This window comes from Paracoccus shanxieyensis, assembly GCF_009711265.1.
Classification (GTDB): Bacteria; Pseudomonadota; Alphaproteobacteria; order Rhodobacterales; family Rhodobacteraceae; genus Paracoccus; species Paracoccus shanxieyensis.
In genome coordinates, this window is record NZ_WMII01000008.1 from 110,991 (window position 1) to 166,438 (window position 55,448).

Genomic DNA, 55,448 nt, shown 5'->3' on the forward strand with positions numbered 1-55,448 from the left:
TGAAGATCAGGGGCGCTGCCCCTCGCCGCCCTGAAGGGCGGCTCACCCCGGAGTATTTCGGGAACAGAGACGCGGATCAGCGATTGGCCGGGCCGAGGCGCGGGCCTGTGGGCTGGGGGGCCTGCGGCGCGGTCAGGGGTGGTTCGCCGACGCGGGCCTGCGGCTGCTGTTTGGGCATGGCACGCATCGGCTGGCTGAAGGGGGCACGCACCGGCTCGGCCGGATCGGTCAGGGCGTCGGACGCGGGTTCGGTCCTGGGATCCGCCCGGAGGTCGGGCGACCGGGCCGGCGGCTCGGCAGCAGGTGCGGGGGCCAGAACGGGCGTGGGCGTCGGTGCGGGTGCGGGCTTCGGTTCATCGGCGGGCTGCGGCGTGTCGCGGAAGGTCTGATGCGATTGCAGCGCGCGGCGGAAGACCAGCAGGTTGTGATAGACCGTGCTGCGGCTGGTCAGGCCCGAGCGTTCTTCCGAGGGCAGCACCTCGGCGCGGACATATTCCCAGCCCTGCTGCGCCATGCCGTTCAGCGCGTCGGTCAGGGTGGCGGCAAAGCGCTCGGCCCCGGATTTGGCACCGCGGGTTTTTTCGGCCCGGCTGGGAGCGGGGATGACGGTATATTCGTAATCAGGCATGGCGTCGCTCCTGTTGGTGCGCATTCCGGGATAGGGCGCAAATCGGGTCATGACCAGAGCAAAGCCGGTCAAGTTCGCGCGTGTTCAGGCGGATTGCCCCGAGAGCGCGATCTTGCCGCCCAGCCACAACCCGGCAAGGTTCAGCGCAAACAGCAGCACGCCCGGCACCAACCCCCGCCAGATGAAGGCATTGCCCGGAAAACCGAAGACCGTCAGCCCCGGATTGCCCAGCGAGGCCGCGACCCATGTCAGCGCCGCCCCGACCAGCAACAGGATGACGCTGAGACGGATCGCCAGATGCAGGCGCGGGCGCGGCGCAAGGGCCGCATCGCCCACGCCGACGAAGGCCACGCCTGCCATGCCCGCGGCGACGGCGGGCAGCACCCACAGGATCAGCGCGATGGGCAGCCCGCCCATCAGCATATTGGCCGTCCCGAAGACGCCCAGAAAGAACATGAACGCCGCCAGATACAGCGCCGTCAGCCCCCAGCCGCCCCGCAGGATGCCGATGGATTGCGCCATCACTGGCCCAGCTTCCTTGCGACCAGATCCTGAACCGCCGCCGGGTTGGCCTTGCCGCCGGTGGCTTTCAGCACCTGCCCGACGAACCAGCCCGCCAGCTTGGGATTGGCCTTGGCCTTTTCGACCTGCGCCGGGTTGGCGGCGATGATCTCATCGACCGCGGCCTCGATGGCACCAAGGTCGGTGACCTGTTTCATGCCGCGTTCCTCGACGATCTGCGCCGGGTCGCCGCCTTCGGTCCAGACGATCTCGAACAGGTCCTTGGCGATCTTGCCCGAAATCGCGCCCGAACCGATCAGGTCGATCACCCCGCCCAGTTGCGCGGCGCTGACGGGCGAGGTTTCGACCGTCAGACCTTCCTTGTTCAGCCGGCCGAACAGCTCGTTGATGACCCAGTTCGCGGCCATCTTTCCGTCGCGGCCACTTGCGACGGCCTCGAAGTAATCGGCATTCTCGACCTCGGCGGTCAGCACGCCCGCGTCATATTCCGACAGGCCCAAATCCTTGACAAAACGCGCCTTCTTTTCGTCGGGCAGTTCCGGCATGGCGCCCGCGATCTGATCGACCCAGGCCTGCTCGATTTCCAGGGGCAGCAGGTCGGGATCGGGGAAATAGCGATAATCGTGGGCTTCTTCCTTCGAGCGCATCGAGCGGGTTTCGCCCTTGTCGGGATCGTAAAGCCGGGTTTCCTGCACCACCTTGCCGCCATCTTCGATGATGGCGATCTGGCGGCGGGCCTCGACCTCGATCGCGGCTTGAATGAAGCGCAGCGAGTTCATGTTCTTGATCTCGCAGCGCGTGCCCAGATGGCTGAAATCCTGCGTTTCCTGATAACGCTCATAGGCGCCGGGCGGGCAGACCGAGACGTTCACATCGGCGCGCAGATTGCCGTTCTGCATATTGCCGTCGCAGGTGCCCAGATAGCGCATGATCTGGCGCAGCTTGGCGACATAGGCGGCGGCCTCTTCGGGGCCACGGATGTCGGGGCGGCTGACGATTTCCATCAGCGCGACGCCGGTGCGGTTCAGATCGACAAAGGACATGTTGGGGTCCATGTCGTGGATCGACTTGCCCGCGTCCTGTTCCAGATGGATGCGTTCAATGCGCACGCGGCGGGCGACGCCGGGGGCCATGTCCACGATCACCTCGCCCTCGCCGACGATGGGGTGGTAAAGCTGGCTGATCTGATAGCCCTGCGGCAGGTCGGGATAGAAATAGTTCTTGCGGTCAAAGGCCGAGCGCAGGTTGATCGCGGCCTTGATGCCCAGCCCGGTGCGCACGGCCTGCGCCACGCAGAATTCGTTGATGACGGGCAGCATCCCGGGCATCGCCGCATCCACGAAGGCCACATGGCTGTTCGGTTCCGCCCCGAACCCGGTCGAGGCGCCGGAAAACAGCTTGGCGTTCGAGGCGACCTGCGCGTGAACCTCAAGCCCGATGACCAGTTCCCAATCCTGTTTCGCACCCTGAATGATCTTGGGTTCGGGGGCGGTATAGGTCAGATGGTCAAGCATGGCATTTCCCTTGGACGGTCGAGGGGACTTCTAGGCGCTTGGGCCGCGCCTCGCAAGCCTGCGTTCAGCGGCCTCCGGGGCGGCCCTGCCGGACCAGACCGTGTTCCGGGGCCTCATCCTCGGCCTCGCCGGTGATCGGCGCGGCGCTGGGGCCATGCGCGAAGCGTTCGCTCAGCGCAGTTTCAAGCTGGCTGTTCAGTTCCCGCGCGCGGGCGATATATTCGGCGTTTTCCTCCAGCGGGATGTCGGGTTTCCAGACCTCGGCCAATTGGCGCAGGCTGGCGCGGTCCATGCGATAGAACACGGTTTCAAGCTCGGAGGCCTCGTATTCCGACATGCCCAGATGTTCCAGCACATAGCGCCCGGCGCGCAGCGAGCTGTCAAAGCTTTCGCGCACGATATGGTCGGCCTTGGCGGCATACAGGCGATAGACATCCACCCGGTCGCGGGCGCGGGCGATGATGACCAGATCGGGGCGCTTTTCGCGGGCATAGTGGATCAGCCGCAGGTTCGCATCCGGATCGTCCAGCGCGGCGACCAGCACGCGGGCCTTGTCCAGACCGGCGGCGGTCAGGATCTCGGGGCGGGTCGGATCGCCGAAATAGCCCTTGAAGCCGAAGCGGCGCATCAGCTGGATGGTCTTCAGGTCATGGTCGATCACCGTGGTTTCAAAACCCGACATAGTGACCAGCCGGTTCACCACCTGACCGAAGCGCCCGATCCCCGCCACGATGATCGGCTGGCGGTCCGGGATCTCATCTGGGGGCAGGCTGGCGCGTTCCTCGGCGATGCGGCGGCTGATGAAATCGGACAGGATGAACAGCAGGGGCGTGGCCAGCATCGACAGCGCGATGACCAGCAGGAACCCCTGCGCCAGCGGACGCGGCAGGATGGCCAGCGACACGGCATAGGAAATCAGCACGAAGCCGAACTCGCCCGCCTGCGCCAAGGACAGGGTGAACAGCGTCCGGTCCCTGCCCCGCAGCCCGGTCGTGCGCGCGATCAGATACAGCACAAAGGCCTTGATGGCGATGACGACGACCGTCACGCCCAGCACCGTGACGGGATGCTGGGCCAGAATGCCGAAATCCATCCCCGCGCCCACGGTGATGAAGAAGACCCCCAGCAGCAGCCCCTTGAAGGGGGCGATCTGGCCCTCAAGCTCATGCCGGAATTCCGAGCCCGCCAGCATCACGCCGGCAAGGAACGTGCCAAGCGCCGGCGAAAGGCCCACCACCTCCATCAGCGAGGCGATGCCGACCACGATCAGCAGCGCCAGGGCGGTGTCCAGCTCGTTCAGCTTGGCCGAGTAGACATAGCGGAAGGCGGGGCGGATCAGGAACTGCCCGATCAGCACGACGGCGGCAACCGCGGCCAGCGTCACCAGCGCCGCCGCCCAGCCGGGCAGCATATGCATGAAGGCCGCGCCGCCGTGGTCGTCGGCCGCCCCCATCGGCACGCTGGTCGCCAGCAAAGGCATCAGCGCGATGATCGGGATCACGGCGATGTCCTGCGTCAGCAGCACCGCGAATGCGTTGCGCCCGCCCGCCGTCTGCATCAGCGACTTTTCCGACAGCGTCTGCAACACGATCGCGGTCGAGGACATCGACAGGATCATCCCCAGCGTCAGCGCCACCTGCCATGTCTGGTTCAGCGCCATGGCCACCAGCGCCAGCAGCGCCACCGTGCCAAGGATCTGCATCCCGGCCAGCCCGACCAGCTTCTTGCGCATGGCCCACAGCGCGCGCGGCTCAAGCTCCAGCCCGATCAGGAACAGCATCATCACGACGCCGAATTCGGCGAAATGCTGCAGATCGGCCATCTCGCCTTCGCTGCCCGCCAGTCCCAGCACCGGCCCGATCAGGATGCCCGAGATCAGATAGCCAAGGACCGACCCCAGCCCCAGCCGCGCCGACAGCGGCACGGCGACAACCATGGTCATCAGATAGACCGTGGCGATCAGCAGGAAGGATTCCATTTACCGGCCGTCCAGCATCCGCAATTCGCGCTGCTGACCCGATTTGACATAGGTCAGCTTGCCGTCGCCGATGGAATTGATCGTGCCGCCGTCGATGCGGTCGCCCATCCGGACGGTGACGATCTTGCCATTGCGCAGACGGATCAGCGCCCGGCTGGCATTGCCCGCGCCGATGATGCCGATGATCGTGGTGCGCGAGGTGTTCATGCCCCGGCTTTGCGTGGCGGATTTCGCGACGCTTGCCGCCGTCACGCCGCCGCTGGCCATATTGGCGGCAACCTCGGGTTCGTTGTCGACCTCTGGCGGCTTATAGTCCTGACGGTTGGCGCGGGCCTGCCGTTCCTCGGCGGCGGCCTGGGCGCGGGCGCGGGCTTCGGCCTGGGCGCGGGCCTGCGCTTCGGCTGCGGCATCGGCCTGGGCGCGGGCACGGATCCGCGCCTCGGCCTGCGATTGCAACTGTTCGTCCAGCGCGCGGCGCGCGGCCTGTTCGGCATCGCTTGGACCCGGCGCGGCAGCCGCCGTGGCCGCCGCAGCGGGTGCTGCGTCAGGTGCGGGATCGGGCCGGGCCGAGGCCGCAGCAGCAGCAGGCGCAGCATCGTCATCCCGGCGCGGCGGCAGGGGCGAAGATCGCAGCGTCGCAAGCTGCACCGCCCCCGCCGTGGCCGGAGCGGCCTCGACCGCCGAGGCGACGGCGCTTTCCACCGCCGAGGCGGACACTGCATTGCCCGGACGCGCGGTGGGCCGGGCCGAGCCACGCAAAAGCCCGCCCGGATCGCGGGCGGGCGCAGCGGTGCTGGCACTGGTGGCGGGCTTGTCCGGCGGGGGCGCGGTGCTGGCGGAACGCAGCGCGGCCTCGACCGCCGAAGGGGCGACGGCATCGGTCGCCATATGCCCCTGCGGGCGGGGCGTCGGACGGGCATCGGCAAGTCTGGCACCGGGGGTCGCCATCTGCGGCATGGCCGGACCGGCAAGCCCGTAACGCGACATGTCGCGGATCAGCGCGTCAAGGCTGGAGCGGTCCGCAGGCGTCAGATCCGCATCGCCTTCGGGCGCGATCAGATCGGGGGCCGAGCCTTCCGGGCGCGCCGGTGGCCGCATCGAGCCGCGCAGCACGGGCTGCGCCGAAACCGGCGTCGGCGCGGTCTCGGCCCGGCGCTCGTCCTGAGCCGGGGCCGCGGCGGCAGGGGCAGCGGCACTGCTGCGGGCGCGCGATGGCGGCCTTGCGCTGCTGGTCGGCTGGGTCGGGCGCTGGCTTGCCGCATAGGGCAGCGGATTGCCCGGCACGCGCGGCGCGGCTTCGGGTTCGGGGCGCGTCGTCTGCGGCGTCGTGCGGCGCGGCGCAAGCTGCGGGCGGGCCGAGCTGCGCAGGGTCTGCGGCTGTGCAGTCGTTGCAGCGGGCGCGCTGGCCTGACGGGTCGGCGCGGGTGCTGCACGCGGTTCGCTGCGCGGCGCTGCGGCTTGCGTGCGCGCAGGCTGCGGCGCGGCCTGAGGGCGCGCGGGGGCGATTGCGGTGGGGGTTGCTGCCGTGGGCGCGCCAGATGCGGCGGGGGCCGGTGTGGGGACCGGTGCGGCGGTCACGGCCCCGGCCGCCGATGCCAGATCATTCGGCACGGGGCTGCCCGAGGTGGGCGGCACGACAGCGGCAGCCACCGCAGCGGCAGCGATCACCACGCGGCGGGCCTCGGCCTCGGTCAAGGCCGAACGCGGGGCGATCTGCGGCGCGGGATCAGGCTGCGCCGTGGCGGGTTCGGGGGCCGCAGGGGCAACCTCGGCCGTTTGCGAGGCGGCCGTTTGCGGGGCGACCGTTTGCTGGGCAGTGGGGGTCTGGCTGTCCGGCAGCGGGTCAGTCTGTGACGGTTCGACCGCCGCTTGCGATCCCCCGGACTGCGCCGGGTCCGGCAGGGTTTCAGCGCCAACCTCTGGCGCGGGCGTCGCCTCTGGCTGGGTCTGGGTTTCGGCAATCTGCGCCGGGCCACTTTCGGGCACCACAAAGGCCCAGATCACGACCAGTCCAAGCACCAGCGCGCCCAGCATGGCAACCAGACCCGTCAACCCGCCGCCGCGTTTGACGATGGCGCGGTCCGGACTGGCCGGAGCCGCCCCGGCAGAGCGCGACTGCCGCGCCTCGGCGGCGCGGTCATGCACGGCCTTGGCGCGCGGGTTCAAGGGCTGCGCCGGCTCGACGCGGGGATGACGCACGACGGCGGGACCGACAGCCGCCACGGCAGCGGCCTTTGCCTCGGGCTCCGGCGGAACGGGCGCATCCGGGGCAGCGCCAGCCAAGGCGGCAGGCACATCTTCGGGTGCGGGCGTCTTGGACGGATCAGCGGCGGGGCTGTCCTTGGCCGGAAGATCCGCCACGGGCGTTTCGCCCGGAAGCTCAAGATCCGGGCGATCCTCGGGCGGGATGGCCGGGGCATGCGGGGCGGAAGAAACCGCAGCGACGGCTTCGGGGGCGGCATCCGTCGCCTGTGCTTCGGGTTCGGGCTTCGGTTCGGCGTCGGGCGTGCCGGGAACGGCCAGCGGATCGGCCTTGTCCTTGGCCTCATCGTCAAACATCAGCGCGGCCGCGGTCACCCCCGCCAGCGCCGGATCGACGACCGGGCGGCGACGGACCGGAGGATCCAGCACGAAGACCGGCTGGCCGGGAAACAGATCGCCATCGGGATCGGCGCAGAAGGACTGCCCGTCAAAACCATATTGCGCGGCGAAATCGCGCGCCTCGCGCAGCGTCTGACGCGCCACGGCGGCGACGCGCACGGTATCGCCGTCGCCGTCCCAGTCGAAGGCCAGTTCCTCGATCGCATAGGGGGTCAGCCCGTCCAGCGCGCGCCCCACGGCGTGCTGCCGATCGACCGAGCCTGCGACGGTCAGCGTGGTGTAAAGGATCTGGTCGTCGGGAATGACCAGCGTCACGGGCAGACTGCCATCCCCCGCCTTGCCGTCACTCGCATCCCCTGCCTCGCCCAAGGCCATGCGGCGCAGGCCGCTCAGCGCGTCGCGAAAGGCCGGGTCGTCGAAATCGACCGAGCCCAGGTGCCGCCAGCCCAGCGAATGTCGCGCGCCCTCGCCTTGCGCAGCGACAGGACGCTGTTGCAGGTGGACCGCCTCTCCACTGAAGGACAAGGCGTATTCGGTAACGGTATCAAGCGACATCGATAGGTGCTCTGCAGTCCCGGGCGCTCAGGGGCGCGACTTCTTTTTTGGTTACTCTATGAACTACCGCAGAACGCGACCCGTGAAAAGCAAAACACCGCTTTGTGACGGGTCCAATGGGTAATTTCCGGGTTATAGCTGGCAGACCGCAACGACCTGCGGCGCCAGATGCGCGCCGCACAAGAATATGGAGACAGAGCATGTCGCGCACGAGGTCCATCGCCCTGGCAGCCACGCTGGCCGCATTGGCAGCCACCCCCGTCCTTGCACAGGCGCCCGCGCCGAACGACCCGCCCCCGCCGCCTGCGGGCCATCAGGAACATCGTCCCATGCCGCATCACGCCAAGTTGACCGTGACCGGGCAAGGCATGTCCTCGGCCCAGCCGGATCTGGCGCAGATCACCGTGGGCGTCAGCACCGAGGCCACGACCGCCGCCGAAGCCATGTCGCAGAATGCCACGCGGCAAAGCGCGGTGATCGAGGCGCTGAAAGCCGAAGGGATCGAGGCGCGCGACATCCAGACCTCGGGGCTGAACCTGTCGCCCAAGATGCAATATCCCGACGGTCAGGCGCCGCAGCTGGTGGGCTATACCGCGCAGAACACCGTGAACATCCGCGTGCGCGATCTGGCCGGGCTGGGCACGGTGCTGGACAAGCTGGTCGCGACCGGCGCGAATGAGATCAACGGCATCAGCTTTTCGCGCGAAGATATGAATGAGGCGCAGGATCAGGCCCGCGCCGAGGCCGTCAAGGATGCCCGCCGCCGCGCCGAGTTGATGGCCGAAGCCGCCGGGATGCGTCTGGGCGAATTGCGGTCGCTGAGCGACAGCCCGGTGGTCGAAGGTCCGCGCCCGATGATGGCGATGCGCGCGGAAGCCAAGGCCGACGCCACCCCCATCGAGGCGGGCGAGCTGAGCGTCTCGGCGCAGGTCACCGCCATCTATGACATGCTGCCCGCCGGGAACTGATCGAAAAGCCGGGCGGCAGAGCGTATCTGCCGCCCGCACCCGCGCATGGCTTGGGCTCAGGCCGTGGCTTTGGCCAGCGCCTGATCCAGATCGGCGATGATGTCGGCGGCATCCTCGATCCCGATGGACAGGCGCACGACATCCGGCCCCGCCCCTGCGGCGATCTTCTGATCCTCGGTCAACTGGCTGTGTGTGGTCGAGGCCGAATGGATCACCAGCGACCGCGCATCGCCCAGATTGGCGACATGGCTGAACAGCTTCAGATGATCGACCAGTTTCACCGCCGCATCGTATCCGCCCTTGATCGCGAAGGTGAACAGCGCCCCCGCCCCCTTGGGATAGACCCGGCTGGCCGTGGCGTTCCATGGCGATGAGGCCAGCCCCGCATAGGTGACCGAGGTGACGCGGCTGTCAGCCTCCAGCCATTCGGCGACCTTTTGGGCGTTGTCGACATGGCGCGCCATGCGCAGGCCCAGCGTTTCAAGGCCCATCAGCGTGTAATGCGCGGCCTGCGGGTTCATCGTCATGCCCAGATCGCGCAGACCGATGGCAATGCCGTGGAAGGTAAAGGCCAGATTGCCGAAACTCTCGTGGAATTTCAGGCCGTGATAGGCGGGTTCGGGCTGCGAGAGGCTGGGAAACTTGTCCGAGGCCGACCAGTCGAAGCGCCCCGAATCCACCACGACGCCGCCCGTCACCGTGCCATTGCCGGTCAGGTATTTCGTCAGGCTGTGCACCACCAGCGTCGCGCCCATCTGGATCGGTTTGCACAGCCATGGCGTGGCCAGCGTATTGTCGACGATCAGCGGCAGGCCAAGCTGGTCGGCCACCTGCGCCACCGCCGGAATATCGGTGACATAGCCGCCGGGATTGCTGATCGATTCGCAGAAAATGGCGCGGGTGTCGTCATCCGCCGCCGCCCGCAGCGCGTCCAGATCGTCCAGATCGACGAATTTCACGCCCCAGCCGAACCGCCGGATCGTCTGGCTGAACTGCGTGATGGTTCCGCCGTAAAGCCTTGTCGAGGCGATGATATTCCGGCCCGGCCCCATCAGCGGAAACAGTGCCATGATCTGCGCCGCATGGCCTGACGAGCAGCAGACCGCCCCGGCGCCGCCTTCCAATGCGGCGATGCGCGTCTGCAGGGCCGCGACAGTCGGATTGGTCAGCCGCGAATAGATATAGCCGACCTCTTGCAGCCCGAACAGCCGCGCAGCATGGGCGGCATCCTGAAACACATAGGCCGTTGTCTGATAGATCGGCACCTGTCGCGCCCCGGTCGCCGGATCGGGCGCGGCGCCCGCGTGGATGGCGGCCGTATCGAAACCCCAATTGTCGGACATCTGGTCTCCTCCTCCTCGTGCTGTCGGGCTGAGCCTAGGGGAAGGATTTGCGGTTGCAACGGACAAGAAAAATTTTCGCCGCCGGGCGGGTGGCACGGCGGCGAGATGAGTATTTGCAGAACGAAGAAGAGATCAGCCCTGCATCTGTCGCAAAAGCTGTGCCAGATGCAGGGTCGAGGGGTCGTGGTCGGGCGATGGCTCGCCGTCCAGCAGCGGGGCGACTTTCAGCGCCAGTTCCTTGCCCAGTTCCACGCCCCATTGATCGAAGCTGTTGATGCCGAGGATCGCGCCTTCCACGAAGACGCGATGTTCATAGAGGGCGACGATCTGGCCCAGCGTGAAGGGCGTGAGTTCCGGCATGACCAGCGTCGTCGAGGGGCGGTTGCCGGGAAAGACGCGGTGGCGGGCCTGACGGTCCAGCTCGGGGTCGGTCAGGCCCTTTTCCGCCATCAGCGCACGGGCCTCGGACAGCGGGCGGCCGCGCAGCAGGGCTTCGGACTGGGCGAGGCAATTGGCGATCAGCAGCCGGTGGTGATGGGCCAGATCGGGTTCGTGGCCGCGGGCGGCGATCATGAACTCGCAGGGGATGATCGACGTGCCCTGATGGATCAGCTGATAGAAGGCGTGCTGGCCATTCGTGCCCGGCTCACCCCAGATCACCGGCCCCGAGGGCAGCGTCAGATCGCTGCCATCCATCGCCACGCGCTTGCCATTCGATTCCATCTCAAGCTGTTGCAGATAGGCGGGCAGACGGGCAAGGCGGTTGTCATAGGGCAGCACCGCCCTCGTCCCATAGCCGCAGATCTGGTGGTGCCAGATGCCCACCAGCGCAAGAAGGATGGGCATGTTCCGGTCGGCGGGTGCGCTGCGGAAATGCCGGTCCATCGCAAGGCCGCCGGCAAGGAACTGGTCGAAATCGTCCGGGCCGATGGCGATCATCAGCGACAGGCCGATCGGTCCCCACATGGAATAGCGGCCGCCGACCCAATCCTCGAAGCCAAAGACGCGGTCGGCATCGATGCCCCATTGCGCCGTCTTGCCCTGCGCCGAGGACAGCGCCGCGAATTGCGCGGCGGGCGTCGTCAGCGTCTGCGCCATCCAGTCGCGGGCGGTGGCGGCATTGGTCATCGTCTCGATGGTGGTGAAGGTCTTCGAGGCCACGATCACCAGCGTCGTCGCCGGATCCAGCCCTTGCAGCGTATCGGCGATGTCCGCGCCATCGACATTCGAGACGAAATGCACGCGCGGGCCGTCATGACAGGGCTGCAGCGCGCGCACCGCCATGGCAGGCCCCAGATCCGAGCCGCCGATGCCGATATTGATGACATCGGTGATCTTGCCGCCCTTGCCCGCAAAGCTGCCATCGCGCACGCGGGTCGCGAAATCGCGCATCCGGGCATGGGTGTCGCGCACCTCGGGCATCACGTCGCGGCCATCGACCATGACCGAGCCGTCCATATTGCGCAGCGCGGTGTGCAGGACGGCGCGGTCCTCGGTCTCATTGATGCGTTCGCCCGCGAACATGGCATCGCGCCGCGCGGCCACGGGGGCGGCCAGATCGACCAGCAGCGCGCGGGCGGCGGCGTCGATCGCGGTCTTGGACCAGTCCAGAACCAGTCCGTCCGCCTGAGTCGAGAAGGCCGCGGCCCGGTTCGGATCGGCGTCAAACAGCGCCTGAATGCGCAGATCGCCCTGCGCGCGGCGGTGTTCGGCCAGTCGGTTCCAGATGTCGGTCATGTTCGGTCACTCTGCCCAATGCACGGTAATATCGCCCAGAAAGGCGCGGATCGGCGCGTCCTTGGCCTCGAGCGTCTGGGCACGTTCCAAGGCTTCGCGCTTTTCGGCGCCGGTAATCATCAGATGGGTGTTGATGGCTTTTTGCAGCGCGGGCGCGGTCAGGGTGATGCGCGGCTCATCGCTTTGGCCGCGCACGGCCATGACCAGCGGCGCATCCGAGGCCAAAGCCAGCGCGGTTTCCGGCGCGCCGGGAAACAGGCTGGCGGTGTGCATGTCATTGCCCATGCCCAGCAGCAGAACGGTGATGGGAAGCTGGTCGCGGATGCGCTGGGACAGGCCCTCGGTCGCGGCTTCGGGTTCGGCGTCGCCGGTATAAAGGTCGATATACTGCGCCGCCTCGGCCTTGCCGGTCAGCAGATGGCGATGCAGCAGCCGCGTGTTCGAGCGGTTGTGATCGCGGTCCACCCAGCGTTCGTCGTTCAGAAACACCGTGACGCGCGACCAGTCCAGCTCGCTGCCCGACAGCGAGTTGAACACCGGCGCGGGCGTCGAGCCGCCGGGCACGCAGAAGCTGGCGCGGTCATTGGTGCGCAGATGCTGGGCCAGTTGACCGGCCAGCTTGCTGGCCAGCGACAGCGCCATCAGCTCTCGGTCGGGATATTCGACGAATTCCAGGGTCATGGCCTGATCTCCCTCCAACGGCGATTGTCACGATGCAGCAGGCGCAGCGCCTCATCCGGGCCGCTGGTGCCGGGGTCATAGGGTTCGGGCCGTTTCGAGCCCGCCTCCCAGCTTGCGATCACCGGATCGGTCCATGCCCATGCGGCCTCGACCTCATCGCCGCGCATGAACAGCGTCTGGTTGCCGCGGATCACATCCATGATCAGCCGTTCATAGGCATCGGGCATGTCGGTCCCGTCCGCACCCAGCGCGTCGGCAAAGCTCATGTCCAGGGGCACCTGCACCAGACGCATGCCGCCGGGGCCGGGTTCCTTGATCATCACGGTCAGATCCATGCCCTCGTTCGGTTGCAGCTTGATGACAAGCTGGTTCGAGCGCGGGCCATCGGCCTCATCAAAGATCGAATGCGGCGGGGCCTTGAAGGTCACGACGATTTCGCTGGTCCGCGCGCGCAGCTTCTTGCCGGTGCGCAGATAGAAGGGCGTGCCGGTCCAGCGCCAGTTGGCGATGCGGACCTTCAGCGCCACGAAGCTTTCGGTGCGCGATTGCGGATTGCCGGCATCCTCCAGATAGCCCGGCTCGGCGCCTTCGGGCTGATACTGGCCGCGCACGATATCGCCCGGCTCCAGCGGTTCCAGCGCGCGGATGACCTTCAGCTTTTCATCGCGCACGGCATCGGGATCGAAGTGATAGGGCGGCTCCATCGCGATCAGGCACAAAAGCTGCATCAGGTGGTTCTGCACCATGTCGCGCATGGCGCCCGACTGATCGTAATATTCGCCGCGCCCGCCCACGCCCACGGTTTCGGCGACGGTGATCTGGACGTGATCGACATATTGCCAGTTCCACAGCGGCTCGAACAGCATATTGGCAAAGCGCACGGCCATCAGGTTCTGGACGGTTTCCTTGCCCAGATAATGGTCGATCCGATAGATCTGGTTTTCCGCGAAATGCCGGGCCAGCGTCTGGTTCAGCGCGCGCGCCGTCGCCAGATCGCGGCCAAAGGGCTTTTCCACCACGATGCGGCTGTCGGCATCGGCGATCCCGTGCCCGGCCAGCCGCTCGGCAATGTCGCCAAAGAGCGCGGGGGCGACCGAGAAATAGAAGGCATGGACGACGCCGGGACGGATGCGGGTCTTCAGATCGTCCCAGCCATCGGTGCCGCGCGCGTCAATGGCGACATAGGCCAGATGCTGCAGGAATTGCGCAAGCTGGCTGAGATCATCGCCCTTGCCGGCGAATTTGCGGATCGCGGCTTCGGCCTCGGCCCGGAAGGCCTGATCGTCCTGCTTTGTGCGGGCCGCGCCGATGATCTGCGCCGTTTCCGGGATCTGGCCCGCCACGAAACGGCGATACAGCCCCGGCAGGATCTTGCGATGCGCCAGATCGCCCGTCGCACCGAAGATGACAAGATCGAAATCCTCGACCGGAATGATGCGCGAAACCATCAAGCCCTCCTCATCGCTGCGTGGGCGATTACCTGTTGTTAGCGATAACATCAACCGAGACCTTCCTTAAGGGCGACCCTCACCCGAACCGCGACCGGGTGCAACCCCGGCGTTGTCGAACCGTTCGATGGCCTTGGCAAGACGCGGAAGGCGCGCGCGGCGCATCAATTCCTTGCGCGGGATCGCGCCGCCCGCATCGCGGGCACGCGTCTGGGTGGCGGCGACGGCGTTCAGCACCGGGTCCGGCGTTTTCAGATACAGATCGCGCAGGAATTCGTCGGGGTGAACAGCAGCCAACCCCACCGCCGCCAGCGCGCGGGCGGGAAAGTCGCGCAGATTGGCGGTAACAATTGCCTTTGCCCCCGAGGCCAGCGCGGTTTCCACGACATGCCGGTCGGCGGGATCGGGCAGATCCAGCCCCTCGGCTCCGCCCGCGCCTTGGGCAAGGGCCTGCGGAAAGCGGGCGGTCAGCAGCGCGATTTCCACCCCGGCCGACAGGCCCTGCCGGTCGGCGGCATGGCGCCATTCATCAAGGATGCGCTGCGACCAGACGGGCTGGAACAGCCCGGCTTCGGCACAATCGGTCAGGATTTCGCGCAGCACGGTCGGGTAAAGAACGCAGGCGTCCAGAACCACCGTCATCCGTCCAGCCGGAAAAACAGCGCCTTCAGATAGCCCGACTCGGCCAGTTGCGGCAGCACGGGGTGATCGGGCCCGGCCTGCCCGGTATGCAGAAGCTGCATCCGCCGTCCGCCGCGCCCGATGCCGCGTGCGCTGGCATTGCGGAAGGCCGTCAGATCGGCGGCATGACTGCACGAACACAGGCCCAGATAGCCGCCCGGCGCGACCAGCGGCGCGGCCAGCTTCGCCACACGTTCATAGGCGCGCAGACCCGCCTCAAGCGCGGGTTTCGACGGCGCGAAGGCGGGCGGATCGCAGATCACCACATCGAATTCTGCGCCCTCGCTCGCCATGGCCTCAAGCTGGGCGAAGGCGTCGCCCTGCCGCGTGACCAGCCGGTCCGCCGCGCCCATGGCCCGCGCGCCGCCCTGCGCCAGTTCCAGCGCGGCGGCCGAGCCGTCCACGCAGGTCGCCTGCACAGCCCCCGCCGCCAGCGCCGCAAGGCCAAAGCCGCCGACATGGCTGAACACGTCCAGCACGCGCGCGCCCTGTGCCAGCCGCTGCGCAAAGGCGTGATTGGGCCGCTGATCGAAGAACAGCCCGGTCTTTTGCCCGCCCATCAGATCGGCCAGATAGATCGCGCCATTCATCGGCACCTGCACCGGCGCATCCATGCTGCCGGACAGGATTTCCATCCGCTCGCCCAGCCCCTCAAGGCCGCGCGCCCGGCCCTGCCCGTTCAGGATCACGGTCGAGACTCCCGCCACGTCGCGCAGGGCGGCGGCGATGTCAGCCACCATCCGTTCAGCCCATGCGGCGTTCGGCTGGATCACGGCGGCATCGCCGAACCGGTCGATGATGACGCCGGGCAGGCCGTCGGCCTCGGCATGGATCAGGCGATAGAAGGGCTGGTCATAGATCCGCGCCCGCATGGCCAGCGCGCGCGCCAGCCGCTCGGCGATCCAGGCGCGGTCGATGATCGCGGCGGGATCGGCATCCATCATCCGGGCGATGATGCGGGATTCGTTGTTCAGGGTGACGATGCCCAAGGGCGCGCGCTCGGCATCCTCCAGCAGGGCGAAGCTGCCGGGCGCGATGGCGCGGGTGCGGCGGTCGGTCACCAATTCGTCGGCAAAGACCCAGGGGAACCCATGACGGATGGCCTGGGGTTTGGATTTCGGGCGCAGGCGGATCGTCGGAAGGTCAGTCATCGGGGCCTCATTGGGATTGACCCGAGGATTGCCACGCCCCGCCGCGCCCGGCAAGAGCAGGGCGGTTGTGCCGTTATCGCTAACTGATTATATCACGGGCAGGAGGTTGCCAGCCATGACCATGCACGCCACCATCGACCGCGTTACCGACCGGATCCGCGAACGATCCCTGAACAGCCGCGCGGCCTATCTGAAAAAGATCGCCCGCGCCGCCGAGGGCGGGCCGCGCCGGGCGCATCTGTCCTGCGGCAATCAGGCCCATGCCTATGCCGCGATGCCCGACAAGCAGGACATGGCCGAAACGCGCAAGCCCAATATCGGCATCGTCACCGCCTTCAACGACATGCTGTCGGCGCACCAGCCCTATGAGCGTTACCCCGATCTGATCCGCAGCGCCGCCCATGCGGCCGGTGCCACCGCGCAGGTCGCGGGCGGCGTCCCTGCGATGTGCGACGGCGTGACGCAAGGCCGCGCCGGGATGGAGTTGTCGCTGTTTTCGCGCGATGTCATCGCGCTGGCCTCGGGCGTGGCGCTGTCGCATGACGTGTTCGATGCGGCGATGTATCTGGGCGTCTGCGACAAGATCGTGCCGGGGCTGATCATCGCCGCAGGCACGTTCGGCCATATCCCCGCGGTCTTCGTGCCGGCGGGACCGATGCCGTCGGGCCTGCCCAATGACGAAAAATCCAAGGTCCGCCAGCAATTCGCCACCGGCGAGATCGGGCGCGAGGCGCTGATGGCCGCTGAAATGGCCAGCTATCACGCACCGGGGACCTGCACCTTTTACGGCACGGCCAACACCAATCAGATGCTGATGGAATTCATGGGCCTGCACCTGCCCGGCTCCAGCTTCGTGAACCCCAACACGCCGCTGCGCGATGCGCTGACCGTCGCCGCCGTGCAGCGCGCCGCAGCCATCACCCGGCTGGGCAATGATTACCTGCCCGCGGGCGAGGTGCTGGACGAGCGCGCCTTCGTCAACGGCATCGTCGGGCTGATGGCCACGGGCGGGTCGACGAACCTGATCATCCACCTGCCCGCGATGGCGCGGGCGGCGGGCGTGCTGCTGGATCTTGAGGATTTCCACGACCTGTCGGAAAGCGTGCCGCTGATGGCACGGGTCTATCCCAACGGGCTGGCCGATGTGAACCATTTCCATGCCGCAGGCGGGCTGGGCTACATGATCGCCAAGCTGCTGGATGCGGGGCTTTTGCACGAAGACGTGCGCACCATCGCGGGCGGCGGGCTGGGGCTTTATGCACAAGAGCCGCAACTGCGCGGTGGCACGGTGCATTGGATGCAGGGCGCGCAGGACACGCTGAACGACAAGATCCTGCGCCCCGTCACCGACCCGTTCGCACCGACCGGCGGGCTGAAGCAGCTGGCGGGCAATCTGGGGCGCGGTGTCATCAAGGTCTCGGCCGTCGCGCCGGAGCGCCACATCATCGAGGCCCCTGCCCGCGTCTTTGCCGATCAGGAAGAGGTCAAGGCCGCCTTCAAGCGCGGCGAATTCACCGGCGATACCATCGTCGTGGTGCGGTTTCAGGGCCCGCAGGCCAACGGAATGCCGGAACTGCATTCGCTGACGCCCACGCTGGCCGTGTTGCAGGACCGGGGCCTGCGCGTCGCGCTGGTGACGGATGGCCGCATGTCGGGCGCCTCGGGCAAGGTTCCGGCGGCGATCCACCTGTCGCCCGAGGCGGCGGATGGTGGCCCGCTGGCCCGGGTGCAGGATGGCGACATCATTCGGCTGGACGCCGTGGCCGGCACGCTGGAATGCCTGGCCGCCGATTTCGACGCCCGCACGCCCGCCACGCATGATCCCGACGCCTCGTCCGAGGGCATGGGCCGCGAGCTGTTCCGCGCCTTCCGCGCCCATGTCGGACGCGCGACCGAAGGCGCGGCGGTGGTGGTCTAGGGCCGCAGCCCGGATCAATGGTCGAAGCGCCTGCGCTGGACGGGCGGTGCTTCGACCTCGAATGCGGATCCGTCGATGACCTGCGCCTTGCGGCCGAAGCCATCGCGCATGTCGATCAGGCTGCCCGCATCCTCGGGGCGGGCAAAGATCAGGCAGAGGCACGCGCCCCCGACCTCATCGCGGACCGCGAAGACGCGCGCATCGACCCGGAAGCGGCGACCCGATTTCGACAGATGCGCCAGTTCCGGCACATGCGCCTCGCCGCCTTGCGGCGCGGACAGCAGATCGTTCAGCCGACCGGCACAGCGTTCGCCCAGATCCAAGAGCGACCAGACCGGACGATTGAGCAGCTCATCGCGGGAAAACCCGGTCAACCGCAGATAGCATTGGTTGATCGCGGCGATGCGCCCGACCGGATCAAGCGCCAGCACGGCGCGATGGGTCTGAAGCGCGCGCATCGCATGGTCCAGACCATGGGCCATCAGAAGAAAATCCGTCATCCGCAAACTCCGTTCGGGTCTGACGAAAGATCTAGGACATATCCCCTAAGATTCGGTTAGCGCCGCTTCACGACTGTGTGGGCGGGCCGAAACGCTCCAGCAGCCGGTCGCGGATCTGGTCGCGAATCTGGCGATACAGCGCCAGCTTCGCCTCGCGCCCCTCGGCCAGACCGGACGGGTCCATGATCGGCCAATATTCCACATCCAGATGCGCGATCCTTGTCAATTCAAGGGCTTGCCGTTGGCTGGCGGGCGACAGCGCCACGATCAGATCGAAGCTGCCCAGATCGTCGCCCCATTCCTTCATCTCATCGAAGGACCGCGAGCGGTGCTTGGACAGTTCCACCCCGATTTCGTTGCAGACCGCGATGGCGAAGCCGTCGATCTCCATGTCGTTCTTGACGCCCGCCGATTGCACATAGGCGCTGCGGCCGTAGAATTTCTTCATCATCCCCTCGGCCATGGGCGAGCGGATCGCGTTATGATCGCAGCAAAACAGCACCGAACTGGGGATCGGTCCGCTCAAGGATCACTCCGGAATCAGGGCGCAGATCAGGGTGAAAAGGCGGCGCGCGGTGTCGATGTCGATGATCGCCTTGCCCTCGAGCCGTTCCTGCAAGGTGCGCGCGCCTTCGTTGTGGATACCGCGCCGGGCCATGTCGATGGCCTCGATCTGGGCGGGCGGCAGCCGCTTCACGGCATCGAAATAGCTGGCGCAGATCTGGAAGTAATCCTTGACCGTCTGGCGGAACGGCCCCATCGACAGATGAAATTCCGCCACCTTTTCATCGGCTTCGGTGGAAATGTCAAAGACCAGCCGCTTGTCGCGCATCCCCAGCACCAGCGCATAGGGACCGTTGGGGGCGTCCTGCCCGTCGCGGCCCGGAAGCCGGAAGCTGTTATCCTCCAGCAGGTCGAAAACGGCGACGCGGCGGTCCTGTTCCATCTCGGGCGATGGCGGCGGCAGCGCGCTTTCGTCGATCTCGATGCGGATCAGCCGGTCAAGCTCAGTGGTCATCCCGCACCTCCGTTCAGCGTCTCCAGCCGTGCCGAGACCGACAGCCCATGCGCCGACAGCCCCTCGGAGGCGGCCAGCCGTACCGCCGCCGGGCCAATGGCTGCCAGCGCCTGCGGGCTGAGCTTCGAGATCGTCGTGCGTTTCAGGAAATCCATTACCGACAGCCCCGACGAGAACCGGGCCGAGCGCGCGGTCGGCAGCACGTGATTCGGACCGCTGACGTAATCGCCCGCCGCCTCGGGCGTCCAGCCGCCCAGAAAAATCGCGCCCGCGTGCCGGGTCTTTTGCGCCAGCGCATCGGGATCGTCGACGCAAAGCTCAAGATGTTCGGGCGCGATGCGGTCCGACAGCGCCGCCGCCTCGTCCAGATCGCGGGTGACGATGACCGTGCCATAATCGCGCCAGCTTGCCCCGGCGACAGCGGCACGCGGCAGCGTCGGCAACAGGCGTTCGACCTCGGCCACGACAGCCTTGGCCAGCGCCTCATCGGGGGAAATCAGGATGGATTGCGCGTCGGCATCGTGTTCGGCTTGCGCCAGCAGATCCAGTGCCAGCCATTCGGGGTTCTGCACGCCCTGCGCAATCACCAGCACCTCGGACGGGCCGGCGATCATGTCGATGCCGACGCGGCCAAAGACGTGGCGCTTGGCGGCGGCGACATAGGCATTGCCCGGCCCGGTGATCTTGTCGACGGGGCGGATGGTGCCCGTGCCGTAAGCCATGGCGGCAATCGCCTGTGCGCCGCCGATGCGGTAAATCTCATCGACGCCGGCCAGTTCGGCGGCCAGCAGCACCAGCGGATTGACTACGCCATCGGGGGTCGGCACGCAGATCACCAGCCGCTCGACCCCTGCCACACGGGCCGGGATCGCGTTCATCAACACCGAGGACGGATAGCTGGCCTGCCCGCCCGGCACATACAGCCCGGCCGCCGAAACCGGCGTCCAGCGCCAGCCCAGCGTCGCGCCTTCGGGGTCGGTCCAGCGCATATCCTCGGGCATCTGGCGGGCGTGATAGGCGCGGATGCGGTTGGCGGCCTGCGCCAGCGCGGCACGATCCTCGGCCGAGACCTTGGCGGTTTCTGCCGCGATCTCATCGGCGCTGAAGGCCAGACCGCCCGACAGGTCCAGCCGGTCGAAACGCTTGGTCAGATCACGGACAGCCGCATCGCCCCGCGCGCGCACATCGGCGATGATCGTGGCCACGGCATCGTTCACATCCGCCGCATCCTCACGCTTCATATGCAGCATGTCGTCGAAACGCTGGTCGAAATCGGGCTGGGCGGTATTCAGGAAGATGGGCATGGTCACGCTTTCGTATGTCCCGCCCTTGTTAGCGGCTGCGACAAAGCGGCTCAAGCGCCCTCAAGGTCGCGTATCGTGCCGGACGCAACGGCGCGCCCGGTTCAGCCCGCCGTCCGACACCGGCTTTCAGACATCGGCATGGCCCGGCGCACGGCGCGAGGGCGCGATATAGGGGCGGGTCACATCCCGCAGTTCGACGTTCAGGCATTCGGCATGAACGACCAGCGTGCCATCCCCGGCAAATTCCAGCATCAGCTGGCCGGTCCCATCCTCGCCCGGTTGCCAGCGCAGGGCCAGCAGCTCAAGGATCAGGTCATTGTCGCTGCGGTCGATGCCGTCGCTTTGCACCCTCTGCACATCCGAAATCAGCAGGACCGAGCGCACCCGCTCATAGGGGCGTTCTTCCCGCTGGGCCGAGGCGGCGTCTTCCCAGCGAAAGCGGTTCAGCAGCAGCGCAAGCTGACGATGGCGCATGTCATAGGAAATCTCGGTCACCGGCAGCACCGAATCCTGGGCCAGCGTGGAAATCACGGTCAGGTCTTCGGGATCGCCCGCCATCAGCGCCAGCGGCGCGGGATCGGCGTCGGTGAAGCGTGCGTCAGGCATCGGCTGGCTCCTTGATGCGTTCGATATCAGCGCCCACGCCGCGCAGCTTGCGCACGACCTTTTCGTAGCCACGATCAAGGTGATAGACGCGGCTGACAATGGTTTCGCCCTCGGCGGCAAGACCGGCAAGGATCAGGCTGACCGAGGCGCGCAGGTCTGTGGCCATGACTGGCGCGCCGCGCATCTTGGCGACGCCATGGACGGTGGCGTGACCGCCATGCACCTCGATCCGCGCGCCCATGCGGGCCAGTTCGGGGGCGTGCATGAAGCGGTTTTCAAAGATGGTCTCCTCCAGCACCGAGGTGCCTTCGGCCGTGCACAGCAACGCCATCATCTGTGCCTGCAGATCCGTGGGGAAGCCGGGGAACGGCTCTGTCACCACATCGACGGCGCGGATGCGGCCATTCTTGCGCGCGACTTTCAGACCGCGCGCGGTTTCCGTGACCGACACCCCCGCCTGATCCAGCTTTTCGCAAAAGGCCGCCAGCAGGTCGATGCGACCGCCCAGCAACTCGACCTCGCCGCCGCAGATCGCGGGGGCCAGCATATAGGTGCCAAGCTCGATCCGGTCGGTGACGACGGGATGGGTCGCGCCCCCAAGCGCCTGCACGCCCTGAATGGTGATGGTCGAGCTTCCCTCGCCCTCGATCTGCGCGCCCATGCGGCGCAGACATTGCGCCAGATCGACGATCTCGGGTTCACGCGCGGCGTTCTTCAGCACGGTCGTGCCGCGGGCCAGCGTCGCCGCCATCAGCGCGTTTTCCGTGGCCCCCACCGAGACGACCGGGAAGTCGATGACCGCGCCCTTCAGCCCGCCCGCCGCCTTGGCATGGACATAGCCGTCGCGCAGGTCCAGTTCGGCCCCCATCGCCTCAAGCGCCTTCAGATGCAGATCGACCGGACGCGCGCCGATCGCACAGCCGCCCGGCAGTGACACGATGGCATGACCGTCGCGCGCCAGCATCGGCCCCAGCACCAGGATCGAGGCCCGCATCTTGCGCACGATGTCATAATCAGCGGTGTGATTATCCAGCCCGTGACTGGACAGCGCCAGCACCGTGCCGTCGTTCAGCGATGCCACCTCGGCGCCCAGCGATTGCAGCAGCGCCGTCATGGTGCGGATGTCGGACAGCCGTGGCGCATTGGTCAGCGTCAGCGGCTGATCCGTCAGCAGCGTGGCGGGCATAAGTGTCAGGCAGGCATTCTTGGCGCCGGCGATCGGGATTTCGCCGTGAAGCGGCCCGTTCCCCCTTACGATGATCTGATCCATCTATTCCTCGTTCCCCGGACTGCGGTCTTCTGTCGAGACGCTGTGCCCTTGCTGCTCGTCATCCTTGGGGTGCTGCGCATCTCGGGCGCGGCCCTGCGCCTTTCGGCGGACCAGATTGGCCCGTAGCGCCGCCTTCAGGCGGGCTTCGCGGTCACCTGCCGCATCCGATCTGCTTGGTCCCTTGGTCATATTCGACCTGTTAACCCCTGCGCCGCCTTGCGTCCAGCGGGCGCTGCCATCGGGCGGCGCGGCGTCTTGCGTATTTTTTTCCGACGATCCCCCTTGCGCCCCCCGTGCGGTTTGTCTAAACGCCCCTCCACGATGCTGTGGTAGCTCAGTGGTAGAGCACACCCTTGGTAAGGGTGAGGTCGAGAGTTCAATCCTCTCTCACAGCACCATTTTTCATTTATAGATCAATGGGGTAAGCGTTCGCCTTGATCCACGGCGCGACGGTGTTTGCAAAGGCTTGCGCAGACATACCGCGAAATTCGGGAAAGATCCGTGCAAATCGCGTACACGGCTTCTTGGTCGGCTCGACTGGAATCACCAGCGCGCTTGTCTCATCCGCTTCGGACCTGAACAATCGGTGCGTTACGTCAAGCTCGCCCGGTGCCGAGCCCAGCCTTGCGGCCCACGGCGTCACGTTACTGTAGCAGATAGCGGTTAGCGTGCAGGGGCGATGTCCCCCATCAGAAACAAGGCGCCCGGCGGCTCCCCCACTGCCGGGTGCATCCTGTTGCGCGAACAGTCCTCAGGCATGGCTGCGCCGAAACCTTTCTCCGACACCTGAGATGTTACGCCCAAGTGCCTGACGCAGAAGTCGGATACCCCGCTGATCGACCGCCGCCTCGGCAGGCACCCGGAATGCCCCGCCCCCAAAGACCCTGCCCGCAACCCGGCCAGACCCGGACCAATGCGCCCCCGTCTTCGCGATTCGCGGCAGCCGCAGCGTCGCCAGCCATTGATCCACGCCGCAGGCTTTGGCATGAGGTCACTGTCATCCCGGCATCCGCTTCTGCACTGCCGGCAACCCGAAAGGATCACAGACATGTCCGAGATCAGCCGCATCGGCACAGGCCCCCGCATGAGCGAAGCCGTCATCCATAACGGCACCATCTATCTGGCGGGTCAGATCGCCGCCCCCGGCGCATCGGTCACCGAACAGACGCAAGGCGCCTTGGCCGAGGTGGACCGCCTGCTGGCCGAATGCGGTTCGGACAAGACCCGCATCCTGTCGGTGCAGATCTGGCTGGCCGATATGTCGACCTTCGCCGAAATGAACGCGGTCTGGGATCAATGGGTGCCGCAGGGCCATACCCCTGCCCGCGCGACCGGCGAATCGAAACTGGCAACGCCCGATTATAAGGTCGAAATCATCGTGGTGGCTGCGGCGTAATCGCCCCCAGAACCGAGCGCGCGGCGCGCAGGCCCGGAGCCTCGCCGCCGCGGCCAAGACGCACCATCGTCAGGTCCATCGCATCATGCTGGGCCTGACGCGCCGCCGGATCCTCGATCAGATGCAGCAGCGCCTGCGCCATCGGCCCCGGCTGACATTTGCGCCCGATGAATTCGGGCACGCTGCGCGTTTCGCTGACCAGATTGACCAGCGTCACGGTATCGGTTTTCAGCAGCATCCCGATGATCATCCGGCTGAGCGGCGCGACATCATAGCCGATGACCATGGGCACATCATTCGCCGCCAGATCCAGACTGACCGTGCCGGATGCCGCCAGGGCCAGATCGGCCGCAGCAAAGGCCGCGCGCCGGTCCTCGGCCGCCTCGACGACGATCGGCGCCGAGGGCCAGCGTCTGGTCATGTCCCGCACAAGCTGCGCCACACCGCGCACCGTCGGGATGACCACGCGGATCTCCGGCACCCGGTCGCGAAGCTGCATCAACGCCTCGTCGAACCTTGGTCCAAGACGCGCCACCTCGCCCCGCCGCGATCCGGGCAGACACAGCACCAGCGGCGTATCGGCCGAGATGCCATGAGCCTCGCGAAACGCCGCAGCCTCGCCCACCCCCGCCACCGGCTGCGCCACGATGGGATGGCCGACGAAATCGCAACTCATCCCGGCGGCGCGCATGTAATCCGGCTCGAAGGGCAGCAAGGCCAGAACGTGGTCGATGACCTGCGCCATCTTCTTCGCCCGTCCTGGACGCCATGCCCAGACCGAAGGCGCGACGTAATGCACCGTCTTGAGACCCGGCATCAACTCACGGACCTGACGCGCGACACGCAGACAGAAATCGGGACTGTCGATGGTGATCAGCACATCGGGCTGCGCCTCGGCCACAGCCAGCGCTGTCTGACGGATCCGGGCCTTGAGCTGGCGGTATTTGGGCAAGATCTCGACGATGCCCATGACCGACAGTTCCTCCATCGGAAACAGGCTCTCCAAGCCCTGCGCAGACATGGCCGGGCCGCCAACCCCCAGGAACACGGCCTCGCGGTCCAGCGACCTCAGCCCCTCCATCAACGGGCCGCCCAGATTGTCGCCCGAGGGTTCGCCTGCGATCAGGAAATATTTCATGGACCTGCTCCAGCGGCTGCGTCGGATTTGAGTATTTAAGGAACAGAGAAGACGGATTGCGCTTCTCTGTTCCTTAAATACTCATCTACGACCTAGCCCACAGGAAAATCCCTGCGGTCTTGGCCATTTCTATCGCTGCCTCGCGTTGCAGCAAGATGACGCTGCCTGCCTGCCACACGATGCCGCCCAGACCGGCGGCGGCGACCTGACGCACGGTGTCGGGGCCGATGGTCGGCAAGTCGATGCGGCGGTCCTGATCGGGCTTCGGCGCCTTGTAGAGCAGGCCCTTGGGTCCGTTCGGATCGGGCTTCAGCCCGGCATGGGCTGCCGCGAATTCCAGCATGGCCTGCGTTCCGGGCAAGGCTTCGACGGCGAGGCAAAGGCCCTGGGCCACCACGGCGCCCTGCCCGATGTCCAGCGCGCCCAGTCCTTGCACGATCTGCGCGGCGCGCTCGGCATCCTTCATGTCACGCGGACCGGGTTGGCCGGCAAGGATGCCCTCGCCGGGGACAAGTTCGGGCAGGATCTGATCAACCGAGACGACCGAAAGATCCGCTTCCTCGAACACATCCAGCACGGCGCGCAGCGCCGCGTCGTCGCCCGATTGCATCCCCATCAGGATACGCGGCACGATTGCCATGGTGCGGCTGTCGAACAGTTCGGGGTCGATGCGCGGGCGACGGATCGCACCGGCAAAGACCACCTGCGTCACGCCCTGATCGGTCAGCTCGTCCAGAAACGGCACGAGGCGTTCCAGCCGGAACGGCTTGGCCTGAACCTGCGGATGCAGGTGATCCAGCGCATAGATCAGCGGATCGTCCAAAGCGGCGGCGATGGCGGGGGGCAGAAGCCCCTCGCCTGCGATCAGGGCGATGCGGGTCATGACTGCGGCGCCAGAAAGCTGCGTTCCGAGGGGCCGAGGATAAACTCCAGGACCTCGCGCACCATGCCGGGATGTTCGGCTTGGGCCATGTCGCGTGCGGTTTCGCGGAAGCTGCCTTCAGCCAGCCTGTGCAGCATGTCGCGCAGCGCATGAATCTCGTCGCGCGATGCGCCGCGACGGCGCAGGCCCACGACGTTCAGCCCGTCCAGATGCCCGCGCGGGCCATGCACCATGCCGAAGGGGATCACATCCGCCGTCACCATGGTCAGCGCCCCGATCATCGCGCCACGGCCGATGCGCACGAATTGATGCACGCCCGCAAGACCGCCGATGGTCACATCATCCTCGATCACGCAATGCCCGGCAATGGCGGCGTGGTTCACGATGGTGACGCGGTTGCCGACCTGACAGTCATGCGCGACGTGGCTGCCCGCCAGAAACAGCCCGTCATCGCCGATGCGGGTGATGCCGCCGCCGCCTGCGGTGCCGGGGTTGATCGTCACATGTTCGCGGATGCGGTTGCGCGCGCCAATCACCAGCCTGGTCTTTTCGCCGCTGAACTTGCGGTCCTGCGGCGCCTCACCGACCGAGGCGAAGGGAAAGATCTGCGTCTCGTCGCCGATATCGGTATCGCCTGCCAGCACGACATGCGATTTCAGCACCACCCCCCGGCCCAGCCGGACCTCGGGGCCGATGACGCAGAACGGGCCGATCTCGCATCCTGCGCCGATCTGGGCGGCCGGATCGATGACGGCGGTCGGATGGATCATGGGTTTACCCCTGGTCGCCACGGTTGAGCATGGCCATCACCTCGGCCTCGGCGGCGATTTCGCCGTTGACCATGGCGCGGCCCTCGAATTTCCACACCTTGCCGCCGCCGCGCAGCGTGGTCATGTGCAGTTCCAGCACATCGCCCGGCACGACCTTGCGGCGAAAGCGGCATTTGTCGATGGACATGAAATAGGTGCCCATGCCCTTGCCCGCCAGATCAAGGCTGACGCCCACCAGCACCGCCGCCGATTGCGCCATGGCCTCGATGATCAGCACGCCCGGCATCACCGGTTCCTGCGGGAAATGCCCCTCGAAATGCGGCTCGTTCGAGGTGACGTTCTTGACGCCGACGCAGCTTTTCAGCGGCACGATGTCGCGCACCTTGTCCACCAGAAGGAAGGGATAGCGATGCGGCAGGATCGTCTTGATCGTGGCCAGATCGACTTCGGTCGGCGGAATATAGGTCGTCTCGTCGGCGGCCATGCGGTCCTCGGGATAATGTTTTCATTTGCCTAGCAACGCGTCGCGGGCTTGGCAAGTTCACGCGCGGCGAAAGCGGCCCCGTCCCTCGGCCAGCCAGCCCGCCACGGCAAGCCCCGCGACCAGCAGCAGCCATGCCCAGCCCGGCAGAAGCGGCCTGTGCGTGATCCCGCTGGTCGAGGCCGCGTCGCGCGGCGTGATGGCGATCCAGTCGCCGCCGACGCCCTGCCCATGCGCCGGGCGGCCTTCGCGCACCGTGCGCAGGCTGGGGATGCCATCGGCAAGCTTCAGGACCGCGCCCTGCGTCGCTTGGGCCAAGGGGCCCAGCACATCGCCGGATGCCACGGTCTGTTCAAATTCGCGCGGCGCTGCGGGACCAAGGGCCAGCACCCGGTCGATATCGCCATCGCTCAGCCGGTACAGCCCCGCGCCGGGCGCCGTCCAGCGCGCGGTGAAGCGCCCCGGCCCGGCCTCGGTCAGATCGACGGTCTCGGTTTCGCCATCCGGGCGCGTGATCCGCACCGGCGGCGCGTCTTCGGCCATGGTGCGGCGCGTGATCGTCACCGTCAGATCGCCCGAGACATCGGCGGTCAGCGCCTCTTCCTCAAGGTCGGGTTCCTTCATCGACCAATGCGCGATGCGGCGCAGCAGCTCAAGCTGAGGTCCGCCGCCCTCGAAGCCGCGCCCCCACAGCCAGACCTGATCCGAGGTCAGCATGGCCACCCGCCCCTCGCCCACGCGGTCAAGGATCAGCAGCGGTTCGTCATCGACTCCGGTCATCACCACCTGCGCGCGGGGCGAGGGCAGCACCTGCGACATGCGCAGCCAGCGGCCCCAGTGGTCGTCGCTGCCCTCGACCGGCGCGCCGGTCAGGCCCGCGGTCACGGGGTGGCGCCGGCCTTCGTCGGTCAGTTCGGGCAGGAAGGGCTGGTTATAGATCCGCCCCGTCGGACGCGCGGGCATGATTGTGCCCAAGGGCGACAGGTTCAGGCTTTCGACGGTCGACATCTCGGGACCGGCCGAGACCAGCACCGCCCCGCCCTGTTCGACATAGCGGCGGATATTGTCGTAATATTGCGGCATCAGGATGCCACGCACCTTGTAGCGGTCGAAGATGATCAGGTCGAAATCGCGGATCCGTTCCATGAACAGCTCCTGCGTCGGAAAGGCGATCAGCGACATCTCATTGACCGGGACCGCATCCATCTTGTCCGGTGGCCGCAGGATGGTGAAATGGATCAGGTCCACATTCGCATCCGATTTCAGCAGGTTGCGCCAGGTGCGTTCCCCGGCATGCGGCTCACCCGAGACCAGCAGCACCCGCAGCCGGTCCCGCACGCCCTGGATCTGGATCGCGGCGGCATTGTTGCGGTCGGTCAGTTCCGGCACCGCAGATTGCGGCGCGTCAAAGCCGATCGAGACGACGTTCTGGCCCGCATGTTTCGGCACGACCGGCAGATCCAGCGTCACGCCGGGCGGCAGGTCCAGCACCCGCGCCTGTTCGCCGTCGATGCTGACCTGCAACCGCGCCGGAGCCTGGGCCACATCCGCCGGAACCGCGCCCTGATCCTCGATGCGCAGGCGGATGGTCACGGGCTTGTCGATCAGGCCGTAAGCCGGGGCTTCCTCGATCACCAGCCTGCGGTCCCAGTCGCTGTCCTGCCCGGTCAGCAGCACATGCACCGGCGCGGGCGCGGTCTTGGGCACTTGCGGCGCGTCATGCGCCAGCCCGTCGGTCAGCGCGATGACGCCCGCCACGCGGTTCGCGGGTTCCGCCGCCAGCGCCTTGCCGATGGCCGTGCCAAGGCGCGAGCCGTCGGGATCGTCGCCCACGGTGATGCGCCGCACCTCGGTATCGGGCAGCGCGGTCAGTTGCCGGTTCAGATCGTCCAGCGCCGCATCGGTCTGGGCGCTGCGCCCTGGCAGGCTTTGGCTGGCGCTGCGGTCATCCAGCAGCAGCACGATGTCGGACAGCTTGTTGCGGATGCCGGTCTCCAGCGCGGGACCGGCCAGCGCGGCCGCCGCCGCCAGCCCGGCCAGACCGCGCAGGCCCCAGCCGCGCAGGCCCCGCCACAGCGACCACGCCGCCACCAGCGCCGCCAGCAGCGCCACCGCCGCGACCACCGGCCATGGCAGCAGCGGATCGAAGCCGATGCCCGTCATCGCACCACCTCCTCGGACCGCAGCCGGTCCAGCAGCGCGGGCACATGGACCTGATCGGATTTATAGTTCCCGGTCAGCACATACATGATCAGGTTGACGCCAAAGCGGTTCGCCATCTCGCGCTGGCGGTCGCCCTCGAAGCCCACGCCCATGCTGTAAAGCGGCATGCCGTTATCGTCGATGGCCCAAGCCTCGGCCCATGAATTGCCGCCGATGATGACCGGAGACACCCCGTCGTTCAGATTGCGGAACGGCACGCCGTCAGCGGCCTCGGCCCCGGCGGGGGGGGCTTCGGCCCAGACCTCGCGGCCCTGATAGCGGCCGGGGAAATCGTCCAGCAGGTAATAGCTGCGGGTCAGCACATGATCGGGCGGGATCGGGGCCAGCGGCGGAATGTCCAAAGGCGCGGCCAGCCGTTGCAGCGCCGCCGCGCCGTCCGGCCCGCCCAGCCCCGCGATATCGCCGTCGCGCGTGTCAAACAGGATCACCCCACCCGAGCGCAGAAAATGGTTCAGCTTCACATAGGCCTGCGGCGTCGGCGCGGGCTGGCTGTCGGTCACCGGCCAGTACAGAAAGGTCAGCAGCGACAGGTCGTCATCGTCAAGCCGGATGCCGATGGGCGCGCCGGGCTCGACCGTGGTGCGTTCCGTCAACGTGCGCGACACGCCGCGCAGACCGGCTTCGGATGCGCGGTCGACCTCGGCATCGCCGGTCACGACATAGGCCAGCGCCACATCGTCGGCGGCCTCGATCAGCCGAGGATCGGGATCCTGCGCCTGCGCCGGGCCGCCGCCCAGCAGGGCCATCGCCAGCGCCGTGGCTGCGACAAGGATGAATGCGACCCTCATGCGGTGACCCCCTTGGAGCTGCGGCTGCGGCCCCGCGCCAGCCATGCGCTGCCAAGCGCATCCAGCGCGAACAAGGCGGCAGCCAGCGCGATCAGCCAGCCGCGCAGATCCGTGCCGGGCGATTGCGCCGCATCCTCGATCACCGCGCCGGGCCAGTTGGCCACGGCCATCGGCCCGCCGGCATTCAGCGCAGCACTGCGTTCGCCGGAACGATACAGCCCCGCCGGCGCGCCGGGCGCGGGGCCGCGCGCGAAATCGGCGGCGGCGACCGGCACGGGGTCTTTTGGCTCGGATACGCGGCCGAAGCCGTCCAGCACCTGAACCGGGGTCCAGAAGGTGTCGTCGTCGCTGGCCTGCGTCTCGGGGGTTTCGGCGCTGGCGCGGGCGGTGGCGACAAGGCGGTCCAGCATCTGCACGAACAGGCCCGACAGCGCCAGATCCGACCATTCGGCATTGGCGGTGGTGTGAAACAGCACGATCTGGCCCTGCCCCAACGGCGCGCGCGTGACCAGGGGCGTGCCATCGCTGAGCTGCGCCAAGGTCCGCGCCGCCAGATCGGGCGAGGGTTCGGCCAGAAGCTGCGCGCGCACCGTGGCATCCTGCGGCACGGTCAGCCCGGCGAATGGCCCATCCGCCGGGAAGGGCCGCAGCCCACGCGCCTCGCCCCAGCTCAGCGCCCCGCCGATGTCGCGCCCGCCCGCGCGCAGCCGCACCGGCAAAAGCGGCTCTTGCCCCAGATATTCGTCGGCAGCCATGCGCGGCCCGGCAAAGCGGATCAACAGCCCGCCCTGATCGACCCAATCCTGCAACGCCTCGGTTTCCGGCAGGCCGACCTGATCGGCCAGCACGATCACATCGGGCGATGCCTGCAGCACATCACCCAGCCCGCCCTCGATCAGATCGGCGCGCGGTGCCAGTGAACGGCGCAGGTAATGCAGCGGCGACAGCAGCCGCTGGCCTTCGCTGGTGCTGTCCTGCCCGACCAGCGCGACCTTGCGGCGGCGCACGCTGTCATCGGCCAGCACCACGGCCCCGGCGCTGGCCTGCCCCTCGATTTCAAAGCGGGCGATGCGGTTGCGCAGCTCCGAAGGCAGGTCGATCGGCACGGGCCGCGCGGCGATGCCCGCATCGGTGACCGGATCGCCTGCGCTCAGCCGCGCCAGTTCGCGCGGCGCGCCCTGCGGATCCAACCCGATGGCCAACACCTGCGGCGGCACGCCCTGCCCGGTCGAACGCAGCCGCAATGAAGGCTGATCCCCCGCGACCAGTTCCAGCGACATGCGCGCGCTGGCGGGCGGCACGACCGTCACCTGCCCGCGCGCGGCCAAGGCCGATTGCAGCGCGCCGCGTCCGGGATGGTCCAGCCCGTCGCTGAGCCAAAGCACCGCCAGCCGGTTCGGGGCCTGCGCCAGCGTCGCGGCAGGATCTTGGGGATAACGGGTCTCCCATGCGGCGGGGACCATGCCGCGCAATTGTGCCTCCAGATCGCCTGCGGCCTGAAAGGCCAGCGCGCCTTCGGATGTGCCATCGGCCAGCAGCAGGGCGGCGGGCTGGCCTGCCGATTGCGCCTGCCCCAAGGCGCGCAGGGCGCGGGCCTGCCGCTGCGGCCAGTCCGAGGCCGCCGTCCAGCCCGCATCCATCACGATCAGCAAGGGCGCATCGCCTTGTTGCTGCGGCGCGGGTTTCCAGATCGGCCCGGCAAAGGCCAGAATCAGCGCGGCAATCGCCAACACCCGCAGCAGCAGCAGCCACCACGGCGTATGCTGGGCCACCGGCTGCGGGTCGCGCAGCCCCAGCAGCAGCCGCGTGCCGGGAAAGCGCACCAGTTTCGGCGATGGCGGCATGGCGCGCAGGATCAGCCACAGCACCGGCAGCGCCGCCAGCGCGATCAGAAGCCAGGGGGCCAGAAAACCAAGGGGACCAAGGACCAGCATCAGCCCTCCAGCACCGTCCACAGCCATGTCAGCGCCTGCGATGGCTGCTGGGCGGTGTCATGCGTGCCGAAATGCCAGCCCGCGACCTGCGCGGCCTGCGTCAGCATCTGGCGCCGTTCGGCCAGCCGCGCCAGATAGGCGTCGCGCAGCCCGGCGGCATCGCGGGTGTCATGGCTCAGCGCCCCGCTGGCCGAGCGGAAAAGGACCGCACCGCCAAAGGGAAAGCTTTCCTCGGTCGGGTCCAGCACCTGCAACAGCGCGCCCTGCACACCCATGCCCGCCGCGCGGTTCAGACAGGCCAGCACCGGCGCGGGATCGCCCAGAAAATCGTCGATCAGGATGATGCGCTGATTGGGGCGCATGCTGTCCACCGGCGGCGCGTCCTCATCGGTGGTCAGCGCCACGCGGCGCACCAGCGTTTCCGCGATACGGTCGGCCTGCACGCGGCCCGGACGCGGGGGATTGCCCGCAATGGCCACCCGCTCGCCCCCGGCCAGCAGCGCCAGCGACAGGGCCAGCGCCAGCAGATCGGCGCGGTCGCGCTTGCTGCTGCGATCCGGCCCGCCCGTGAACTGCATCCCCGCCGCGCCCGAGACCCAGATCACCGCGGATTGCGCCACCTGCGCCTCGCTGTCGCGCACGAATTGCCCGTCCGACCGCCCCGAGCGGCGCCAGTCGATATTGCGCGCCGTGTCGCCCTGCGTGGCGGGACGGTATTGCCAGAAATCCTCTCCGGTGCCGGCACGGCGCTGGCCATGCGCGCCGACCGTCAGGCTGGCGGCCAGCCGTTCGGCCGACAGCATCAGCGCCGGAAGGCTGGCCGAGGCAGCCTCGGCCCCGGCGCGAAGCTGGCCTGCGCTGGAGGTTGGGGGTGGCGGCGTCACGCGGCGGCAGCCTGCAGCCGGTCGCCCAGCAGGCGGGCGATGATGCCTTCGACCGTTTCGCCCCGCGCGCGCGCGGCAAAGCTCAGCGCCATGCGGTGACGCAGGACGGGGGCGGCCATGGCCTGCACGTCGTCCAGCGTCGGGGCAAAGCGGCCGTGCAGCGCTGCACGGGCCCGCGCCACCAGCGTCAGCGCCTGCGCCGCGCGCGGCCCCGGCCCCCAGACCAGCGCGTCCGAGATCCAGCCCGGCGCTTCCGGCGCGCCGGGCCGGGCCGAGCGGACCAGATCCAGAATGGCGTTCAGCACCCCGTCGCCCACCGGCATCCGGCGGATCAGCCCCTGCGCGGCGATCAGGCCACCGGGGTCGAAGACGGCATGGGCCGCGCCCTGATCCACGCCGGTCGTCGCCAGCAGGATCGCGCGTTCGGTGTCGCGGTCGGGATAATCCACGTCGATCTGCAACAGGAACCGGTCAAGCTGCGCCTCGGGCAGCGGATAGGTGCCTTCCTGTTCGATGGGGTTCTGGGTCGCAAGGACGTGGAACGGGCGGCCCAACGGTCGATGTTCGCCGCCGATCGTCACCTCGGCCTCCTGCATGGCCTGCAGCAATGCCGATTGCGTGCGCGGGCTGGCGCGGTTGATTTCATCGGCCATCAGCAGCTGCGTGAAAACCGGCCCCTGAATGAAGCGGAAGGCGCGCGTGCCATCGGGCAGCACGTCCAGCACCTCGGATCCCAGAATATCGGCGGGCATCAGGTCGGGGGTGAACTGCACCCGGGCGCTGTCCAGACCAAGAACGGTCGACAGCGTATCGACCAGCATGGTCTTGCCCAGACCGGGCTGACCCACCAGAAGCGCATGGCCGCCCGACAGGATCGCGGCCAAGACCTGTTCGACAACCGCGTGCTGTCCGACGAAGCGATGCTCGACACTCAGCCGGGCTTGCGCCAGCTTTGCGGTCAGAACATTGACGTCTTCGACAAGTTTAAGTTCCTCGGCCATGACAATGCCTCTTTTCTGGTCTAGGACAGCATAGGATGACCATGGACAAGGCTCCACTGGTAATGGGTGGAAAGACTGACAATGCCGTGAGCAATGCGGCCGGGCTGGCAGATGCTGCCATGCGTGCCTCGAAAAAAGGCCCGCCGCCGGTGCATTTGTGGAACCCGCCCTTTTGCGGCGATCTGGATATGGAGATCCGCGCCGACGGGACGTGGTTCTATCAGGGCACGCCCATCGGGCGGCACCGCATGGTGCAGCTGTTCGCCTCGATCCTGAAGCGCGAAGGCGACGCCTATTTTCTTGTCACGCCCGTCGAAAAGGTGGGCATCCGCGTCGTGGACGCGCCTTTTATCGCCGTCGATGCCCAGATCGGTGAAACGATCACCTTTACCACCAATGTCGGCGATACCGTGGTCGCCGGCCCCGATCACGCGATCGAACTGCGGGGGACGGTGGATCAGCCGCGCCCCTATCTTCATGTCCGGCGCGGGCTATGGGCGCTGATCGACCGCAAGACTTTCTACAGACTGGCCGACGCTGCTACGTCCGACGCTGATGGACGTATGGGTTTGCAATCGGGTGGGACATTCTTTCCGCTGGAGCCCTGACATGGCGCGATTCGCCGCCAACCTGACATATCTGTTCACCGAATACCCCATGCTTCAACGCTTTGCCGCAGCCAAGCGCGCGGGCTTTCAGGGGGTCGAGATCCTGTTTCCCTATGACCTGCCGGTCAAGGAACTGACGCAGGCCGCCAAAGCCTCGGGGCTGGACTTCGTGCTGATGAACGCGCCGCCGCCGAACTGGGCGGGCGGGCCAAGGGGGTTCGCGGCGCAGCCCGAGAACCAGCCCCGGTTCCGCAGCGATTTCGACCGCGCCGTGCGGGTGGCGACCGCGCTGAGCGTGCAGCACGTGCATGTCATGGCCGGCAATGCCGCAGGCCCCGCCGCGCGCAAGGTTCTGGTCGAGAACCTGAAATGGGCCGCAGCGCGCGCACCGCGCCTCAGCCTGACGATCGAGCCGATCAACACCAAGGATCTGCCCGGCTATTTCCTGTCCGATTTCGATCTGGCCGCCGATATTCTGGCGCAGGTGGATGCGCCGAATGTGGGGCTGCAATTCGATGCCTTTCAGGCGCAGATGATCCATGGCGACGCGCTGGCCTGCTGGCAGAAACATGCGTCATGGGTGCGCCATGTCCAGATCGCGGATTTCCCCGGCCGGCATGAGCCTTATGCCGGAGATATTGATTTTCCGACGTTTTTCAGCGCGCTGGATCAGTCGGGATATACCGGCTGGGTGGGTGCCGAATATACCCCGCTGACCTCGACCGATGCCGGTCTGCGCTGGTTGAAACGGGCCTAATAGGCCGCGCTTCCGGTTCCGGCGGGCAGCGCGCCGTAAGGCAGCCAGATGGTCTTGGCCCGTGTGGCGCGGCGCAGGAAATCGCGGCCCTGCGCGTCGGGCGCGGACCAGTCGCGCGGCTCGGGCGACCAGACCGGGATCAGCGTGTCGCTGGCGGCACGCTCGGTCGCGGCCAGAGCCTCGCCCTGCGCGACGTGCCAGATGGCGTTCACGCCGTCATGCCCGGCCAGAGCCTGTGCCAGCGCATCGCGCGGCCCGGTCACGATATTGACCACGCCCCCCGGCACGTCCGAGGTCGCCAGCACCTGCGCCAGCGTCAGCGCCGCCATGGGCTTGTCCTGCGAAGGCACGGCCACGACGGTATTGCCCATGGCAATCGCAGGCAGCACCAGCGACATGAAGCCCGCAAACGCACTGCCATTGGGCGCGACGATCCCCATCACGCCATGCGGATCGTGCTGCACATGGGTCAGATGGCCGGGCTTTGCCGCCACCGTCGCCCCATCGAACTTGTCGGCAAAGCCCGCATAATAGAAACAGCGCCGGATCGCGGCCTCGATCTGTTCGACCGAGGCGAGCCCGGCAAATTCCGACCGCCGCAGCGCCAGATTCTCGGCCAGAAAATACAGCACCTGCGCCCGGCCATGCCCGCCCAGCGACTGCCATTTGCCCTGCGCACCCGCGGCGGCCTCGACGGCGTTGCGGATGTCCTTTTTGCCGCCCAAGGGGATCAGCTCGTCCTGCGCCTCATAGCTGGCGCCGCCATCGGGACGCTTCTGCGCGCCGCCGATATACAGCTTCACCGTGCGGTCGATGCCCTTTTCCAGATGCTGCAACCCGTCGGGAATGGCGGTCAGCGCGGCGGGCGCGGCATCGCGCGCGGGCTTGGCCACGGGCGCGGTCAGGTAATCCAGCATCCCCTCGCGCCCGCCTTCGCGGCCATAACCGCTGTCGCGCAGCCCGCCGAACGGGGCTGCGGCGTCGAACAGATTGGCGCAGTTCACCCAGACCACGCCCGCCTTGATGCGTGCCGCCAGATCTGTCGCCACCGTCGCGCTTTCCGACCAGACCGAGGCCGCCAGCCCATAGGCGGTGTTGTTGGCCAGATCCGCCGCCTCATCGGGGGTGCGGAACGTCGACAGCGTCGCGATGGGGCCGAAGATCTCATCGCGCATCCCCGGATTGGCGGGGGCGATGTGTTTCAGATAGCCCGGCGCGATATGGCAGCCCTGCGCCTGACCGCCGACCAGTTCAGCCCCTGCCCCGACAGCCCTGTCCAGCAAGGACAGGACGCGGGCGTGCTGCACGGGATCGACGATCACGCCGATATCGGTGGATTTGTCCAGAGGCGCGCCAAGCCGCAGTTTCTGCATCCGGGCATGCAGCAAGGTTTCAAACCGCGCGGCCACGCTTTCGGCGACAAGGATGCGCGATCCGGCGCAGCAGACCTGCCCCTGATTGAACCAGATGCTGTCCACGACGCCTTCGACCGCCGCGTCCAGATCGGCATCGTCCATCACGACAAAGGGCGACTTGCCGCCCAGTTCCAGCGTCAGCTTCTTGCCCGATCCCGCAACGGCGCGGGCGATGCCGCGCCCCACCTCGGTCGAGCCGGTGAAGGCGATCTTGTCGACCGGCGCCGCCACCAGCGCCGCCCCGGTATCGCCGTCGCCCGTCACGACATTGACCACGCCCGCAGGCAGGCCGACATGGGCGCAGATCTCGGCAAAGGCCAGGGCGGTCAGCGGCGTGTATTCGGCGGGCTTCAGCACGACCGTATTGCCCGCCGCCAGCGCGGGCGCGACCTTCCATGCCAGCATCAGCAGCGGAAAATTCCACGGCACGATCTGGCCGCAGACGCCAAGGGGCACATGGCCGGGAAACTCGGTCTCGGCGATCTCGGCCCAGCCAGCGTGGTGATAGAAATGCCGCACGACCAGCGGCACGTCGATGTCGCGGCTTTCGCGGATCGGCTTGCCGTTATCCAGCGTCTCCAGCACAGACAGGAAGCGTTCGCGTTTCTGGATGGTGCGGGCGATGGCATACAGAAACCGCGCCCGGTCATGGCCCGGCATCGCGCCCCAGCCGCGCTGTGCCCGGCGCGCCGCGCGCACCGCCTTGGCCACGTCGCGCGCCGTGCCCTGCGAGACCTGCGCCAGATCCTCGCCACTCGAGGGGTCGCGGCTGGCGAAGGTCTGGCCCGGTTTGGTGAAACGGCCCGCAATGAAATGCCCGAAGCTGCGGCCCTTCAGCCAGTCGCGCACCGCCGCGCTGTCTTCGACCGAGGGGCCGTATTCCATGCTTGCCATGATGTCTGAAACCTGTCGCATGTTCTTATCCCGCAGCCAGCCGGTGTCCGGCGGCATAGCGGCCCGTAACGTGATGGGAAATCTGGCGCTCGATGTCGGCCAGCAGGGATGACGCGCCGATGCGAAACAGGTCTGGGGCCAGCCAGTCGCGGCCCAGCTCCTCGGTCATCAGCACCTGCCAGTTCAGCGCGTCCTTGGCGGTGCGCAGCCCGCCCGCAGGCTTGAAGCCCACGGCAAAGCCGGTGCGGTCGCGGTAATCGCGGATGGCCCGCAGCATGACCAGCGACACGGGCAGCGTGGCATTCACCGGCTCTTTCCCGGTCGAGGTCTTGATGAAATCCGACCCGGCCTGCATGGCGACATGGCTGGCGCGGGCGACATTTGTCAGGGTCTTCAGCTCTCCGGTGGCCAGAATGGATTTCATCAGCGCGCCGCCGCAGGCCTCGCGCATGGCGCAGATCTCATCGTAAAGCGCCGACCATTCGCCGCGCAGCACCAGCGCGCGCGAGATCACGATGTCGATTTCATCCGCACCCTGATCCAGCGCATAGCGGATCTCGGCCAGCCGCAGATCCAGCGGCATCAGCCCGGCGGGAAAGCCCGTCGCGACCGAGGCCACGGGCACATTCGTCCCGGTCAGCGCCTGCTTGGCGGCGGCAACCATCGTGGGATAGACGCAGACCGCGCCGGTGGTCAGGCCGGACACGCCAAGCGCCTGCAGATGTTCTGGCGCGATGGGCTGGCGGGCCTTGGCGCAGAGCCGCGCCACGCGGTCGGATGTGTCATCGCCCGAAAGCGTGGTCAGGTCGATGCAGCGCACCGCGTTCAACAGCCACGCCGCCTGCCATTCGCGCTTGAGGCTGCGCCGCGCCGGCAGGCTTGCGGCGCGACGCTCGGCTGCGGGGGTGTTGACGGCGATGCCCTCGAACCATTCGGGATGCAGCGCCGTGCCGGGATTGCGCCGTCTTGCGTCGTGATCCTTCATCAGCGGCCTTTCCACCAGCGGCTGACCCGCCCGCGGGCCGCGTCGCCGCGCGCGTCCAGCCGGACCAGCGTCGGGTCGATGCTGCGTTCGCGGAACTGGTTCCACATGCGCCAGATCAGCATCAGCAGCGCGCCCATGACCAGCAGGATGATGACGGCAGGCCAGTTGAAGGGCCGCACATCAGGCCCCGCCACCGGCTTGACCGAGATCGCATTGGGATAGATCGACATCCACGACACCCGCCACCCGTATGAGGTGATGCTGACCCATTCCGGTGCCGCAGCCGTCGAGCGCCGGTCGGTCGCCGCCGCGTGCAGGTTCGAGCTGTCATATTTGAAATAGGGCGGCCAGATCCAGCCGGTATCCTCGTTGCGATAGACATAGGGCTTGCCGTTGGGACGCACCGTGTCGATGAAGCGCACGTCGCGCTGGCCTGCGGCGTTCTGCACCGTCCCCGTATCGGGCGAGGCATAAAAGATCGCATTCGCGCCGATATCGGTCAGGCGGTTATAGGTGTTGGTGATCCGCACCGTCTGCTTCGAGGGCAGCGAATAATCCAGAAACAGAAACAGCGTGATGCCGAACAGCACACCCAAAGCAGTCAGAAACCAGCGCATGGCCGCCCCTTCAGTTATAGTTCACCAGAATGACGATCAGCACGATCGCAACGACGGGCAGGATCAGGACAAGCTTGGCCAGACGCGCCTTCAGCGTCCGGTTGAAGCCCAGCATCGAGCGGCGGACAAAGACCCGACGCGCCGGTGAATCGCCGGAATAGTCGGGGTGGCGACGGTCCCATTCCTTTTCCAGCTCCTCGCGCTTGGTGCTGCGCAGATAGATGCCCAGCAGCACATAAAAGATCAACTCGATGACGATCACCAAGGCGATCATCCGCAGGAAGGCCATCATCTTGTGCGTCTTTCCGGGTTTGGACGGCTGCCATGGAACGGGCTGGGCGGGAAACTGTCAATTGCAGATCGGGGGATTCCCCAAGGCCGCGCATTGTGGCATGATCGCGCCATAATAACGGGAGAGCAGCCCGAATGTCCGAACGCCTGTCGATCAGCGCCGTCGTCTTCTTTGTCATCATGGCGCTGCTGGGCGTCTATTTCGCCTTTGCCGCCGTGCAGGGGCCATCTGGCGTGTTGCGGCGCGAACAGCTGAAAGCCGACACGCGAGAATTGACGATGCAGCGCGACAAACTGCAGGCCGAGGTGGACCGGATGCGCAATCTGACGCGCCGCCTGTCGGACGATTACCTTGATCTGGACCTGCTTGACGAACGCGCGCGCGACGTGCTGGGCTATATGCGTCCGGACGAAATCATCATCCGCTGACAGCAAGGCATCACGCCTTCGGACGGGAACGGCCCTGCGGTCGTGGATTTCGCATGGCGCGTGCAGATCGCAGGTTTACTTTCCCCGAAATCCCGTCCTAGAACTAGTTTAACGCTGAACTATTCCTGCGCCCGAGGAGGAGGCCCTTTATGGTCAGAAAGCCCGCAGCCAAGGAAAGCACGTCCAATGTCTCAAAGGACGAGCTTCTGAAATACTATCGCGACATGCTGCTTATCCGTCGATTCGAAGAAAAGGCGGGGCAACTTTACGGCATGGGTCTGATCGGGGGCTTCTGCCACCTGTATATCGGACAGGAAGCCGTCGTCGTCGGGCTTGAGGCCACGGCGAAGGAAGGCGACAAGCGCATCACCTCGTATCGCGACCACGGCCATATGCTGGCCTGCGGCATGTCCGCCAATGGCGTGATGGCCGAGCTGACGGGCCGCGAGGGCGGCTATTCCAAGGGCAAGGGCGGCAGCATGCACATGTTCAGCCGCGAAAAGCATTTCTATGGCGGCCACGGCATCGTGGCGGCGCAGGTGCCGCTGGGCGCCGGTCTGGCCTTTGCCGACAAGTATCTGGGCAATGACAATGTGACCTTCACATATTTCGGGGACGGCGCGTCGAACCAGGGTCAGGTCTACGAGACCTACAACATGGCCGAGCTTTGGGATCTGCCGGTGGTTTTCGTGATTGAAAACAACCAGTATGCCATGGGCACCTCGGTCAAGCGGTCGACCAAGTCGACGACCTTCTTTGGCCGTGGCGAAGCCTTTGGCATTCCCGGCGAACAGGTCGACGGCATGGACGTTCTGGCCGTCAAGGCGGCGGGCGAAAAGGCCGTGGCGCATTGCCGCGCCGGCAAGGGCCCCTATATCCTTGAGGTCATGACCTATCGCTATCGCGGCCACTCGATGTCGGACCCGGCGAAGTATCGCACCCGCGAAGAAGTGCAGAAGATGCGCGACGAACGCGACCCGATCGAAAACGTGCGCGAACTGCTGCTGACCGGCAATCACGCGACCGAAGATGACCTGAAGGCCATCGACAAGGAAATCAAGGATATCGTCAACGAATCCGCCGAATTCGCCAAGGAAAGCCCCGAGCCCGCCCTGGAAGAACTGTGGACCGATATCTATGCCGAGAACCTGCCGCAAGGCTCGGCACCCGAGAACGCCTGAGGGGGAGCGCAAACATGGCAACCGAAATCCTGATGCCCGCCCTGTCTCCGACCATGGAGGAAGGCACGCTGGCCAAATGGCTGAAAAAGGAAGGCGAGGCGGTCAAGGCCGGCGACATCATCGCCGAGATCGAAACCGACAAGGCCACGATGGAGTTCGAGGCGGTCGATGAAGGCATCCTTGGCAAGATCCTCGTGTCCGAGGGCGCGCAGGGCGTCAAGGTCAACACGCCCATCGCCGTGCTGGTCGAGGAAGGCGAAAGCGCCGATGACGTGAAGGCCGAGGCCCCGAAAGCCGAAGCCGCCCCGGCCAAGGCGAAAAGCGACGATGTTGATACGGCGAAATCCGACGACGCCCCCGCCGCATCCGCCGTCGAACAGGTCAAGACGCCCCAGCCCGACGGCTCGCCCGACTGGCCGGAAGGCACGAAGATGAAATCCATGACCGTGCGCGAAGCCCTGCGCGAGGCCATGTCCGAAGAAATGGAGCGCGACGAGACCGTGTTCCTGATGGGTGAGGAAGTCGGCGAATATCAGGGCGCCTACAAGATCAGCCAGGGCCTTCTGGACAAGTTCGGCGCCCGCCGCGTCGTCGACACCCCGATCAGCGAAATCGGCTTTGCCGGAATCGGCACGGGTGCGGCGCTGGCAGGTCTGCGCCCGATCGTCGAGTTCATGACCTTCAACTTCGCCATGCAGGCGATGGACCACATCATCAACTCGGCGGCCAAGACGCTGTATATGTCGGGCGGCCAGATGGGTGCGCCGATGGTGTTCCGCGGCCCGAACGGTGCCGCCGCCCGCGTGGGCGCGCAGCACAGTCAGGATTACGCGGCATGGTATGCGGCGATCCCCGGCCTGAAAGTCGTGATGCCCTATACCGCAGCCGATGCCAAAGGCCTGCTGAAAACCGCGATCCGCGACAACAACCCGGTGATCTTCCTTGAAAACGAGATCCTGTATGGCCGCAGCTTCGACGTGCCGGACCTCGAAGATTTCACCATTCCCTTCGGCAAGGCCCGCATCGCGCGTGCCGGCAAGGACGTGACCATCGTCAGCTTCGGCATCGGCATGGCGCATGCTCTGGAAGCGGCCGACAAACTGGCAGAAGACGGCATCGAGGCCGAGGTCATCGACCTGCGCACCCTGCGTCCGCTGGATTATGACAGCATCATCGCCTCGGTCCAGAAGACCAACCGTCTGGTGACGGTCGAGGAAGGCTTCCCGGTCGGCTCGATCGGCAACCACATCTCGGCCTATGTCATGGAAAACGCTTTCGATTATCTCGACGCGCCGGTCATCAACTGCACCGGCAAGGACGTGCCGATGCCCTATGCCGCGAATCTTGAAAAGCACGCGCTGATCACCCCGGCGGAAGTCGTGGCGGCGGTTAAAAAAGTCACCTACAAATAAGGGGTTATCAAGATGCCTACAGAAATCCTGATGCCCGCGCTCTCCCCCACCATGGAGGAAGGCACGCTGGCCAAATGGCTGGTCAAAGAGGGTGACGAGGTGAAATCCGGCGATATTCTGGCCGAGATCGAAACCGACAAGGCCACGATGGAATTCGAGGCCGTGGACGAAGGCAAGATCGGCAAGATCCTGGTTCAGGAAGGCACGGCGGGGGTGAAGGTCAATACCGCCATTGCCGTGCTACTGGAAGATGGCGAAAGCGCGGATGATATCGGTGCGGCCAAAGCCGCCCCGAAGGCGCAGGCCAAGGCCGAAGATGCCCCGGAAGCCGATGCCAAGCCGGACGCCAAAGCCGACGCGCCCAAGGCCGCCCCCAAACCCGCCGATGGCAACCGCGTCTTCGCCTCGCCGCTGGCACGGCGTCTGGCGGCGGAAAAGGGCATCGACCTTGCGGATGTGACGGGCTCGGGTCCGCATGGCCGTATCGTCAAGGCCGATCTGGACGGCGCCAAACCCGCAGCGGCGAAACCCGCAGCAGCAGCGGCCGAAAGCCCCAAGGCCAGCGCCCCCGCCGCGGCAGCGGCCCCGGTAGGCCCGTCCGCCGATGCCATCCGCAAGATCTATGCCGATCGCGAAACGACCGAGGTGGCGCTGGACGGCATGCGCCGCACCATCGCCGCGCGGCTTTCGGAAGCCAAGCAGACCATCCCGCATTTCTACCTGCGCCGCTCGGCCAAGCTGGATGCGCTGATGGAATTCCGCGCCACGCTGAACAAGCAGCTTGAACAGCGCGGCGTGAAGCTGTCGGTCAATGACTTCATCATCAAGGCCTGCGCCTTGGCGCTGCAGGAAGTGCCCGATGCCAATGCCGTCTGGGCGGGCGACCGGATCCTGAAACTGAAGCCCTCGGACGTGGCCGTCGCGGTGGCCATCGAAGGCGGCCTCTTCACCCCGGTCCTGAAAGACGCGCAACAGAAAACCCTGTCCGCGCTGTCGGCCGAGATGAAAGACCTTGCCACCCGCGCGAAGTCGAAAAAGCTCGCCCCGCATGAATATCAGGGCGGCAGCTTCGCCATCTCGAACCTCGGCATGTTCGGGATCGAGAATTTCGACGCCGTCATTAACCCGCCGCATGGCGCCATCCTTGCCGTCGGCGCAGGCATCCAGACCCCGGTCGTCGAAAAAGGCGAAGTCGTGGTGCGCAATGTGATGTCCATGACGCTTTCGGTCGATCATCGCGTCATCGACGGCGCCTTGGGCGCGCAGCTTCTGGAAAAGATCGTGGCGCATCTGGAAAATCCGATGGGCATGCTGGCCTGATCCGGCAACCGCGACACAGAACAAAGGGGGCCAACGCGGCCCCCTTTCTCATATCCTTGTTTTCCCAATACCCCGGGGTCCGGGGCAGCGCCCCGGTCCGGCCGCGCTGCCAAAAGATGCCGTCAAAAGGCGACACTGACCCCCGGCAGCTTCAACTCCCCGATCAGATCACGCAATTCCTGCCGTGCCGCGATATTCGAGATGCTCAGCTGCTCGGTCCCGATATCCTTCAGATCCAGCAGCGTCAGCCCGCGCGGGAACAGCTCGCGAAAGATCACCCGCTCGGAAAATCCCGGCGCCACGCGAAAGCCGATGCGCTTCGACAGGGTCGACAAGGCCCCGCCCACCTTGCGCTTGTTATGCATGGCCTGCGTGCCCAGCCGGTTGCGCAGCACCAGCCAGTCGATCGGGCCCGCGCCTGCCTCGCCGCGCAACTGCCGCGCGCCCCAGACCATCTCGGCATAGATCGACGGCCCCAGCACCCGGCCATCCGGCGACATCCGCGCCAGCAGATCGAAATCGATGAAACTGTCATTCATCGGCGTGATCAGCGTATCGGCCAGACTATGCGCCATCTGGCTGAGCCGGGTGTGCGATCCGGGGCAGTCCAGCAGGATGAAATCGCATTCGGCCTCAAGGGCCTCAACCGCGCGCGACAGCGGATCGACGCCCTCGGTCTCGGCCTCCAGCACACCCAGACGCGGCGTCGGCAGGTCCAGCCCTTCGCGGGCCACGAAATGCGCCCGGTTCTCAAGATAGCGGCCAAAGCTGCGCTGACGCACATCCAGATCCAGCGCCCCGACCCGATGCCCCATCCGCGCCAGAGCCGTCGCGACATGCATCGACGTGGTCGATTTGCCCGAGCCGCCCTTCTCATTCCCGACGACGATGATATGCGCCACGATTCCCCCTGCCCGCATCTTCGGCCCCCGACGATAGGCCCCGCACCCGGCAATGAAAAGCACCCCCGGCGATTCGAATCCGGGCGAGCCTGCCATGCTCCGCACAACCAGACCAGAAATGCTGCACTGCACACATGGCTGTATCTGCATGTTAAAACGCGATATTTTATCACGATAAACTAAGTCATGTTTTTTCTTGCAAATGACGACCGCCCGTGTCGTAATAGACCCATGGAAACGGCTATCACAGGAAGGAGCCAGCGATGTCCATGATGAACCATCTGTCGGCCTTCGCCGATCGCGCTGTCCGGGCCGCCGTGCCCGCCCTGCCCAAATATGCCGTGGCGCTGGTCGACCGCCGCACCGGCAAGCCGCATATGATTTCCGGGATCCCGCTGGTGCTGATGACCTGCGAACCTGTCACCGCCTCGCAGGATTTGATGCGCAATCGCGATCCGCGCCTGTGGGACACCTTCATCGAACGCATGGATGGTAAGGAGCGCCGCCAATGATCCGCTTTGCCCTGAACGCATTTCCTCAACTGGCGCCGGTCAATCACGGCTATGCCACGATCGCGCTGTCCGGCCATCAAAGCGCGCAAGGTCCGGTGGTGCGCAAGTTTCGCGACGGTCGCGTCGTGATCGATACCGGCCGGGGTCGCCTGACCGGCAGGCCGCTGGCTGGGGGTCAGGAACCGATCCCGGTCTGGGCGCCGATCTTCGTCGGCATGTAAACCGGCATCGCCGCCCCGGCCACCCGCCGCCTGAACATCCGCAAGGTGCTTCCCTCTCCCTGCGACACGGACCTCGTCAGCCCACCGACGCGGTGACGCAAACGAAAAACGCCGCCCTTCGGGGCGGCGTTTCCAGTCTTGCACAGGGGCAAGGGCTCAGAAGCCCAGGCCTGCATATTTGTTCTTGAACTTCGACACGCGGCCGCCGGTATCCATCAGCTTGGCCGAACCGCCGGTCCATGCCGGGTGCACGCTGGGATCGATGTCCAGCGACATCACGTCGCCTTCCTTGCCCCAGGTCGAACGCACGTCGTAGGTGGTGCCGTCGGTCATCTTCACGGTGATGAAGTGATAGTCGGGATGAATTTCTGCTTTCATGGCGCGTCTCCTTAAGCCTTGGCTTCGGCTTTGGGCTTGTAGTTGGTGACTTCGGCGATACGGGCCGATTTGCCGCGACGGTCACGCAGATAGTACAGCTTGGCGCGACGAACGCGGCCACGACGCACGACGGTGATCGAATCGACATTGGTCGAATACAGCGGGAAGACACGCTCGACGCCTTCGCCGAACGAGATCTTGCGCACGGTGAAGGACGCGCCGATGCCGCCGCCCTTGCGCGAGATCACGACGCCTTCATACATCTGCACGCGCGAACGCGTGCCTTCGGTCACTTTATAGCCGACGCGCACGGTGTCGCCGGCCTTGAAATCCGGGATTTCCTTGCCGAGCGTGGCGATTTGCTCGGCTTCCAGTTGGGCGATCAGGTTCATCGCTTTCATTCCTCTGTTTGCTCACGGTAGTCCCGTGATTGGTCTGATGCGCCCGAGAGCTGTCGGTCCTTAGCCGGGCCCATATGCGTCAGCCTTTCGGCCGATCTTCATATGCCCGCCACAGATCGGGGCGGCGTTCCTTGGTCAGCCTTTCGGCCATGTCGCGTCGCCAACTGGCAATAGCCGCGTGATTTCCCGAAAGCAGAACCTCGGGGATCTCGCGGCCTTCCCAATGGGCGGGCTTCGTATACTGCGGATGTTCAAGAAGACCGTCGGAAAAGGATTCCTCGGCCAGCGATTCCTGATTCCCCAGCACGCGCGGTATAAGGCGAACCGTCGCGTCGATCAAGACCTGAGCTGCAAGCTCTCCGCCGGTCAGGACATAATCGCCAATGCTGATTTCCTCGACGCCATGCGCATCCAGCACACGCTGGTCCACGCCCTCGAACCGGCCACAGATCAGCGTCATGCCCGGCCCTTCGGCCAAGGCGCGCGCGCGGGCCTGCGTGAAGGGCTTGCCGCGCGGAGACAGATAGATCACCGGCAGCGCGGCCCCCGCCTCGTGCAGCGCCGCCGACATGACATCGGGACGGATCACCATGCCCGCGCCGCCGCCTGCGGGCGTGTCATCGACATTGCGGTGCTTGCCGATGCCAAAGGGGCGCAGATCGGTGGTGCGCAGGTTCCACAGCCCCTCGGCCAGCGCGCGTCCCGTCAGCGACAGGCCCAGAATGCCCGGAAACGCCTCGGGGAACAGTGTCAGGATCTGCGCCGTCCACGCATCGCGGACCTGCGGCTCGGCCATCAGGTCACGCGGTTGCAGGCTGGCACGGATCGACAAGCGGCCATGCGATTTGCTGGGCGGCTGGGTCATCCCCGCGCTTTCAGCAGGTTCCCGGCAGCCACGATCAGCGCCCCGGCAACGGCCACGCCCACGGGCGCCGCAGTGGGCATCGCCACCGGCGTCAGCAAGCCGCCCAGATACCAAGCGCCCATGCACAGCGCGCCGCAGATCAGGATCGCCTGCGCCATCAGACGCGGATTGGGCGACAGCCCCCGCCCCGCCAGCACCGGGATCGAGCCTGCCAGCATCACCGGCGCGAAGATATAGGCGTTCGGATTGTCGCTGCCGGTCAGACCTTGCAGAAACGGACCCAGCAGCATCAGCACGAAGCCCAGCACGAACAGGACGATCATTCGGTTTCCTCCTCCTCGGGCGGGTCGGCGATAATGCGGCCTGCGGCCAGATTGACGGTGGGAACGAAGGCGCGGGTAAAGGGCAGCAGCAAGGTCTGCTTGCGGCCCGCGCCAAAGATTTCAAGGATATCGCCCGCGCCGTGGTCATAGACCGCGCGGACCTTTCCGATCAGCACACCGCCCGCGTCATAGACCTCAAGGCCGATCAGGTCGGTGTGATAGAATTCGTCATCCGGCAGCGCCGGAAGCTTTTCGCGGTCTGCCCACAGCGTGACGCCCTTCAGCGCCTCGGCATCCTCGCGGGTATCGACGCCCGAAAGCCGGGCGCCAAGACCGCCAGTCACCGGCCGCGTCAGGCGGACGGTGAAGCTGCGTTTGCCATCCTCGGACCAAAGCGGACCATAGGACGCGATGTCATCGGGCTGCGAGGTGAAACTTTTCAGCCGCACCTCGCCCCGGACGCCAAAGGCGCCTGCAATCGCGCCGATACAGATCCGCTCGGCCATCGGGGATTATTCCGAAGCGGCTTCTTCGGCGGGCGCGTTGGCAGCGGCTTCACGCTCGGCGCGCTTGGCGGCACGCTCTTTCGCGGCCTTGCCCGGCTCGCCTTTTTTCAGGTTCTGACGCTCGGTCTTGGGCGAGATGCCGGCGGCTTCCAGGAAGCGCGCAACGCGGTCGGTCGGCTGTGCACCCTGGCTCAGCCAGTATTGCACGCGCTCGACATTCATCTTGATGCGGTCTTCGGAATCCTTGGCCAGCAGCGGGTTATAGGTGCCCAGCTTTTCCAGGAAGCGGCCGTCGCGCGGCATACGCGCGTCGGATGCGACGATGGCATAGTGCGGGCGTTTTTTCGAACCACCACGGGCCAGACGGATTTTCATTGCCATTGGGTTTCTCCTTTGAAATGGCGGGTTTGACGGGCGTTTCGGGTGCCGTCAGGATTGAAAGGTTTCATGATGGCGGATGACTTCCGCGATCACGAAATTCAGGAATTTGCGCGCGAATTCCGGGTCGAGATCGGCCTCGCGCGCGAGGCGTTCCAACCGCTCGATCTGGCGTGCCTCGCGGGCGGGATCGGACGGAGGAAGGTCGTGTTCGGCCTTGAGGCGGCCGACGGATTGGGTGTGCTTGAAGCGTTCGGCCAGCGTATAGATCAGGATGGCATCCAGACGGTCGATGCTGTCGCGGTGATCTTTCAGCAGCGTGGCGGCGCGGGCGACAAAATCGGTCATTGCACTCTCCGGGCTGGGCGTACGGGATGTGCGCCGGGCATATGCAGGGCCTTGCCCGCGATCATGACGGCGCGCGCCCGGCCCGCCATCGCGGCCGACGCAGCCCGGCGGGCCTGCCCGCTGCGGGGCAAGGCCGGGGTCGTCATCCGGGGCATGGGCTGGATCTGCGCGCGCATCGGCTTACTTCTTCCCGAACAGACCCGACAGACCGCCGGGCAGGTTCATGCCGCCAAGCTGGCCGCCCAGACCCTTAGGATCCTGCAGCATCTTGGTCGCTTCGGCCATTTTCGCGGGATCGACATCGCCCATATCGGGCAGACCGCCGCCCTTGCCGGTCATGGCGCGCATGGCTTGCTTCAACATGCCGCCCTTGCCCATCTTGCCCAGCTTCTTCATCGTGTCGGCCATCTGCTTTTGCATCTTCAAAAGCTTGTTCAGCTCGGACACTTCCATCCCCGCCCCTGCCGCGATGCGCTTTTTGCGGCTGGCCTGCAGCATGTCGGGATTGGCGCGTTCCTTTTTCGTCATCGAGTTGATCAGCGCCACCTGACGCTTCAGCGCGCTGTCGTCAAAGCCCGCGGCCTCGGCCTGCTTGGCCATCTTGTTCATGCCGGGCATCATGCCCATGATGGACTGCATCCCGCCCATCTTCTGCATCTGTTCCAGCTGGTTCTTCAGGTCGTTCATGTTGAACAGACCTTTCTGGAAGCGCTTCATCATGCGTTCGGCCTGTTCGACCTCCAGCACTTCCTGCGCCTTCTCGACAAGGGCCACGATGTCGCCCATGCCAAGGATGCGGCCCGCGACGCGCTGCGCGTCAAAGACCTCGATCGCGTCCATCTTTTCGCCAAGGCCGACAAAGCGGATCGGCTTGCCGGTGACCGCGCGCATCGACAGCGCGGCACCGCCGCGACCGTCGCCATCCATCCGCGTCAGCACCACGCCGGAAATGCCGACCTTGCCGTCGAATTCTGTCGCGACATTCACCGCGTCCTGCCCGGTCAGACCATCGACCACCAGCAGGGTTTCGCGCGGGTTGGCCACGTCACGGACGGCCTGCACCTCATCCATCAGCACATCGTCGATATGCAGACGACCGGCGGTGTCCAGCATATAGACGTCATAGCCGCCCAGCGTCGCCTGTTGCTTGGCGCGCCTGGCGATCTGCACCGCATTTTCGCCCGGCACGATGGGCAGGGTATCGACGCCGATCTGCGTGCCAAGGATCGCCAGCTGCTCCATGGCCGCCGGACGGTTGGTGTCCAGCGAGGCCAGCAGAACCCGCTTCTTTTCGCGGTCTTTCAGACGCTTGGCCAGTTTCGCGGTCGTGGTGGTCTTGCCCGAGCCCTGCAGGCCGACCATCAGGATCGGCGCGGGCGGGTTGTCGATGCGCAGAGCGTCAGGCTCACCCTCGCCCTGCAGGACCTTGATCAGCTCGTCATGGACGATCTTGACGACCTGCTGGCCGGGGGTGATCGACTTGGTGACGGCGCTTCCGGTGGCCTTGGCGGTGACGGATTTGACGAAACTGCGCGCCACCGGCAGCGACACATCGGCCTCAAGCAAGGCCACGCGCACCTCGCGCATGGCGGCGGCCACGTCATCCTCGGACAGCGCGCCCTGCTTGGTCAGCCGGTCGAAGACGCCGCCAAGGCGATCGGACAGATTTTCAAACATCGGCGGCCCTCCGCAGGCAGTTTCGGTTCATCCCCGCACAGGGACATCATAAGCAGTAACGCCCCCGTGGGCGCAACGCGCTGACGGGGGGCGATCCCCAGCCCAGCCAGGGACCGGAAGGCAATCCTTCCGGGAATCCGGGTGCTGATACGAAAAAACGCCCCCCGAGTCAACGAGGGGCCGTTCATCCGTGTTTTCGCCCGATCAGGCGGCGATGGCGTCCAGGGCGGCACGGGCACGGGCCAGCCCCGCGTCACGGTCAAAGGCCAGCCGGTCGGCCGCCACGAAGGTCACATCGGTGATGCCGATGAAGCCCAGCATGTGCTGCAGGTAATCCGACGCGAAATCCAGATCCGAGCCGAAGGGCGTGCCCGCGGCGGCATAGGCGATGATGGCGCGCTTGCCGGTCATCAGGCCCTCGGGGCCCTCGGCGGTATAGCGGAAGGTGACACCGGCGCGGGCGATCTGGTCCAGCCAGTTCTTCAACTGCGCGGTGACGGTGAAATTATAGACCGGCAGGCCGATCACCAGCACATCGGCGTCGCGGATGTCCTGAATATAGGCGTCCGAGGTGGCGATGATCTGTTTTTGCGCGTCCGAGGGCGTCTCGGGCGTCTGGCGGATGGCCTGAAACCACGCGGTGTCGATGGTCGGCACGCCGGTATTCAGGTCGCGATAGGTCACCGTGGCGTCGGGATGCGTGGACTTCAGCTTGGCCACGATCTGCGCCGTCAGGTCGCGCGATACCGAAGCATCGGCGGTGATGGCGCTGTCGATATGCAGGATATTCATGTCTCTGATCCGAAATGGGTTGTTTTACATCGAACTAGCCATTGCGCGCCGAAATGAGAATTGCGTCGGGCGCATGGCTGCCGTGCAGAATTGCCGTCCATGCGCGGCCTTTCACATCCGCCTGCGCTGCGACAGACTGCCGGGCAAGGAGGAACCCCATGTCAGATCACCCCATCAGCCGCTTTGCGGTGCCGTCCCTTGACGCCCTGCCCGACGATATCGCCCTGCGCATCCGCAAGGTCTCCGAGAAATCGGGCTTCATCCCGAACGTCTTTCTTGCCCTTGCGCATCGCCCGGACGAATTCCGCGCCTTCTTCGCCTATCACGACGCCCTGATGGAGCGTGACGGCGGTCTGACCAAGGCCGAGCGTGAAATGATCGTCGTCGCCACCTCGGGGGCGAACCATTGCCAATATTGCGTCGTGGCGCATGGCGCGATCCTGCGCATCCGCGCCAAGAACGCGCAGATCGCCGATCAGGTCGCGGTGAACTGGCGCAAGGCCGATATCAGCCCGCGCGAACGCGCCATGCTGAGCTATGCCGAAAAGGTGGCGCTGCGCGCGCATGAGATCGGCGATGCCGATCATCAGGCCCTTGCCACGGCGGGTTTCACCCAGGACGAGATCTGGGATATCGGCGCCATCGCCGCGTTCTTCGCGATGTCGAACCGGCTGGCCAATGCCGCCGACATGCGCGCCAATGATGAATTCTACATGCTGGGACGATGATGAACGGAATGATCCATACGCGGATGGAGGCCCGCGACTGGAGCCTGCTGCTGCTGTTGTCGCTGATCTGGGGCGCATCCTTCTTCCTGATCGGCATCTCGGTCGATCAGGTGCCGGTGATGACGCTGGTGGCCGCCCGCGTGGGCTTCGCGGCGCTGGCGCTATGGCTGATCTGTGCGCTCAGCGGCCGCAGGATCCCGCGCGATCCCCGGATCTGGGGTGCCTTCGCGGTCATGGGATTTTTCAACAATGTCATCCCGTTTTCGCTGATCACCTATGCCCAGACCGGCCTGCCCGCCGGTGTGGCCTCGATCCTGAATGCGACGACACCGCTTTTCACGGTGCTGGTCAGCGCGGTCGTGCTCAGCGATGAACGCGCCAGCGTGATGAAGATGGTGGGCGTGGTGCTGGGCATTGGCGGGGTCGCCACGATGATCGGACTGGACAAGGTGGCCGGTCATGCAAATCCGCTGCCGAACCAGCTTGCCATGCTGGGGGCGGCAGTGTCCTACGCCATCTCGGGCGCATATGGGCGGCGCTTCGGCCGAATGAGGATCGATCCCGTGGTGACGGCGGCGGGAATGGTGACGGTCTCGACGCTGATGCTGGGTCCGGTGGCGCTTGCCGCGAATGGCTGGCCGCAGGGCATCGACGCCGCCCATTGGCTGGCCGTCGCCACGCTGGGCGTGCTGTGCACCGGCATCGCCTATGTGATCTATTTCGGCATATTGTCCCGTGCGGGCGCCACGAACCTTTCGCTCGTGACCTTCCTCGTGCCAGTTTCGGCCATCCTGCTGGCATGGGCCTTTCTGGGCGAGACGCTGGGACCCGCGCATCTTCTGGGCATGGCGATCATCGCCGCCGGATTGTCGCTGATCGATGGCAGGATCTACGCCCGCACGCCGCGCTGCTGAAAGGCAGGCTATTGGGTATTTGGAAAACAAGGAAACCTGCAAGCGCCGCGCGAGCATCTTCCTTGTTTTTCAAATACCCATGCAACAGCCGCCACAGGCTCAGGCCGCCGCCTCCTCGGGCGAGACCAGCGCCACGATATCCATCATGATGCGGTTCAGCTCGAAATCCTTTGGTGTATAGACCCGCGCCACGCCCATGGCGCGCAGGCGCGCGGCATCGTCGTCCGGGATGATGCCGCCCACGACGACCGGGACCTGCAGCCCCGCATCCTGCATCCGGTTCATCAGATCCTCGATCAGCGGCATGTGGCTGCCCGACAGGATCGACAGGCCGACGACATGCGCGCCGTCTTCTGCCGCGCGGTTCACGATCTGCTCGGGCGTCAGACGGATGCCTTCATAGGTGATGTCCATCCCGCAATCGCGGGCCCGGAAGGCGATCTGTTCGGCACCGTTGGAATGACCATCAAGGCCGGGCTTGCCGACCAGAAACTTCAATCGCCGCCCCAGCCGGGCGCTGGCGGCATCGACCGCCGCGCGGATCGGCTCCAGCCCCTCGGTGCGGTTCGACGGGGCCGAGGACACGCCGGTCGGGCCGCGATATTCGCCGTGCACCTCGCGCATCACGGCCGCCCATTCGCCCGTCGTGACGCCTGCCCGCGCCGCCGCGATGGACGGCCCCATGACATTGGCGCCCTTCTGCGCGGCATCGCGCAGCGCGATCAAGGCGGCCTCGATGGCCATCTTGTCGCGAGCTTGCCGCCAGCTGTCCAATCTGGCGATCTGTTCCTGTTCGACCGCCGGATCGACCACCATGATGCCGCCGTCGCCCGCCGTCAGCGGCGAAGCCTCGCCCTGCTGCCAGCGGTTCACGCCGACGACGACGGTTTCGCCGTCCTCGACCCGGTTCAGCCGCGCGGCATTGGAATCGACCAGCCGGGATTTCATATATTCGATGCTGGCGATCGCGCCGCCCATCTGGTCCAGCGTGGCAAGTTCGGCCCGGGCGCCGGCTTTCAGTTCTTCGACCTTGGCGGCGATGGCGGGGTTGCCGTCGAAAAGGTCGCCATATTCCAGCAGATCCGTTTCATAGGCGACGATCTGCTGCATCCTCAGCGACCATTGCTGGTCCCAGGGGCGCGGCAGGCCCAAAGCCTCATTCCATGCCGGCAGTTGCACCGCGCGAGCGCGGGCGTTTTTCGACAGCGTCACCGCCAGCATCTCCAGCAGGATGCGATAGACGTTATTTTCCGGCTGCTGTTCGGTCAGCCCCAGCGAGTTCACCTGCACCCCATAACGGAAGCGGCGAAAGCGGTCGTCCTGAATGCCGTAGCGATCACGGCAGATCTCATCCCACAGCTCGGTAAAGGCGCGCATCTTGCACAGCTCGGTCACGAAGCGGATGCCCGCATTCACGAAAAACGAGATCCGACCGACCATGGCCGGGAAGTCCTCGGCCGCGACCTTGCCCTGCAGATCGTCCAGCACGGCAATGGCCGTGGCCAGCGCATAGGCCAGTTCCTGTTCCGGCGTTGCCCCCGCCTCTTGCAGGTGATAGGAGCAGACGTTCATCGGGTTCCATTTCGGCAGGTGCTTCGCCGTATAGGCCGCGACATCGGTAATCATCTTCAGGGATGGTTTCGGCGGGCAGATATAGGTGCCGCGCGACAGATATTCCTTGATGATGTCGTTCTGAACCGTGCCTTGCAGCGCCGTGACATCCGCGCCCTGTTCCTCGGCCACGGCGATATACAGCGCCAGCAGCCAGGGCGCGGTCGCATTGATCGTCATCGAGGTGTTCATCTGCTCCAGAGGGATCTGGTCGAACAGCGCCCGCATATCGCCCAGATGGCAGATCGGCACGCCGACCTTGCCGACCTCGCCGCGTGCCAGAATATGGTCGCTATCATAGCCGGTCTGCGTCGGCAGGTCGAAGGCCACCGACAGGCCGGTCTGCCCCTTGGCCAGATTGCTGCGATACAGCGCGTTGGATTTCTGCGCCGTGGAATGTCCCGCATAGGTGCGAAACAGCCATGGCTTGTCCTTTTGGGTTGCAGATCCGGTCATCGCTGCCTCGCAACAAAATTACGACAGTCAAATCGTTACCGAAAGAAAGATGCGTCGTCAATTCGCTGCATTGCAGAGACGGCACCGCTGATTTTGCCGGGAAAATCCGCCTGTGATCCGCCCGCACCGGCCACCATCGCCGGAGGGCAGGGAATCGCCCGCGGCACCAATGGCCGTGCTAGACTGCGCGCCTTCGGCGGTGCCGGGGCCAGCACCGGCCGCATCCCGCAATGCCGATCAGCCGCGCAACTTGTCCTGAACCGCATGGCAGGCGGCCAGCCATGCCTGCGGCTGCCCGGCCTGCTGAAGCACCTGCAAGCCGCGTTCGGTAATGCCGCCGGGCGTCACCAGTTCGGCCAGCAGGCGATCCGTGGGCAGCGGGCTTTCGGCGATCATCGCGCCTGCCGCCTCGAAGGTGCGCGCAACCAGCAGCCGCGATGCCGCGGGGTCCAGCCCTTGTTCAGCCGACCACGCGGCGGTGCGCGAGATCAGATCCTGCGCCCAGCCATATACCGCCGCCGAGACGGTCGCGGTTTCAAAATCGGCCTCCGCCGGCAGCGCGATCACCGGCCCAAGCCGCTGGATCAGCGCGTGCGCGCCCGGCTC

55 protein-coding genes and 1 tRNA gene (1 of these 56 only partly in view) are annotated in these 55,448 nt (G+C 66.2%); 14 read left to right on the forward strand and 42 right to left on the reverse strand.

All coding sequences use genetic code 11. The features are described 5' to 3' along the window. Positions 1–76: 76 nt before the first annotated feature. The 5 genes from GL284_RS10265 to GL284_RS10285 all read right to left on the reverse strand — a co-directional run bounded on the left by GL284_RS10265 (position 77) and on the right by GL284_RS10285 (position 7,798). The gene (locus GL284_RS10265) at positions 77–628 is read right to left on the reverse strand and encodes a DUF4177 domain-containing protein (RefSeq protein WP_155044526.1); all 552 of its coding nucleotides are present in this window, start codon (positions 626–628) and stop codon (positions 77–79) included. 84 nt (positions 629–712) lie between these two features. Next, a complete protein-coding gene (locus GL284_RS10270; RefSeq protein WP_155044528.1) occupies positions 713–1,150 on the reverse strand; it encodes a hypothetical protein in 438 nt (145 codons plus the stop codon). Continuing rightward, positions 1,150–2,664: an Asp-tRNA(Asn)/Glu-tRNA(Gln) amidotransferase subunit GatB gene (gene gatB, locus GL284_RS10275; RefSeq protein WP_155044530.1), complete on the reverse strand. Its 1,515-nt coding sequence runs from the start codon at positions 2,662–2,664 to the stop codon at positions 1,150–1,152. Before gatB ends, GL284_RS10270 begins: the two co-directional genes overlap by 1 nt. Positions 2,665–2,728: 64 nt before the next feature. Next, entirely contained in the window at positions 2,729–4,642 is a 1,914-nt protein-coding gene (locus GL284_RS10280) for a cation:proton antiporter domain-containing protein (RefSeq protein WP_155044532.1), read from the reverse strand. After that, positions 4,643–7,798: a hypothetical protein gene (locus tag GL284_RS10285; RefSeq protein WP_155044534.1), complete on the reverse strand. Its 3,156-nt coding sequence runs from the start codon at positions 7,796–7,798 to the stop codon at positions 4,643–4,645. Between the two features lie 200 nt (positions 7,799–7,998). On the opposite strand from GL284_RS10285, the gene GL284_RS10290 reads away from it, so the two are divergent. Beyond that, a complete protein-coding gene (locus GL284_RS10290) occupies positions 7,999–8,766 on the forward strand; it encodes an SIMPL domain-containing protein (protein ID WP_155044536.1) in 768 nt (255 codons plus the stop codon). A gap of 56 nt (positions 8,767–8,822) precedes the next feature. Here the strand turns inward: GL284_RS10290 and GL284_RS10295 are convergent, their stop codons facing one another. The 6 genes from GL284_RS10295 to GL284_RS10320 all read right to left on the reverse strand — a co-directional run bounded on the left by GL284_RS10295 (position 8,823) and on the right by GL284_RS10320 (position 15,807). Next, positions 8,823–10,109 carry an O-acetylhomoserine aminocarboxypropyltransferase/cysteine synthase family protein gene (locus GL284_RS10295; RefSeq protein ID WP_155044537.1) on the reverse strand — a complete coding sequence of 429 codons (1,287 nt, stop codon included), beginning with the start codon at positions 10,107–10,109 and terminating at the stop codon, positions 8,823–8,825. A gap of 132 nt (positions 10,110–10,241) precedes the next feature. After that, positions 10,242–11,846 (reverse strand): glucose-6-phosphate isomerase, encoded by a 1,605-nt coding sequence (gene pgi, locus GL284_RS10300; RefSeq protein WP_155044538.1) that lies wholly within the window; start codon positions 11,844–11,846, stop codon positions 10,242–10,244. 6 nt (positions 11,847–11,852) lie between these two features. Beyond that, positions 11,853–12,521, reverse strand: coding sequence for a 6-phosphogluconolactonase (gene pgl, locus GL284_RS10305; RefSeq protein WP_196216759.1), 669 nt, complete (start codon positions 12,519–12,521; stop codon positions 11,853–11,855). 2 nt (positions 12,522–12,523) lie between these two features. Then, complete coding sequence (gene zwf / locus GL284_RS10310) at positions 12,524–13,975, reverse strand: glucose-6-phosphate dehydrogenase (protein ID WP_155044540.1); 1,452 nt, start codon at positions 13,973–13,975, stop codon at positions 12,524–12,526. 66 nt (positions 13,976–14,041) lie between these two features. Continuing rightward, positions 14,042–14,617, reverse strand: coding sequence for an RSP_2648 family PIN domain-containing protein (locus GL284_RS10315; RefSeq protein ID WP_155044541.1), 576 nt, complete (start codon positions 14,615–14,617; stop codon positions 14,042–14,044). Beyond that, positions 14,614–15,807 carry an RSP_2647 family RNA methyltransferase gene (locus GL284_RS10320; RefSeq protein ID WP_155044542.1) on the reverse strand — a complete coding sequence of 398 codons (1,194 nt, stop codon included), beginning with the start codon at positions 15,805–15,807 and terminating at the stop codon, positions 14,614–14,616. The genes GL284_RS10315 and GL284_RS10320 overlap by 4 nt, the downstream gene beginning before the upstream one ends. A 115-nt stretch (positions 15,808–15,922) precedes the next feature. Between GL284_RS10320 and edd the strand changes: the two genes are divergently transcribed. Further along, on the forward strand, positions 15,923–17,725 hold the full coding sequence (gene edd, locus GL284_RS10325) for a phosphogluconate dehydratase (RefSeq protein ID WP_155044543.1): 1,803 nt from the start codon (positions 15,923–15,925) through the stop codon (positions 17,723–17,725). 14 nt (positions 17,726–17,739) lie between these two features. Here the strand turns inward: edd and GL284_RS10330 are convergent, their stop codons facing one another. The 6 genes from GL284_RS10330 to murA form a co-directional block, all read right to left on the reverse strand. Next, entirely contained in the window at positions 17,740–18,225 is a 486-nt protein-coding gene (locus tag GL284_RS10330; RefSeq protein WP_155044544.1) for a PAS domain-containing protein, read from the reverse strand. A 67-nt stretch (positions 18,226–18,292) separates the two neighbouring features. Beyond that, entirely contained in the window at positions 18,293–18,751 is a 459-nt protein-coding gene (locus GL284_RS10335; protein WP_155044545.1) for an arsenate-mycothiol transferase ArsC, read from the reverse strand. 3 nt (positions 18,752–18,754) lie between these two features. Continuing rightward, positions 18,755–19,243, reverse strand: a complete 489-nt coding sequence (locus GL284_RS10340; protein WP_155044546.1) for a UPF0262 family protein — start codon at positions 19,241–19,243, stop codon at positions 18,755–18,757. Then, the gene (gene hisD, locus GL284_RS10345; RefSeq protein WP_155044547.1) at positions 19,240–20,547 is read right to left on the reverse strand and encodes a histidinol dehydrogenase; all 1,308 of its coding nucleotides are present in this window, start codon (positions 20,545–20,547) and stop codon (positions 19,240–19,242) included. The genes GL284_RS10340 and hisD overlap by 4 nt, the downstream gene beginning before the upstream one ends. Positions 20,548–20,673: 126 nt before the next feature. Beyond that, a complete protein-coding gene (locus GL284_RS10350; RefSeq protein WP_155044548.1) occupies positions 20,674–21,153 on the reverse strand; it encodes a DUF2948 family protein in 480 nt (159 codons plus the stop codon). Next, positions 21,146–22,423, reverse strand: coding sequence for a UDP-N-acetylglucosamine 1-carboxyvinyltransferase (murA, locus tag GL284_RS10355; RefSeq protein WP_155044549.1), 1,278 nt, complete (start codon positions 22,421–22,423; stop codon positions 21,146–21,148). The genes GL284_RS10350 and murA overlap by 8 nt, the downstream gene beginning before the upstream one ends. A gap of 323 nt (positions 22,424–22,746) precedes the next feature. Between murA and GL284_RS10365 the strand changes: the two genes are divergently transcribed. Next, positions 22,747–22,821 (forward strand) — tRNA-Thr (locus GL284_RS10365). A 650-nt stretch (positions 22,822–23,471) separates the two neighbouring features. Continuing rightward, positions 23,472–23,819, forward strand: coding sequence for a RidA family protein (locus GL284_RS10370; RefSeq protein ID WP_155044550.1), 348 nt, complete (start codon positions 23,472–23,474; stop codon positions 23,817–23,819). Here the strand turns inward: GL284_RS10370 and lpxB are convergent. From lpxB to GL284_RS10410, 9 genes are all read right to left on the reverse strand, one after another. After that, positions 23,797–24,957, reverse strand: coding sequence for a lipid-A-disaccharide synthase (gene lpxB, locus GL284_RS10375; protein WP_155044551.1), 1,161 nt, complete (start codon positions 24,955–24,957; stop codon positions 23,797–23,799). The two genes, GL284_RS10370 and lpxB, sit on opposite strands and share 23 nt — an antisense overlap. Before the next feature lie 85 nt (positions 24,958–25,042). Further along, entirely contained in the window at positions 25,043–25,840 is a 798-nt protein-coding gene (locus GL284_RS10380; RefSeq protein WP_155044552.1) for an LpxI family protein, read from the reverse strand. Further along, positions 25,837–26,610: an acyl-ACP--UDP-N-acetylglucosamine O-acyltransferase gene (gene lpxA / locus GL284_RS10385; RefSeq protein WP_155044553.1), complete on the reverse strand. Its 774-nt coding sequence runs from the start codon at positions 26,608–26,610 to the stop codon at positions 25,837–25,839. The genes GL284_RS10380 and lpxA overlap by 4 nt, the downstream gene beginning before the upstream one ends. 4 nt (positions 26,611–26,614) lie before the next feature. Further along, positions 26,615–27,094 carry a 3-hydroxyacyl-ACP dehydratase FabZ gene (gene fabZ / locus GL284_RS10390; RefSeq protein WP_155044554.1) on the reverse strand — a complete coding sequence of 160 codons (480 nt, stop codon included), beginning with the start codon at positions 27,092–27,094 and terminating at the stop codon, positions 26,615–26,617. A 57-nt stretch (positions 27,095–27,151) separates the two neighbouring features. After that, positions 27,152–29,254 (reverse strand): hypothetical protein, encoded by a 2,103-nt coding sequence (locus tag GL284_RS10395; RefSeq protein ID WP_155044555.1) that lies wholly within the window; start codon positions 29,252–29,254, stop codon positions 27,152–27,154. Then, positions 29,251–30,102, reverse strand: coding sequence for a DUF4159 domain-containing protein (locus GL284_RS21885; protein WP_341870350.1), 852 nt, complete (start codon positions 30,100–30,102; stop codon positions 29,251–29,253). Before GL284_RS21885 ends, GL284_RS10395 begins: the two co-directional genes overlap by 4 nt. Further along, positions 30,099–32,063: a BatA domain-containing protein gene (locus tag GL284_RS10400; protein ID WP_341870351.1), complete on the reverse strand. Its 1,965-nt coding sequence runs from the start codon at positions 32,061–32,063 to the stop codon at positions 30,099–30,101. The genes GL284_RS21885 and GL284_RS10400 overlap by 4 nt, the downstream gene beginning before the upstream one ends. Next, positions 32,036–32,920 (reverse strand): DUF58 domain-containing protein, encoded by an 885-nt coding sequence (locus GL284_RS10405; RefSeq protein ID WP_341870352.1) that lies wholly within the window; start codon positions 32,918–32,920, stop codon positions 32,036–32,038. Before GL284_RS10405 ends, GL284_RS10400 begins: the two co-directional genes overlap by 28 nt. Further along, complete coding sequence (locus GL284_RS10410) at positions 32,917–33,921, reverse strand: AAA family ATPase (protein WP_155044556.1); 1,005 nt, start codon at positions 33,919–33,921, stop codon at positions 32,917–32,919. The genes GL284_RS10405 and GL284_RS10410 overlap by 4 nt, the downstream gene beginning before the upstream one ends. 62 nt (positions 33,922–33,983) lie before the next feature. Here GL284_RS10410 and GL284_RS10415 point away from each other — a divergent pair, with 62 nt between their 5' ends. Both GL284_RS10415 and GL284_RS10420 read left to right on the forward strand, forming a co-directional pair. Further along, the gene (locus tag GL284_RS10415) at positions 33,984–34,529 is read left to right on the forward strand and encodes a DUF1285 domain-containing protein (RefSeq protein ID WP_155044619.1); all 546 of its coding nucleotides are present in this window, start codon (positions 33,984–33,986) and stop codon (positions 34,527–34,529) included. A 1-nt stretch (position 34,530) separates the two neighbouring features. Continuing rightward, positions 34,531–35,286, forward strand: coding sequence for a hydroxypyruvate isomerase family protein (locus tag GL284_RS10420; RefSeq protein ID WP_155044557.1), 756 nt, complete (start codon positions 34,531–34,533; stop codon positions 35,284–35,286). Here GL284_RS10420 and GL284_RS10425 read toward each other — a convergent pair. Genes GL284_RS10425 through GL284_RS10440 form a run of 4 tightly spaced genes read right to left on the reverse strand, consistent with a single transcriptional unit; the run spans position 35,283 to position 39,489 of the window. After that, positions 35,283–37,616: an aldehyde dehydrogenase family protein gene (locus GL284_RS10425; protein WP_155044558.1), complete on the reverse strand. Its 2,334-nt coding sequence runs from the start codon at positions 37,614–37,616 to the stop codon at positions 35,283–35,285. The two genes, GL284_RS10420 and GL284_RS10425, sit on opposite strands and share 4 nt — an antisense overlap. Before the next feature lie 4 nt (positions 37,617–37,620). Then, a complete protein-coding gene (gene deoC / locus GL284_RS10430) occupies positions 37,621–38,580 on the reverse strand; it encodes a deoxyribose-phosphate aldolase (RefSeq protein ID WP_155044559.1) in 960 nt (319 codons plus the stop codon). Further along, on the reverse strand, positions 38,580–39,197 hold the full coding sequence (locus GL284_RS10435) for a DUF1523 family protein (RefSeq protein ID WP_155044560.1): 618 nt from the start codon (positions 39,195–39,197) through the stop codon (positions 38,580–38,582). The genes deoC and GL284_RS10435 overlap by 1 nt, the downstream gene beginning before the upstream one ends. Before the next feature lie 10 nt (positions 39,198–39,207). Further along, a complete protein-coding gene (locus GL284_RS10440) occupies positions 39,208–39,489 on the reverse strand; it encodes a hypothetical protein (RefSeq protein ID WP_155044561.1) in 282 nt (93 codons plus the stop codon). A 134-nt stretch (positions 39,490–39,623) separates the two neighbouring features. Between GL284_RS10440 and GL284_RS10445 the strand changes: the two genes are divergently transcribed. The 4 genes from GL284_RS10445 (at position 39,624) to GL284_RS10460 (ending at position 43,830) form a co-directional block, all read left to right on the forward strand. Next, positions 39,624–39,917: an FtsB family cell division protein gene (locus GL284_RS10445; RefSeq protein ID WP_155044562.1), complete on the forward strand. Its 294-nt coding sequence runs from the start codon at positions 39,624–39,626 to the stop codon at positions 39,915–39,917. Positions 39,918–40,066: 149 nt separating this feature from the next. Further along, positions 40,067–41,098 carry a pyruvate dehydrogenase (acetyl-transferring) E1 component subunit alpha gene (pdhA, locus tag GL284_RS10450; protein ID WP_155044563.1) on the forward strand — a complete coding sequence of 344 codons (1,032 nt, stop codon included), beginning with the start codon at positions 40,067–40,069 and terminating at the stop codon, positions 41,096–41,098. Between the two features lie 14 nt (positions 41,099–41,112). Next, positions 41,113–42,510, forward strand: a complete 1,398-nt coding sequence (locus GL284_RS10455) for a pyruvate dehydrogenase complex E1 component subunit beta (protein ID WP_155044564.1) — start codon at positions 41,113–41,115, stop codon at positions 42,508–42,510. 12 nt (positions 42,511–42,522) lie between these two features. Then, a complete protein-coding gene (locus GL284_RS10460; RefSeq protein ID WP_155044565.1) occupies positions 42,523–43,830 on the forward strand; it encodes a pyruvate dehydrogenase complex dihydrolipoamide acetyltransferase in 1,308 nt (435 codons plus the stop codon). A 122-nt stretch (positions 43,831–43,952) separates the two neighbouring features. Here GL284_RS10460 and GL284_RS10465 read toward each other — a convergent pair whose 3' ends face one another. After that, positions 43,953–44,732, reverse strand: a complete 780-nt coding sequence (locus GL284_RS10465) for a division plane positioning ATPase MipZ (RefSeq protein ID WP_341870354.1) — start codon at positions 44,730–44,732, stop codon at positions 43,953–43,955. A gap of 263 nt (positions 44,733–44,995) precedes the next feature. On the opposite strand from GL284_RS10465, the gene GL284_RS10470 reads away from it, so the two are divergent. After that, the gene (locus tag GL284_RS10470; RefSeq protein ID WP_155044567.1) at positions 44,996–45,244 is read left to right on the forward strand and encodes a hypothetical protein; all 249 of its coding nucleotides are present in this window, start codon (positions 44,996–44,998) and stop codon (positions 45,242–45,244) included. Then, positions 45,241–45,465 carry a hypothetical protein gene (locus GL284_RS10475; protein WP_155044568.1) on the forward strand — a complete coding sequence of 75 codons (225 nt, stop codon included), beginning with the start codon at positions 45,241–45,243 and terminating at the stop codon, positions 45,463–45,465. Before GL284_RS10470 ends, GL284_RS10475 begins: the two co-directional genes overlap by 4 nt. Positions 45,466–45,621: 156 nt before the next feature. On the opposite strand, the gene rpmE is transcribed toward GL284_RS10475, so the two are convergent. The 9 genes from rpmE to GL284_RS10520 form a co-directional block, all read right to left on the reverse strand. Further along, positions 45,622–45,843 (reverse strand): 50S ribosomal protein L31, encoded by a 222-nt coding sequence (rpmE, locus tag GL284_RS10480; protein WP_155044569.1) that lies wholly within the window; start codon positions 45,841–45,843, stop codon positions 45,622–45,624. Between the two features lie 11 nt (positions 45,844–45,854). After that, positions 45,855–46,235, reverse strand: a complete 381-nt coding sequence (gene rplS / locus GL284_RS10485) for a 50S ribosomal protein L19 (protein ID WP_155044570.1) — start codon at positions 46,233–46,235, stop codon at positions 45,855–45,857. Positions 46,236–46,323: 88 nt separating this feature from the next. Beyond that, positions 46,324–47,109, reverse strand: coding sequence for a tRNA (guanosine(37)-N1)-methyltransferase TrmD (trmD, locus tag GL284_RS10490; protein ID WP_155044571.1), 786 nt, complete (start codon positions 47,107–47,109; stop codon positions 46,324–46,326). Next, positions 47,106–47,432 (reverse strand): hypothetical protein, encoded by a 327-nt coding sequence (locus GL284_RS10495; RefSeq protein ID WP_155044572.1) that lies wholly within the window; start codon positions 47,430–47,432, stop codon positions 47,106–47,108. The genes trmD and GL284_RS10495 overlap by 4 nt, the downstream gene beginning before the upstream one ends. Further along, a complete protein-coding gene (gene rimM / locus GL284_RS10500; protein ID WP_155044573.1) occupies positions 47,429–47,938 on the reverse strand; it encodes a ribosome maturation factor RimM in 510 nt (169 codons plus the stop codon). The genes GL284_RS10495 and rimM overlap by 4 nt, the downstream gene beginning before the upstream one ends. Before the next feature lie 6 nt (positions 47,939–47,944). Beyond that, the gene (gene rpsP / locus GL284_RS10505) at positions 47,945–48,319 is read right to left on the reverse strand and encodes a 30S ribosomal protein S16 (RefSeq protein WP_155044574.1); all 375 of its coding nucleotides are present in this window, start codon (positions 48,317–48,319) and stop codon (positions 47,945–47,947) included. 48 nt (positions 48,320–48,367) lie between these two features. Continuing rightward, positions 48,368–48,664 carry a chorismate mutase gene (locus GL284_RS10510; RefSeq protein WP_155044575.1) on the reverse strand — a complete coding sequence of 99 codons (297 nt, stop codon included), beginning with the start codon at positions 48,662–48,664 and terminating at the stop codon, positions 48,368–48,370. A 180-nt stretch (positions 48,665–48,844) separates the two neighbouring features. Continuing rightward, positions 48,845–50,341, reverse strand: coding sequence for a signal recognition particle protein (ffh, locus tag GL284_RS10515; RefSeq protein ID WP_155044576.1), 1,497 nt, complete (start codon positions 50,339–50,341; stop codon positions 48,845–48,847). 204 nt (positions 50,342–50,545) lie between these two features. Beyond that, a complete protein-coding gene (locus GL284_RS10520) occupies positions 50,546–51,133 on the reverse strand; it encodes an FMN-dependent NADH-azoreductase (protein WP_155044577.1) in 588 nt (195 codons plus the stop codon). Positions 51,134–51,291: 158 nt separating this feature from the next. Here GL284_RS10520 and GL284_RS10525 point away from each other — a divergent pair, with 158 nt between their 5' ends. Continuing rightward, a complete protein-coding gene (locus GL284_RS10525; protein WP_155044578.1) occupies positions 51,292–51,861 on the forward strand; it encodes a peroxidase-related enzyme in 570 nt (189 codons plus the stop codon). An 8-nt stretch (positions 51,862–51,869) separates the two neighbouring features. Further along, positions 51,870–52,775: a DMT family transporter gene (locus tag GL284_RS10530; protein ID WP_230383019.1), complete on the forward strand. Its 906-nt coding sequence runs from the start codon at positions 51,870–51,872 to the stop codon at positions 52,773–52,775. Between the two features lie 99 nt (positions 52,776–52,874). Here GL284_RS10530 and GL284_RS10535 read toward each other — a convergent pair whose 3' ends face one another. Next, positions 52,875–54,842 carry a protein meaA gene (locus GL284_RS10535; RefSeq protein ID WP_155044580.1) on the reverse strand — a complete coding sequence of 656 codons (1,968 nt, stop codon included), beginning with the start codon at positions 54,840–54,842 and terminating at the stop codon, positions 52,875–52,877. Between the two features lie 237 nt (positions 54,843–55,079). Further along, positions 55,080–55,448: the end of a pyrroline-5-carboxylate reductase dimerization domain-containing protein gene (locus tag GL284_RS10540; protein WP_155044581.1), read on the reverse strand. 381 nt of this gene lie beyond the right edge of the window; only the last 369 of its 750 coding nucleotides appear in the window; its start codon lies off the right edge, out of view — the gene reads right to left on this strand; its stop codon occupies positions 55,080–55,082.

Excerpts from the sequence above, each read along its gene's own strand:
- GL284_RS10350 (WP_155044548.1), bottom strand. The coding sequence starts at position 21,153 with ATGCCTGACGCACGCTTCACCGACGCCGATCCCGCGCCGCTGGCGCTG.
- ffh (WP_155044576.1), bottom strand. The coding sequence starts at position 50,341 with ATGTTTGAAAATCTGTCCGATCGCCTTGGCGGCGTCTTCGACCGGCTG.
- rpmE (WP_155044569.1), bottom strand. The coding sequence starts at position 45,843 with ATGAAAGCAGAAATTCATCCCGACTATCACTTCATCACCGTGAAGATG.
- GL284_RS10290 (WP_155044536.1), top strand. The coding sequence starts at position 7,999 with ATGTCGCGCACGAGGTCCATCGCCCTGGCAGCCACGCTGGCCGCATTG.
- pdhA (WP_155044563.1), top strand. The coding sequence starts at position 40,067 with ATGGTCAGAAAGCCCGCAGCCAAGGAAAGCACGTCCAATGTCTCAAAG.
- GL284_RS10295 (WP_155044537.1), bottom strand. The coding sequence starts at position 10,109 with ATGTCCGACAATTGGGGTTTCGATACGGCCGCCATCCACGCGGGCGCC.
- fabZ (WP_155044554.1), bottom strand. The coding sequence starts at position 27,094 with ATGGCCGCCGACGAGACGACCTATATTCCGCCGACCGAAGTCGATCTG.
- rimM (WP_155044573.1), bottom strand. The coding sequence starts at position 47,938 with ATGGCCGAGCGGATCTGTATCGGCGCGATTGCAGGCGCCTTTGGCGTC.
- GL284_RS10435 (WP_155044560.1), bottom strand. The coding sequence starts at position 39,197 with ATGCGCTGGTTTCTGACTGCTTTGGGTGTGCTGTTCGGCATCACGCTG.
- murA (WP_155044549.1), bottom strand. The coding sequence starts at position 22,423 with ATGGATCAGATCATCGTAAGGGGGAACGGGCCGCTTCACGGCGAAATC.
- GL284_RS10475 (WP_155044568.1), top strand. The coding sequence starts at position 45,241 with ATGATCCGCTTTGCCCTGAACGCATTTCCTCAACTGGCGCCGGTCAAT.
- rplS (WP_155044570.1), bottom strand. The coding sequence starts at position 46,235 with ATGAACCTGATCGCCCAACTGGAAGCCGAGCAAATCGCCACGCTCGGC.
- deoC (WP_155044559.1), bottom strand. The coding sequence starts at position 38,580 with ATGAAGGATCACGACGCAAGACGGCGCAATCCCGGCACGGCGCTGCAT.
- GL284_RS10280 (WP_155044532.1), bottom strand. The coding sequence starts at position 4,642 with ATGGAATCCTTCCTGCTGATCGCCACGGTCTATCTGATGACCATGGTT.
- GL284_RS10380 (WP_155044552.1), bottom strand. The coding sequence starts at position 25,840 with ATGACCCGCATCGCCCTGATCGCAGGCGAGGGGCTTCTGCCCCCCGCC.
- GL284_RS10400 (WP_341870351.1), bottom strand. The coding sequence starts at position 32,063 with ATGGCTGTGGACGGTGCTGGAGGGCTGATGCTGGTCCTTGGTCCCCTT.
- GL284_RS10445 (WP_155044562.1), top strand. The coding sequence starts at position 39,624 with ATGTCCGAACGCCTGTCGATCAGCGCCGTCGTCTTCTTTGTCATCATG.
- GL284_RS10265 (WP_155044526.1), bottom strand. The coding sequence starts at position 628 with ATGCCTGATTACGAATATACCGTCATCCCCGCTCCCAGCCGGGCCGAA.
- GL284_RS10510 (WP_155044575.1), bottom strand. The coding sequence starts at position 48,664 with ATGACCGATTTTGTCGCCCGCGCCGCCACGCTGCTGAAAGATCACCGC.
- GL284_RS10320 (WP_155044542.1), bottom strand. The coding sequence starts at position 15,807 with ATGACTGACCTTCCGACGATCCGCCTGCGCCCGAAATCCAAACCCCAG.
- GL284_RS10270 (WP_155044528.1), bottom strand. The coding sequence starts at position 1,150 with ATGGCGCAATCCATCGGCATCCTGCGGGGCGGCTGGGGGCTGACGGCG.
- GL284_RS10415 (WP_155044619.1), top strand. The coding sequence starts at position 33,984 with ATGGGTGGAAAGACTGACAATGCCGTGAGCAATGCGGCCGGGCTGGCA.
- GL284_RS10425 (WP_155044558.1), bottom strand. The coding sequence starts at position 37,616 with ATGCGACAGGTTTCAGACATCATGGCAAGCATGGAATACGGCCCCTCG.
- GL284_RS10340 (WP_155044546.1), bottom strand. The coding sequence starts at position 19,243 with ATGACCACTGAGCTTGACCGGCTGATCCGCATCGAGATCGACGAAAGC.
- gatB (WP_155044530.1), bottom strand. The coding sequence starts at position 2,664 with ATGCTTGACCATCTGACCTATACCGCCCCCGAACCCAAGATCATTCAG.
- GL284_RS10420 (WP_155044557.1), top strand. The coding sequence starts at position 34,531 with ATGGCGCGATTCGCCGCCAACCTGACATATCTGTTCACCGAATACCCC.
- GL284_RS10470 (WP_155044567.1), top strand. The coding sequence starts at position 44,996 with ATGTCCATGATGAACCATCTGTCGGCCTTCGCCGATCGCGCTGTCCGG.
- edd (WP_155044543.1), top strand. The coding sequence starts at position 15,923 with ATGACCATGCACGCCACCATCGACCGCGTTACCGACCGGATCCGCGAA.
- GL284_RS10440 (WP_155044561.1), bottom strand. The coding sequence starts at position 39,489 with ATGATGGCCTTCCTGCGGATGATCGCCTTGGTGATCGTCATCGAGTTG.
- GL284_RS10460 (WP_155044565.1), top strand. The coding sequence starts at position 42,523 with ATGCCTACAGAAATCCTGATGCCCGCGCTCTCCCCCACCATGGAGGAA.
- GL284_RS10395 (WP_155044555.1), bottom strand. The coding sequence starts at position 29,254 with ATGACGGGCATCGGCTTCGATCCGCTGCTGCCATGGCCGGTGGTCGCG.
- pgi (WP_155044538.1), bottom strand. The coding sequence starts at position 11,846 with ATGACCGACATCTGGAACCGACTGGCCGAACACCGCCGCGCGCAGGGC.
- GL284_RS10370 (WP_155044550.1), top strand. The coding sequence starts at position 23,472 with ATGTCCGAGATCAGCCGCATCGGCACAGGCCCCCGCATGAGCGAAGCC.
- GL284_RS10530 (WP_230383019.1), top strand. The coding sequence starts at position 51,870 with ATGATCCATACGCGGATGGAGGCCCGCGACTGGAGCCTGCTGCTGCTG.
- zwf (WP_155044540.1), bottom strand. The coding sequence starts at position 13,975 with ATGGTTTCGCGCATCATTCCGGTCGAGGATTTCGATCTTGTCATCTTC.
- GL284_RS10520 (WP_155044577.1), bottom strand. The coding sequence starts at position 51,133 with ATGAATATCCTGCATATCGACAGCGCCATCACCGCCGATGCTTCGGTA.
- GL284_RS10525 (WP_155044578.1), top strand. The coding sequence starts at position 51,292 with ATGTCAGATCACCCCATCAGCCGCTTTGCGGTGCCGTCCCTTGACGCC.
- GL284_RS10315 (WP_155044541.1), bottom strand. The coding sequence starts at position 14,617 with ATGACGGTGGTTCTGGACGCCTGCGTTCTTTACCCGACCGTGCTGCGC.
- GL284_RS10535 (WP_155044580.1), bottom strand. The coding sequence starts at position 54,842 with ATGACCGGATCTGCAACCCAAAAGGACAAGCCATGGCTGTTTCGCACC.
- GL284_RS10410 (WP_155044556.1), bottom strand. The coding sequence starts at position 33,921 with ATGGCCGAGGAACTTAAACTTGTCGAAGACGTCAATGTTCTGACCGCA.
- lpxA (WP_155044553.1), bottom strand. The coding sequence starts at position 26,610 with ATGATCCATCCGACCGCCGTCATCGATCCGGCCGCCCAGATCGGCGCA.
- GL284_RS10285 (WP_155044534.1), bottom strand. The coding sequence starts at position 7,798 with ATGTCGCTTGATACCGTTACCGAATACGCCTTGTCCTTCAGTGGAGAG.
- hisD (WP_155044547.1), bottom strand. The coding sequence starts at position 20,547 with ATGCCCATCTTCCTGAATACCGCCCAGCCCGATTTCGACCAGCGTTTC.
- GL284_RS10455 (WP_155044564.1), top strand. The coding sequence starts at position 41,113 with ATGGCAACCGAAATCCTGATGCCCGCCCTGTCTCCGACCATGGAGGAA.
- rpsP (WP_155044574.1), bottom strand. The coding sequence starts at position 48,319 with ATGGCAATGAAAATCCGTCTGGCCCGTGGTGGTTCGAAAAAACGCCCG.
- trmD (WP_155044571.1), bottom strand. The coding sequence starts at position 47,109 with ATGACCCAGCCGCCCAGCAAATCGCATGGCCGCTTGTCGATCCGTGCC.
- lpxB (WP_155044551.1), bottom strand. The coding sequence starts at position 24,957 with ATGAAATATTTCCTGATCGCAGGCGAACCCTCGGGCGACAATCTGGGC.
- GL284_RS10495 (WP_155044572.1), bottom strand. The coding sequence starts at position 47,432 with ATGATCGTCCTGTTCGTGCTGGGCTTCGTGCTGATGCTGCTGGGTCCG.
- GL284_RS21885 (WP_341870350.1), bottom strand. The coding sequence starts at position 30,102 with ATGAGGGTCGCATTCATCCTTGTCGCAGCCACGGCGCTGGCGATGGCC.
- GL284_RS10330 (WP_155044544.1), bottom strand. The coding sequence starts at position 18,225 with ATGACGGATTTTCTTCTGATGGCCCATGGTCTGGACCATGCGATGCGC.